Origin of the sequence: Pseudomonas putida, from assembly GCF_002025705.1 — a bacterium.
Classification (GTDB): Bacteria; Pseudomonadota; Gammaproteobacteria; order Pseudomonadales; family Pseudomonadaceae; genus Aquipseudomonas; species Aquipseudomonas putida_J.
Map to the genome: position 1 here is coordinate 3268342 of NZ_CP018846.1, position 57671 is coordinate 3326012.

At 61.8% G+C, this 57671-nt stretch carries 49 protein-coding genes and 2 pseudogenes (1 of these 51 running past the window's edge); 27 read left to right on the forward strand and 24 right to left on the reverse strand.

Annotation, left to right across the window (positions count from 1 at the left end):
* Positions 1 to 123: 123 nt before the first annotated feature.
* Positions 124 to 879, forward strand: a complete 756-nt coding sequence (locus BUQ73_RS14705; RefSeq protein WP_079228586.1) for an enoyl-CoA hydratase-related protein — start codon at positions 124 to 126, stop codon at positions 877 to 879.
* An 804-nt stretch (positions 880 to 1683) separates the two neighbouring features.
* Here the strand turns inward: BUQ73_RS14705 and BUQ73_RS14710 are convergent.
* The 6 genes from BUQ73_RS14710 to BUQ73_RS14735 form a co-directional block, all read right to left on the reverse strand.
* Positions 1684 to 2772, reverse strand: coding sequence for a PAS domain S-box protein (locus tag BUQ73_RS14710; RefSeq protein WP_079228587.1), 1089 nt, complete (start codon positions 2770 to 2772; stop codon positions 1684 to 1686).
* A 120-nt stretch (positions 2773 to 2892) separates the two neighbouring features.
* Positions 2893 to 3852, reverse strand: coding sequence for a PDR/VanB family oxidoreductase (locus BUQ73_RS14715; RefSeq protein WP_079228588.1), 960 nt, complete (start codon positions 3850 to 3852; stop codon positions 2893 to 2895).
* Between the two features lie 133 nt (positions 3853 to 3985).
* Positions 3986 to 5104, reverse strand: a complete 1119-nt coding sequence (locus BUQ73_RS14720) for an aromatic ring-hydroxylating oxygenase subunit alpha (RefSeq protein WP_079228589.1) — start codon at positions 5102 to 5104, stop codon at positions 3986 to 3988.
* 131 nt (positions 5105 to 5235) lie between these two features.
* Positions 5236 to 6852: a BCCT family transporter gene (locus tag BUQ73_RS14725; protein ID WP_079228590.1), complete on the reverse strand. Its 1617-nt coding sequence runs from the start codon at positions 6850 to 6852 to the stop codon at positions 5236 to 5238.
* Between the two features lie 256 nt (positions 6853 to 7108).
* Entirely contained in the window at positions 7109 to 7825 is a 717-nt protein-coding gene (locus tag BUQ73_RS14730; protein WP_079228591.1) for a murein L,D-transpeptidase catalytic domain family protein, read from the reverse strand.
* 96 nt (positions 7826 to 7921) lie between these two features.
* Positions 7922 to 8956: a L,D-transpeptidase gene (locus BUQ73_RS14735; protein WP_079228592.1), complete on the reverse strand. Its 1035-nt coding sequence runs from the start codon at positions 8954 to 8956 to the stop codon at positions 7922 to 7924.
* A gap of 261 nt (positions 8957 to 9217) precedes the next feature.
* On the opposite strand from BUQ73_RS14735, the gene BUQ73_RS14740 reads away from it, so the two are divergent.
* Positions 9218 to 10738, forward strand: a complete 1521-nt coding sequence (locus BUQ73_RS14740) for an NCS1 family nucleobase:cation symporter-1 (RefSeq protein ID WP_079228593.1) — start codon at positions 9218 to 9220, stop codon at positions 10736 to 10738.
* A gap of 291 nt (positions 10739 to 11029) precedes the next feature.
* Here the strand turns inward: BUQ73_RS14740 and BUQ73_RS14745 are convergent, their stop codons facing one another.
* The 6 genes from BUQ73_RS14745 to pstS form a co-directional block, all read right to left on the reverse strand.
* The gene (locus tag BUQ73_RS14745) at positions 11030 to 11650 is read right to left on the reverse strand and encodes a hypothetical protein (RefSeq protein WP_079228594.1); all 621 of its coding nucleotides are present in this window, start codon (positions 11648 to 11650) and stop codon (positions 11030 to 11032) included.
* Positions 11650 to 12348, reverse strand: coding sequence for a hypothetical protein (locus BUQ73_RS14750; RefSeq protein ID WP_079228595.1), 699 nt, complete (start codon positions 12346 to 12348; stop codon positions 11650 to 11652). The genes BUQ73_RS14745 and BUQ73_RS14750 overlap by 1 nt, the downstream gene beginning before the upstream one ends.
* Before the next feature lie 94 nt (positions 12349 to 12442).
* Positions 12443 to 13204: a phosphate ABC transporter ATP-binding protein PstB gene (gene pstB / locus BUQ73_RS14755; protein WP_050437214.1), complete on the reverse strand. Its 762-nt coding sequence runs from the start codon at positions 13202 to 13204 to the stop codon at positions 12443 to 12445.
* A 75-nt stretch (positions 13205 to 13279) separates the two neighbouring features.
* Positions 13280 to 14173, reverse strand: a complete 894-nt coding sequence (pstA, locus tag BUQ73_RS14760; RefSeq protein ID WP_027918792.1) for a phosphate ABC transporter permease PstA — start codon at positions 14171 to 14173, stop codon at positions 13280 to 13282.
* Positions 14173 to 15138 carry a phosphate ABC transporter permease subunit PstC gene (gene pstC / locus BUQ73_RS14765; protein ID WP_079228597.1) on the reverse strand — a complete coding sequence of 322 codons (966 nt, stop codon included), beginning with the start codon at positions 15136 to 15138 and terminating at the stop codon, positions 14173 to 14175. Before pstC ends, pstA begins: the two co-directional genes overlap by 1 nt.
* A 74-nt stretch (positions 15139 to 15212) precedes the next feature.
* Positions 15213 to 16241, reverse strand: a complete 1029-nt coding sequence (gene pstS / locus BUQ73_RS14770) for a phosphate ABC transporter substrate-binding protein PstS (RefSeq protein WP_027918794.1) — start codon at positions 16239 to 16241, stop codon at positions 15213 to 15215.
* Between the two features lie 185 nt (positions 16242 to 16426).
* Here pstS and ppk2 point away from each other — a divergent pair, with 185 nt between their 5' ends.
* Positions 16427 to 17344 (forward strand): polyphosphate kinase 2, encoded by a 918-nt coding sequence (gene ppk2, locus BUQ73_RS14775; protein ID WP_079228598.1) that lies wholly within the window; start codon positions 16427 to 16429, stop codon positions 17342 to 17344.
* Positions 17345 to 17362: 18 nt separating this feature from the next.
* On the opposite strand, the gene BUQ73_RS14780 is transcribed toward ppk2, so the two are convergent.
* Positions 17363 to 17854 (reverse strand): GNAT family N-acetyltransferase, encoded by a 492-nt coding sequence (locus BUQ73_RS14780; RefSeq protein WP_027918796.1) that lies wholly within the window; start codon positions 17852 to 17854, stop codon positions 17363 to 17365.
* Between the two features lie 169 nt (positions 17855 to 18023).
* Between BUQ73_RS14780 and BUQ73_RS14785 the strand changes: the two genes are divergently transcribed.
* The 16 genes and pseudogenes from BUQ73_RS14785 (at position 18024) to BUQ73_RS14860 (ending at position 35006) form a co-directional block, all read left to right on the forward strand.
* Positions 18024 to 18707, forward strand: coding sequence for a type 1 glutamine amidotransferase domain-containing protein (locus tag BUQ73_RS14785; RefSeq protein WP_079228599.1), 684 nt, complete (start codon positions 18024 to 18026; stop codon positions 18705 to 18707).
* 327 nt (positions 18708 to 19034) lie between these two features.
* Complete coding sequence (tssI, locus tag BUQ73_RS14790; protein WP_079228600.1) at positions 19035 to 20870, forward strand: type VI secretion system tip protein TssI/VgrG; 1836 nt, start codon at positions 19035 to 19037, stop codon at positions 20868 to 20870.
* Positions 20871 to 20891: 21 nt separating this feature from the next.
* Complete coding sequence (locus tag BUQ73_RS14795; protein ID WP_079228601.1) at positions 20892 to 21467, forward strand: DcrB-related protein; 576 nt, start codon at positions 20892 to 20894, stop codon at positions 21465 to 21467.
* Complete coding sequence (locus BUQ73_RS14800; RefSeq protein ID WP_079228602.1) at positions 21464 to 22687, forward strand: PAAR domain-containing protein; 1224 nt, start codon at positions 21464 to 21466, stop codon at positions 22685 to 22687. The genes BUQ73_RS14795 and BUQ73_RS14800 overlap by 4 nt, the downstream gene beginning before the upstream one ends.
* Positions 22688 to 22689: 2 nt before the next feature.
* Positions 22690 to 23157: a YrhA family protein gene (locus BUQ73_RS14805; RefSeq protein ID WP_079228603.1), complete on the forward strand. Its 468-nt coding sequence runs from the start codon at positions 22690 to 22692 to the stop codon at positions 23155 to 23157.
* Positions 23158 to 23640: 483 nt separating this feature from the next.
* Complete coding sequence (locus BUQ73_RS14810) at positions 23641 to 24087, forward strand: YrhA family protein (RefSeq protein ID WP_079228604.1); 447 nt, start codon at positions 23641 to 23643, stop codon at positions 24085 to 24087.
* Between the two features lie 63 nt (positions 24088 to 24150).
* Positions 24151 to 26493: pseudogene (locus BUQ73_RS28685) on the forward strand (RHS repeat-associated core domain-containing protein); the annotation flags it as partial.
* Between the two features lie 25 nt (positions 26494 to 26518).
* Positions 26519 to 26794, forward strand: coding sequence for a DNA/RNA non-specific endonuclease (locus BUQ73_RS28690; RefSeq protein WP_237772704.1), 276 nt, complete (start codon positions 26519 to 26521; stop codon positions 26792 to 26794).
* Positions 26772 to 27209 carry an NTF2 fold immunity protein gene (locus BUQ73_RS14825; protein WP_079228605.1) on the forward strand — a complete coding sequence of 146 codons (438 nt, stop codon included), beginning with the start codon at positions 26772 to 26774 and terminating at the stop codon, positions 27207 to 27209. Before BUQ73_RS28690 ends, BUQ73_RS14825 begins: the two co-directional genes overlap by 23 nt.
* A gap of 54 nt (positions 27210 to 27263) precedes the next feature.
* A pseudogene (locus tag BUQ73_RS28995) lies at positions 27264 to 27457 on the forward strand (hypothetical protein); the annotation flags it as partial.
* A gap of 805 nt (positions 27458 to 28262) precedes the next feature.
* Positions 28263 to 29732 carry an MFS transporter gene (locus BUQ73_RS14835; RefSeq protein ID WP_079228606.1) on the forward strand — a complete coding sequence of 490 codons (1470 nt, stop codon included), beginning with the start codon at positions 28263 to 28265 and terminating at the stop codon, positions 29730 to 29732.
* A 196-nt stretch (positions 29733 to 29928) separates the two neighbouring features.
* On the forward strand, positions 29929 to 31152 hold the full coding sequence (locus tag BUQ73_RS14840; protein ID WP_079228607.1) for an SfnB family sulfur acquisition oxidoreductase: 1224 nt from the start codon (positions 29929 to 29931) through the stop codon (positions 31150 to 31152).
* Between the two features lie 12 nt (positions 31153 to 31164).
* Positions 31165 to 32535 (forward strand): LLM class flavin-dependent oxidoreductase, encoded by a 1371-nt coding sequence (locus tag BUQ73_RS14845; RefSeq protein ID WP_079228608.1) that lies wholly within the window; start codon positions 31165 to 31167, stop codon positions 32533 to 32535.
* Positions 32532 to 33197 carry a methionine ABC transporter permease gene (locus BUQ73_RS14850; RefSeq protein WP_060512022.1) on the forward strand — a complete coding sequence of 222 codons (666 nt, stop codon included), beginning with the start codon at positions 32532 to 32534 and terminating at the stop codon, positions 33195 to 33197. The genes BUQ73_RS14845 and BUQ73_RS14850 overlap by 4 nt, the downstream gene beginning before the upstream one ends.
* Before the next feature lie 21 nt (positions 33198 to 33218).
* On the forward strand, positions 33219 to 33989 hold the full coding sequence (locus tag BUQ73_RS14855; RefSeq protein WP_079228609.1) for a MetQ/NlpA family ABC transporter substrate-binding protein: 771 nt from the start codon (positions 33219 to 33221) through the stop codon (positions 33987 to 33989).
* Positions 33990 to 33992: 3 nt separating this feature from the next.
* The gene (locus tag BUQ73_RS14860; protein ID WP_079228610.1) at positions 33993 to 35006 is read left to right on the forward strand and encodes a methionine ABC transporter ATP-binding protein; all 1014 of its coding nucleotides are present in this window, start codon (positions 33993 to 33995) and stop codon (positions 35004 to 35006) included.
* A gap of 93 nt (positions 35007 to 35099) precedes the next feature.
* Here BUQ73_RS14860 and hisD read toward each other — a convergent pair whose 3' ends face one another.
* The 4 genes from hisD to BUQ73_RS14880 all read right to left on the reverse strand — a co-directional run bounded on the left by hisD (position 35100) and on the right by BUQ73_RS14880 (position 39791).
* Positions 35100 to 36407, reverse strand: coding sequence for a histidinol dehydrogenase (gene hisD, locus BUQ73_RS14865; RefSeq protein WP_079228611.1), 1308 nt, complete (start codon positions 36405 to 36407; stop codon positions 35100 to 35102).
* Between the two features lie 164 nt (positions 36408 to 36571).
* Positions 36572 to 37384 (reverse strand): helix-turn-helix domain-containing protein, encoded by an 813-nt coding sequence (locus BUQ73_RS14870; protein ID WP_079228612.1) that lies wholly within the window; start codon positions 37382 to 37384, stop codon positions 36572 to 36574.
* A 76-nt stretch (positions 37385 to 37460) separates the two neighbouring features.
* Complete coding sequence (locus BUQ73_RS14875; protein WP_079228613.1) at positions 37461 to 38606, reverse strand: MFS transporter; 1146 nt, start codon at positions 38604 to 38606, stop codon at positions 37461 to 37463.
* Positions 38607 to 38711: 105 nt separating this feature from the next.
* Positions 38712 to 39791, reverse strand: a complete 1080-nt coding sequence (locus BUQ73_RS14880) for a LacI family DNA-binding transcriptional regulator (protein WP_079228614.1) — start codon at positions 39789 to 39791, stop codon at positions 38712 to 38714.
* 533 nt (positions 39792 to 40324) lie between these two features.
* Between BUQ73_RS14880 and BUQ73_RS14885 the strand changes: the two genes are divergently transcribed.
* The 4 genes from BUQ73_RS14885 to BUQ73_RS14900 are packed head-to-tail and all read left to right on the forward strand — an operon-like array spanning position 40325 to position 45769.
* Positions 40325 to 40984: a ThuA domain-containing protein gene (locus BUQ73_RS14885; RefSeq protein ID WP_079228615.1), complete on the forward strand. Its 660-nt coding sequence runs from the start codon at positions 40325 to 40327 to the stop codon at positions 40982 to 40984.
* A 50-nt stretch (positions 40985 to 41034) separates the two neighbouring features.
* On the forward strand, positions 41035 to 42822 hold the full coding sequence (locus BUQ73_RS14890) for a thiamine pyrophosphate-binding protein (RefSeq protein WP_079228616.1): 1788 nt from the start codon (positions 41035 to 41037) through the stop codon (positions 42820 to 42822).
* Positions 42823 to 42852: 30 nt separating this feature from the next.
* Complete coding sequence (locus tag BUQ73_RS14895; protein WP_237772705.1) at positions 42853 to 44448, forward strand: GMC oxidoreductase; 1596 nt, start codon at positions 42853 to 42855, stop codon at positions 44446 to 44448.
* Positions 44449 to 44500: 52 nt separating this feature from the next.
* Positions 44501 to 45769 (forward strand): MFS transporter, encoded by a 1269-nt coding sequence (locus BUQ73_RS14900; RefSeq protein ID WP_079228618.1) that lies wholly within the window; start codon positions 44501 to 44503, stop codon positions 45767 to 45769.
* A gap of 140 nt (positions 45770 to 45909) precedes the next feature.
* Here BUQ73_RS14900 and BUQ73_RS14905 read toward each other — a convergent pair whose 3' ends face one another.
* The 7 genes from BUQ73_RS14905 to BUQ73_RS14935 all read right to left on the reverse strand — a co-directional run bounded on the left by BUQ73_RS14905 (position 45910) and on the right by BUQ73_RS14935 (position 52593).
* Positions 45910 to 46803, reverse strand: coding sequence for a dihydrodipicolinate synthase family protein (locus BUQ73_RS14905; RefSeq protein WP_079228619.1), 894 nt, complete (start codon positions 46801 to 46803; stop codon positions 45910 to 45912).
* A 160-nt stretch (positions 46804 to 46963) separates the two neighbouring features.
* A complete protein-coding gene (xth, locus tag BUQ73_RS14910; protein ID WP_079228620.1) occupies positions 46964 to 47755 on the reverse strand; it encodes an exodeoxyribonuclease III in 792 nt (263 codons plus the stop codon).
* On the reverse strand, positions 47752 to 47994 hold the full coding sequence (locus BUQ73_RS14915) for a hypothetical protein (RefSeq protein WP_079228621.1): 243 nt from the start codon (positions 47992 to 47994) through the stop codon (positions 47752 to 47754). The genes xth and BUQ73_RS14915 overlap by 4 nt, the downstream gene beginning before the upstream one ends.
* Positions 47963 to 49366, reverse strand: coding sequence for an MFS transporter (locus BUQ73_RS14920; RefSeq protein ID WP_079228622.1), 1404 nt, complete (start codon positions 49364 to 49366; stop codon positions 47963 to 47965). The genes BUQ73_RS14915 and BUQ73_RS14920 overlap by 32 nt, the downstream gene beginning before the upstream one ends.
* A gap of 72 nt (positions 49367 to 49438) precedes the next feature.
* Positions 49439 to 50509, reverse strand: coding sequence for a C45 family autoproteolytic acyltransferase/hydolase (locus BUQ73_RS14925; RefSeq protein WP_079228623.1), 1071 nt, complete (start codon positions 50507 to 50509; stop codon positions 49439 to 49441).
* Between the two features lie 111 nt (positions 50510 to 50620).
* Positions 50621 to 51550, reverse strand: a complete 930-nt coding sequence (locus tag BUQ73_RS14930; protein WP_079228624.1) for a LysR family transcriptional regulator — start codon at positions 51548 to 51550, stop codon at positions 50621 to 50623.
* 155 nt (positions 51551 to 51705) lie between these two features.
* The gene (locus BUQ73_RS14935; protein WP_079228625.1) at positions 51706 to 52593 is read right to left on the reverse strand and encodes a LysR substrate-binding domain-containing protein; all 888 of its coding nucleotides are present in this window, start codon (positions 52591 to 52593) and stop codon (positions 51706 to 51708) included.
* Positions 52594 to 52688: 95 nt separating this feature from the next.
* Here BUQ73_RS14935 and BUQ73_RS14940 point away from each other — a divergent pair, with 95 nt between their 5' ends.
* The 4 genes in view from BUQ73_RS14940 to BUQ73_RS14955 are tightly spaced (at most 55 nt apart) and all read left to right on the forward strand, a layout consistent with a single transcriptional unit that may run on beyond the window.
* A complete protein-coding gene (locus tag BUQ73_RS14940; RefSeq protein WP_079228626.1) occupies positions 52689 to 54131 on the forward strand; it encodes an aldehyde dehydrogenase family protein in 1443 nt (480 codons plus the stop codon).
* A 13-nt stretch (positions 54132 to 54144) separates the two neighbouring features.
* Positions 54145 to 55131 (forward strand): dipeptidase, encoded by a 987-nt coding sequence (locus BUQ73_RS14945; RefSeq protein ID WP_079228627.1) that lies wholly within the window; start codon positions 54145 to 54147, stop codon positions 55129 to 55131.
* A 55-nt stretch (positions 55132 to 55186) separates the two neighbouring features.
* The gene (locus BUQ73_RS14950; RefSeq protein WP_079228628.1) at positions 55187 to 56737 is read left to right on the forward strand and encodes a BCCT family transporter; all 1551 of its coding nucleotides are present in this window, start codon (positions 55187 to 55189) and stop codon (positions 56735 to 56737) included.
* Between the two features lie 26 nt (positions 56738 to 56763).
* Positions 56764 to 57671: the 5' portion of a hypothetical protein gene (locus BUQ73_RS14955; protein ID WP_079228629.1), read on the forward strand. Its footprint extends 787 nt past the window's final position; 908 of the gene's 1695 nt are visible here — the first part of the coding sequence; it begins with the start codon at positions 56764 to 56766; the stop codon falls past the right edge of the window.

Consider the following 57671-nt stretch of genomic DNA (forward strand, 5'->3'; position numbering starts at 1 on the left):
CATGGGTCGCACAGTTGAACGACTGTATAGCAACTCGCCTCGATCGCGATACCCTGTTTATACTCGGGCACGCTGATCCCCCGACCTGCCGGGCCCACGATAACAACAACAGAGGCACCGCCCATGACCGACCTGATCCACTCGCAACTCGACGAAGGCCTGCTGACCCTGCGCCTGAACCGCCCAGACAAGCTCAACGCCCTGACCAACGCCATGTACACGCGGCTGGCAGAGCTGTTCGAGGCCGCCAACAGTGACCCGCAGGTCGAGGTGATCCTGATCACCGGCAGCACCGAGTGCTTCACCGCCGGCAACGACCTGCCAGATTTTCTCGAACAGCCCCCGACCGACCTGCAAAGCCCGGTGTTCCGCATGATGTGGGCGGTGCTGGCGCTGGACAAACCGTTGATCGCCGCCATTGCGGGGCCGGCGATCGGCATCGGCACTACCCTGTTGCTGCACTGCGACCAGGTGCTGATCAGCCGTGACGCCAAACTGCGCACGCCGTTCGTGGCACTGGGCGTGTGCCCGGAGTTTGGCGCAAGCCTGCTGCTGCCACAGATGCTGGGGCATGCGCGGGCTGCGCAGCTGTTGTTGTGCAACCAGGCGCTGGATGGCGAGCAGGCGGTGCAGTGGGGCCTGGCGACCGAATTGTTCGAAGATGGCGGGCAATGCCTGGCTGCCGCCGTCAAGCTGGCGCGGCGCCTGCAGCAGCTGCCGGCCGAAGCACTGCGCATCAGCAGGCGTCTGCTCAAGAATGGGCAGCGCGAAGCGCTGGCCGCAACGGTGGCCAAGGAAGGCTTGCTGTTCATCGAGCGGCTCAACAGCGATGAAGCCAGGGCTGCCTTGACCGCGATGGTATCGCGCAAGGGTGCCTGAAGCGCCCAGGTGATACGCTTGGTATCAACGTATTGCCGACCCGCACCAGCACGCGGCAGGTGTTCTGGTACAGCTACACCGGCACGGTCATGGCGGCAGTTTGATAATACTGGACGCTGTACTGGCCAAGGTCGTCGCCGGCTTTTCTGACAACGTCGGCCTGCACCTGCTTGGCGTACTCGGTGGCGGGACCTTACTGGCGACGGCGTCGTGCCCCTGGCCCAGAATGACTTCATCCCTTCTTCAACTTCAGCTTCTTCATCCAAATGGCTCCGCGAAACCCCTTCCTTCAGGCGCAGGGCCTTGGCAGGCGGCCCCTCGAAGACCTGAAAAACCTCGGCATTGCAGCCGGGGGTTGGGCATCAACTGCGAGTGCTCGAAACCCGCGAAGCCGAATTTTGGGCGCCGTGCCGGAAGGTTTCAATTCCGGCTACGGCCTTTGGCAGCTGAGGATTTCGAGCACTCATGCAGCAGACTCTGTTGCTCCTTGGCAGGGCTATTGATCCTGGCTCTGCTGTTGCACTTCTTCGTCGTCAGCGAAATGCTCGTCATTCACAGGCGCGCTGGGAAGCATCGAGTGTGAACTGCTTCTCTCGACGGCTTCCATATAGCCAGATGTGCTGTCGACTTCGTCGGTGGAACCTGCAAATGTTGGCAGGCAGACTGCACCTAGCAGCGCTGCAGTCATTGCGCTTGGTATGGCTGTGCTCGTTGTCGTACGCCTCCGTTCAGAGTCGCACATCGCAGTTTGAACCTCTGAGCCCAACGTGCGTTCGCAGGTGACCAACGGCGTCGCTGATTACCCTATGAGATCAGGCTACCCGCCAGCTTCGCTTGCAACGATTCGATCTTGTGCAGCAGTTCCTGCTGTTCGGCCTTGGCCGCGTTGATGTCTTCGAAAACGCTGATGAGGTAATCGGCAGAGCCGTCGGACTGCCGCTGGATGGAGGTGCGCACCCTCACCCACTTGTAGCTGCCATCGCCACAGCGTACGCGCTTCTCGACCACGTAGCGGTTGATCGACCCGGCCAGCAACTGGACAAGCAGGCTCAGGTTGCCCTGCAGGTCATCGGGGTGGGTGATCTGTTGAACATTCAGTGCGTACAAATCCTGCTGGCTGTAGCCGAGCAGCGCACACAGGCTGTCGTTGACGCGCTGCAAACGCCCATCCAGATGAATGAAGGCGAGCGCGCCTTCACTCAACTCGAAGATCGTGCGGAACCGCTCCTCGCTGGTGCGCAGCGCTTCCTCGGTCAGCTTGCGAGCGGTGTTATCCATGCTGATGCCGACGATCTTGATGGGCCGGCCTGCAGCGTCGTGCACCACCGTCGAGCGCGACGAGATCCAGCGCACGCTGCCATCAGGCTGGTACATCCGATAATCGTAATCGCAGTTTTCACCCGAGCGGATGATGCGGTCATACATCGCCTGCATCGCCTCGACGTCCTCGTCGGGGAGATGGCTCCAGAAGTCCTGGTTCGAGCTGATGGTCCAGCCGTAAACGTCCTCGACGTTAGACGAGTAGGTCAGTTCGTCGCTGATCAGGTTCCATTCCCAGGTCACGATGCGCGCGGCTTCCTGGGCCAGCTTCATCCGCGCTTCGCTCTCCATGATCTCGGCGGCGTAACGCCGGCGCAGGTCGGTCATTGGCAGCTCGACGGGTTCTACTTGCTGCACACTGCTCAAGGCCTCCTGGCCATAACGCAGCCAGATCCAGTTCACCCGCAGAAAGTCAGCCAGCTTGCGCAGGTTGTCGTAGTCGATTTCCCCACCCTTGGTCCATTTGTGGACAGCGGTGCGGGAGATACCCAGGGCGGTACCGACGGCCTGAAGCGTCAGCTTGTTGTGTTCCAGCAATTCCTTGAGACGGAAGGCGAAGCTGTTTTCCTGCATGAGGGGGCGGTCCTGGGAGTGCTTGGCCGCCAGTATACACATCTGTCAACCCATGGATGACAGACGTGCATGGCAAACCCTAGGCCAGGACCGGTGCCGCCGTTTGACGGAGAGAGCGGCTCAGAGGTCGATGACCAACCGTGAACCACGTGCCCTGGAAACGCAGATCATCAGGGTTTGCTGGGATGCTTTCTCTTCATCGGAAAGGTATTGGTCAAAGTGCTCGGCCTCACCCTCGAGGATGGCCGTTTCACAGGTACCGCAAACGCCTTCCCGGCACAGGCATTCGACCTGGGCGGCCTTGACGTTTTCAATGGCCTGGATGATGGTCATACCCTCTTCCACCTGGAGTTCGCGGCCGGACTTGCCGAGCACCAGGGTAAATGCGCCGCCAGCAGCCGGGGTGGCTGCGAACTGCTCGAAATGCACTCGGGCATCAGCAATGCCTGCGGCTTTGGCCCCTTCCACCACCGCATCGATCAGCGGCTTGGGGCCGCAAACATAAACGTGCGCGTCCTCGCTCATGCCAGCGAACAGCGCCTGCAGGTCCAGGCGGCGCCCAAGGCTGTCGACGTACACACTGACACTGGCTGCATGGGGGCCATCCACCAGTTGCCCGTGGAATGCGCCGTGATCTGGGCTGCGGAAGGCGTAGTGCAGCTCGTAAGGGGTATCCCCTCCTTCCAACTCGTGCAGTTGCGACATGAAGGGGGTAATGCCGATACCACCAGCAATCATCACGTGCTTGCCGGCAGAGGCGTCGAGACCGAACAGGTTGTTCGGTGTCGAGATGGTGAGCTCGCTACCCACTTCGACCTGCTCATGCATGAAGGCCGAGCCGCCCTTGGATTGCTCTTCCAGGCGCACGCCGATCTGGTAGTGCGACAGGTCCCTGGGGTCGCTCATCAAGGAATAGGCGTTGCTGAGGCCATCAGCCATCTTCACGATCACGTGGCTACCACCGGTGAAGGCCGGCATGGGCTGGCCGTCAGCGCGCGCAAGGGTGAAGCGCTTGATCTGTGGCGTCGCCTGTTCGACCTCGAGCACCTGCACATTGAACATCTCGTAAACACTGGCCATCTTGCACCTCAACTCCGCGCAGGGCGGCGGCCCCGCCGCCCTGGCATTACTGCTTCGGATCCTGCAACGCATCACAGCTCCGAAATGAACGATTGGTAGGAACGTCCCCGGCCTTTATCGCCGGGGCTCAAGGTCAGTCCAGATGGGCAACCGCAATCAGGTTGTGGAAGTGAGCGATACCATGCTCGCTGATGCCGGAGCGCTCTTTGTCGACCATGATCCGCCCTTGCCCACGGTAGCCCCGCGACTTCAGGCCCTTCTGCACGCTCTCGACCAGGCGCAGGTCTTCAGGGCGGAACACATCGCGGTACCAGTCGATCAGCACTTGCTGTTCCGGGGTGATGTCCTTGTTCAGGAAATAGATGTCGTAGTGCTGCAAGGTGGTTTCGGCATCGACCGGGAACTCATAGATGCAGGTCATGAAGTTGGCTCCCGGCGGCACGTTGAACATGGTGCACGGCCAGGCCCAGAAACCTGCAAAGGATGGGTCGGTGACAGACTCGTCGACCTTGAACGACTGCTCGGACGACTTGGCGACGCCGTACTGCAGCGTCCAGTTGCCGTGCAGTGTGTGCCCGTACTGGCCCACGTCTACCGAGTCGGCGAAACTTGGGTGCGCCGGGCCGCAGTGGTAGCACTCCAGGTAGTTGTCGACAATGGACTTCCAGTTTGCCGGTGTGTGGCTGACAAAGCGTGCCGCCAGCTGCAGATCGTCGATCACGCTGCAGGCTTCGCGCATCCGCTGCTGCAGGCCGGGCAGCTGCTCTTCCACAGACCCCGCCGCGTTGTCCATGTTGATGAAGATGAAGCCGGCATACTCCTCGACGCGCAGCTGGACGAGGCTGTAATCACCTTTGTCGAACGCCTCGACCTGGTCGCAGTTGCGCACGTGGGTGAGGTCGCCGTCGAGCTTGAAGGTCCAGGCATGGTACGGGCAGGCGATCACGTTCTTGGCCTTGCCGCTGCCTTCCAGCAGTTGGTGGCCGCGGTGCGGGCACACGTTGTAGAAGGCGCGCAAAACGCTGTCGCGACCACGGATGACGATGATGCTCTCGCCAATCACCTCGCGGGTGATGTAGGCATTGTTCTCGGCCACTTCACTGCGATGGCCGACACAAATCCAGCTTTTGGCGAAGATCTGCTCCTTCTCGTGCTCGAAGACCTCCTTGTTGGTGTAGAAGGTGGCCGGGATGGTGAACGCTTTCTCATGGTCGTGGCAGAAATCAGCTGGCAGGCGTTGGAACTTGGTCATCTCTATCTCCAGACTGCGCGTTGCGCATCTTGTAATTCATGGTTAACTGGCATCCACCAGTTAACAGGTCAGGCAAAAAAAAGCCTGCGGCGGTATCAACCGAGGGGTAGGCGACACCGCGCAGGAAATCATCACGCCAGCTCGGCTGCTGCGGCGACTGGCCGGGGCACGGGGTGCTCGCTGACGACGTGCTCTTCGCGCGCCATGGCAGCGGCTTCTTCCTCGATGCGATGAGCCGGTACCGAGCCGTAGTCGGCCAGCATCCATTTGAAGAAGCCATACACCTTGATCAGCAGGATCACGGTAAACGGAATGGCGGTGAGCACCACTGCCGTCTTCATGGTGGACAACGAGGCTTTCGCGAACAGCATGGCCAGCGGCACCAGGGTCAGGGTCACGCACCAGAACAGGCGGTGCGTGGGCGACGGATCTTCACCGTCCTGCAGGTTACGCGTACTGGTGGCGGCGACGGCATAAGCCGCAGCGTCCATGTGCGAGGCACAGAACACCGCCATGATGAACAGGTACACCGCCATGAACACCTTGCCCCACGGCAGGCCCATGACCACCGCTTCAACGGCACTCTCGCCGCCGTGTTCGGTGAGGATCTTCGGTACGTCGATCGCGCCAGTGATGAACTGGTGCATGCTGTAGCTTTCCAGCGCGCCGAAGAAGAACCAGCAGCCGACACTGCCGCCCATGATCAGCGCCAATACCACTTCCTTGATCTGCCGGCCGCGCGATACGCGGGTGACGAACATCGCAACGCCAGGTGCATACGACACCCACCACAGCCAATAGAACACGGTCCAGTTACGGGTGAATTCACCCTCACCGGCCGGGTCGGTGAACAGGCTCATGTGCACGTAGTTCTGGATCATCAGGCCAATGCCGTTGGCCGTGTTGTTGATGGTGAACTGGGTCGGGCCTACCAGCAGCACCACGGCGGCGAACACCAGCGCGCCATAGCAGACGATCTTGCTGAGCTTCTGCAGCCCGCCGTCGATGCCGATGTACGAGCTTAGCGAGAACAGGATCGCAATCACGCCGATCAGCATCACCTGGACCGCGAAGGTGTCGGGCGTGCCTACAAGGCCCGACAGGCCGCGGGTCAGCGTCGAAGCGGTAAGTGCCAGGGAAACCGTCAGCGCGCCCATCATGGTCAGCAGGAAGATCAGGTCGACAAGTCGGCCCACAGGCCCGGTCGCCTTGAGCCCGGTTACCGCCTCGACGATCGAGGCGAGGTTCAGCCCGCTCTTCTTGCGCACGTGGAAGTGGTAGGCCATGGCCAGCGACGCCAGCGCGTAGATCGACCAGGCGCTGATGCCCCAGTGGAAGAACGAATAGCTGACGCTGTATTCCAGGGCTTCACGCGACTGCGCGGCAATGTTCAGGCCGGGGGTCTGGTAGTAGTAGGCCCACTCCATCACGCCCCAGTACAGGGTCGAGGAGCCCATGCCCGCACAGATGAACATGAACACCCAGGTCAGGGTGGCGTATTCAGGCTTGCCGGCGCCCAGGCGAATGTTGCCGTACTTGCTGAAGGCAATGCACAGCACGGCCAGCGTGCTGGCGAAGATGAGCATCTGCACCGCAGTGCCAAAGGACCGGGTGGCCCATTCGAACAGTTGATTGGCAGCAATGCCGGCCTGCTCGGGGAAGGCGGCCAGGCCGATCACCGTCAGCAGCACAGCGATCAGGCTCATGGTGATGAGGAACACATCAACCTTTTTGTTGAGGTAAGACATCAAGTGACTCCAGGGACGTTTTTGTTTTTTTGTCACATCCAACGCAGGCTCGGGATGGCGACGCCCTCCTTAGCTTCGCAATAGATTCGTAACCACTGGTTAACTGCAATCCACTGGTTAACAGTCTGCGGACAATTTCTGCGTTTCGCAAGAGTCTGAGGCTGATAAAAATCGCCCGGTGATCGGGTCACCGGGCGATGGGTGTTGCGGGACAGGTTGGAGCACTGGCGCAAGAAGCCTCGCGCTGCCTCGCTCGCTATTTGCTGGCGATCGAGTGCCCCGCCAGCGGGCAGCTCTGGGCGTTGAGAAAGCGCGACTTCTTCAGCCAGTCCTGCTGCGGGTAGTAGGCAAACACATAGCTACCGTGTTGCAGCGTGTCGATCAGCTTGCCGGCAATGGCCGGCCGCACGGCAGGGCAGCCCTGGCTGCGCCCCAGGCGACCGAGGCCGGGAACGACCTTGGGGTCGGCATACGCGGCGGCGTGCATGACAATCGCCCGCGACATGCTGTTGTCGTTGAAGCCCGGCTCAAGCCCCTGCAGGCGCAACGAGCGGCCGTGCTTGCCGCTGTAGGTCTGGCCGGTTTCATACAGGCCGATGGAGGATTGGTAACTGTTCGGGGCATTGGAGAACAGGGTCGGCACATCGGCGCCGCTGTTCTTGCCATGGGCGACCCATTCCTCGAACAACAGTTTGCGTGCGCGCAAGTCGAACACCCAAAGCCGCTTGTCACGCGAAGCCTTGGAGTAATCGATCACCGTCAGCAACTTGTCCGCCTCGCTGTGGCTGGCGCAGGCGTAGGCACTCAGTGCCAGGGTCAAGGTCGAAAGGCTGGCGTTCGGCGCAAGCTGCTGCAGCTCGGCGGCGCTGGGCAGGGGCTGCGCCTGGGCACTGTGCCAGGCGCCGAGCAAAAACAGGCCAATACTGGCCACCGAGAGCCGGATGGCTCCCTGCAAAGGATCGAAAATCGACATGGATTACCCTGGTAAAGACCTGAACCGGTCAGCTAAAAAAACCGTCGGTTTAAGGCCAAAAGCCACCACTTTGCTTGATTTCTACCGCAATGCCGATCATTTCTTGACCAACGGCTTAAGTTCTTCATCGTCGTCGGTGGTGATCACAGTGAATTTCCCGTCGCTGCGAGTTTCCCGGGTAGACGCCCAATCGGTGATCACCAGCATCGTGCCGACATCCATCGCCGCACGCAGATGACGGCGGAACTCCGGGTTGATGTTCAGTTGCCCCAGTTGTTCATAAGGCGTACTCCCGTATTCCGGGTTGCTCAGGCCCACCACCGACCACCGTAAGGGTAGCCCGTCATCGAGCGCCAGGGCGGATGGTTTTTGCAGCAGCGAGTAAACCGCCATGCCACTGCGATGCTGGCTTTCTTCAAGCGAAAGGGCGGGTGCCGAGCCGATCAACTGGCCACCGCGATACACGTAGGCGCGGCGGTCAGCGCGGCTGACCAGGATCGACAGCGGCCCTGATGCCGGGTCCGGGTCGTTCCAGAACTGCTGGTTACTCAGTACCAGCGGGCCCTGGGCCTTGCCTGCGCTGACCGTAGGCGCCAGCACGCCGGGGTGGTAAACCTCCACCGGCGCACTGTGGGTATCGGACACGATGACCGTGGTCGAACTGAAACCGGTGACCTCATACAGCTTCTTGGCAAACTCCAACGGCAGGCGCACGCAACCATGGGAGGCTGGGTAGCCCGGCAGGTGCCCTGCATGCAGGGCGATACCGTCCCAGGTCAGCCGCTCCATGTAGGGCATCGGTGCGCTGTTGTAGAGGCTGGACTGGTGCTCGACCTTCTTCTGCAGAATGCTGAATACCCCCGTGGGGGTTTCCCGGCCGGCCTTGCCGCTGCTCACCGTGCTGACGCCAATGGCGATGCCGTTGCGATAGACATAGGCGCGTTGCTCGGTGAGGCTGACCACCACCGTCACCGGCCCCACCGGCGAGACCTGCGGGTACCAGAGAAACTGGCCAGGCTTGAGGCTGTCGAGCTGGGTCCTGAGTGCGGCTGGGGTGGGCACCTGCAGCGGCGCCGCCTCGACCAAGGTGGCGGCAAGCAACAGACCCAGCGCTAGCGGTAGATGCGACATCGACTGACCTCCATGGCAACCTGCCACAAGCTTATTCTGAACAACCCTTGCAAGCCACTTGTTCGACACGTCGAGTGCGCGAGGTAACAACTGTGCACAGTAAACGTGCACATAATTCCCACATGAAAGCTCAGGCAGCTAGGCACCTGGCAGGCAAAAACGCGCCGTGACCGTGAATCCCATCCCCGCTCACGGGTTGGTACGAATCTTGTTTGTATACAAATACCAACAATAAAAGTACACAACCATCATGGAGTCCCGATGGCGTCGATTTCCCGTTCCGATGTTGGCCAGCTTGCCGATCTCCCCGCCGAGACGGCTGACCCCAGTCAACTGCAACTGAGCCCGCGCCTGTACAGTGCCGACCTTGCTCCGACCCGCGCGGCAAACCGCACCTGGGGGCGCTACAGCCTGTTTGCCCTGTGGACCAATGATGTGCACAACATCGCCAACTACTCCTTCGCCATCGGCCTGTTCGCCCTGGGCATGAGCGGTGCGCAGATCCTCGCCGCCTTCGCGCTGGGTGCACTGGTGATCTACGGCCTGATGAACCTGTCCGGCTACATGGGGCAGAAGACCGGCCTGCCCTACCCCGTCATGTGCCGGATCAGCTTTGGCATCCACGGTGCCCAGATCCCGGCACTGATCCGCGCGGTGATCGCCATCGCCTGGTTCGGTATCCAGACCTACCTCGCCTCGGTAGTGCTGCGCGTCCTGCTCACCGCCATCGCGCCAGACCTCAAGCCCTATGACCAGAACTCGATGCTTGGCCTGTCGACCCTGGGCTGGGTCACCTTCCTCGGCATCTGGTGCGTGCAAGTGGCGATCTTCGCCTACGGCATGGAGATGGTACGCCGCTTCGAATCCCTCGCCGGGCCGATCATCCTGGTCGCCTTCACCGGCCTGGCGGGCTGGATGTATTGGCGCAGTGGGCTGTCGATCGCCTGGTCCAGCGGCAACGCGCCGACCGGCCCCACGATGTGGCTGAAAGTGCTCGGTGCCGCGGCGCTGTGGGTCTCGCTGTACGGCACCATGATCCTCAACTTCTGCGATTTCACCCGTAACTGCCCGGACCGTCGCACGATCAGCGTGGGCAATTTCTGGGGCCTGCCGGTGAACATGCTCGGCTTCGCGCTGATCGCCGTGGTGCTCGCCGGTGCGCAGTTCAGCATCGACGGCAAGCTGGTACAGAGCCCGAGCGAAATCGTCGCCGCCATCCCCAACACCGCAGGCCTGGTGCTGGCCTGCCTGGCCTTCCTGCTCGTCACCGTGGCGGTGAACATCATGGCCAACTTTGTAGCCCCGGCTTTCGTGCTCACCAACCTGGCACCGAAGGTGCTGAACTTCCGCCGCGCGGGCTTGCTGAGCGCCACCATCGCAGTGCTGATCCTGCCCTGGCACCTGTACAACAGCCCGTCGGTGATCGTGTATTTCCTCGGCGGCCTGGGTGCCCTGCTCGGCCCGCTGTACGGCATCATGGTCACCGATTACTACCTGGTACGCCGCAGCCGGGTAAACCTGCCGCAGCTGTACAGTGAAAGCCCCGAGGGCGCCTATCACTATCGCGGCGGGGTCAACCTGCGTGCTGTGGCGGCGTTTGTCCCGGCCTCGCTGATCGCCATCCTGCTGGCGTTGGTGCCGGCATTCGAAACGCTGTCGCAGTTCTCCTGGTTCTTTGGCGCCGGCCTGGGCGGGCTGATCCACTACGCCCTCGCCAACCGCAGCACCCGGTACCTGGAAGTGTCTGGCGAAAGCATCGCCGTGGACAGCGCGCACCACTGAGTTTTGCCTGCCGTCAGATGTGCAGTACCTGTGAGATCGAGCGCCGCCCGCGCGGCGCATCGCGGATAAATCCGCTCCTACACCTGTTGCAACGTGCCGAACCTGTTACGCCATGGTTGCCCGCCCTGGCGCATGACTTGAAGCTGTGCAAACCGGCTGACAACCATGGCCTCATAGGCATGGCCACGTTGCAACAGATGTAGGAGCGGATTTATCCGCGATGCGCCGCGCGGGCGGCGCTCGATCTCACAGGCGCTGCATCTCTCTGCTTTATCGGGCCCACTCGGACAGTCAGGAAGCCAGCGCTTGCGAACGCCGCGGCGTCGGTGCCTCGTACCGCTGGGGTTGCTGCCAGGCCAGCTGGGCCTGCACCTGTTCAGCGGCATCCATGACCTTCTGCGCCCAGCTGTCATCTTCCGGGTTGACCACGACCACACGGAAACCGTGGTCATAGCCCTCGATGCCGACCCCTTCGGAATCATCGACGTGCAAGTCGATGTCGAACGCCGGTGGGTACTTCGAGGGGGCATTTTCAAGCCCGTGCAGCGACAAGACGTGCTGGTGGCGATCGCTGTTGACCACGCCGTCGACGTGGATGCCGTAAAGCATCAACCAGCGGCGGATATAGGCCGGTGTGCGCCCCGAAGAGGTGTAGATCCAGATGCTGCAGCCCTGGCGGCGCAGGTCGCGGATCAGTGAACGCGTGCCGCTGCGCAGCGGTTCGCCCAGCCAGCGGTGGATGAACGTCGGCAGCTTGCTGTGTTCTTCATCGGCGTGGTGAGGCAGGCAGGCCAGTGTGTCATCGATATCGAAGGAAATGCGCATCTGCGGGCGCCTGAATTTGCGCCCGATGGCTTGCCACGCACGTCGCCCACTGGTCTTGCCTTGCTCTAGCATCGAATACCTTTCCATCATCGGCTCCCCTGACGGGCCGGCACGCAGGTGCCGCGCAGGAAGAACTTGTCGGGTTCAGGCGCCTTCGCTTCGAGGAAGGCTGCGTACTTTTTCTTGATCTTGGGCAATTCGTACAAAGCCTTCACACCATGCTTGGCGGAGTTGCGAATGACCGAGGACGGGTTGAAGTAGCCCTCGGCGTTGTCCAGCGTCAACACGAACGGCGGCAACCCTGCACGCATCAGCAGGTAGCTGACGATGAGCGACCCCGTGCGGTTGTTGCCCTCGATGAACAGTTGCGGCTTGCTGAGGATGCGTACATAGACACCGGCTGCCCGCTTCCAGATCGACTCGCTGCGGTACGAGCAGTACCAGTTGTACAGGTCCTTGATGCCGCCTTCGACGTTGTTGAAAAAGCGTGCCTCAGTGGCCTCGAGGTGTGGGGCGAACTCGCGGCGGCGTGCCGGGTCGCTGCCGCACAGCACGGTGGCGTTGATCTCCAGCATCAGGTTCAGCTGCTGCAGGTCGAACAGGTCCACACCCCGTGCGACATAGTCGTCAATCAAGGCATAGCCTTCAAGCACATTGAACAGCACCTCGTCGGTGAATGGATCACGCGGCTCGGTGAAGTGCTGGCTGAGTTCGGCAAAGCGGCCCTGCACTTCGCGCAGTGCGCGCTCTACCGCTGGCAGGTCAAGACGACATGTCGCATCCATTGGTAATCTCTTGAAACAGAACAATCGTGAAAGCGACCCACCCCGCTCGGCCTTCCTGGCCTGCGGGGTGGGTCGCCGGGCGGGTGCCGCTGGCTCAGCTGAACTTGCCGCTGATGTAGTCACTGGTCAGCTGTTCACGCGGATTCTGGAAGATCTGCGTGGTCGGGCCCATCTCTACCAGGTAACCGGTGCGGGTACCCTGGGAGATGTCGACCGAGAAGAACGCGGTGGTGTCGGCCACACGAATCGCCTGCTGCATGTTGTGGGTCACCAGGGCGATGGTGTAGTCCTTCTTCAGCTCGACCATCAGCTCTTCCACCCGGCGCGTGGCGATCGGGTCGAGTGCCGAGCACGGCTCGTCGAGCAGTAGCACTTCAGGCTCGGTGGCGATCGCGCGGGCGATGCACAGGCGCTGCTGCTGGCCGCCGGACAGCGACAGGCCGCTGACCTTGAGCTTGTCCTTGACCTCATCCCACAGCGCAGCGCCTTGCAGGGCGTGCTTGACGCGGTCGCCGATGTCGCCCTTGTAGCGGTTCAGGCGCAGGCCGAAGGCGACGTTGTCGAAGATGCTCATCGAGAACGGGTTTGGCTGCTGGAACACCATGCCGATGTAACGGCGCACCACCACCGGGTCCACGCCCTTGCCGTAGACATCCTGGCCAAGGAAGTGCACATGGCCTTCGAAGCGGAAGCCTTTGACCAGGTCGTTCATGCGGTTGAGGCTGCGCAGCACGGTACTCTTGCCGCAGCCGGACGGGCCGATGAAACCGGTGATCTCGTTTTTCCTGATCGGTACGTGGCTGTCGCGGACCGCCATGAAGTTGCCGTAGAAAATCTTGTCCAGCTTGCAGTCCATGACAATTGGCGCTTCGCTGACCAAGGGAGCGGCTCTTTGCGCTGTAGATACGTTCACGGTCGAATGCTCCCTTTCTCAGTACTTGGGCTTGCCGAAAATACGGCTAAGAATGTTGACTACCAGCACGATCATCACCAACACCAGCGAGGCCGCCCAGGCGAGCTCCAGCTGGTTGTCGAACGGCATGCCGGAGAAGTTGTAGATCAGTACGGCAAGCGATGCCGTAGGGTTCATGACGGCCAGGCTGCCGTCGTGGTAGATCCAGTAGTTGCTGAACAGTGCGGTGAACAGCAGCGGTGCCGTTTCACCAGCTGCGCGGGCCACGGCCAGCATGACGCCGGTAAGGATGGCCGGCATGCCGGTTGGCAGGACGATCTTCCAGATCACCTGGGCGCGGGTGCAACCCATGCCGTAAGCGGCGTCCTTCATGATCTTGGGCACCATCTTCATGGCTTCTTCAGCGGTCAGCACGACGATCGGCAGCATCAGTACCGCCAGCGCCACGCCACCGGCCGGGGCCGAGTAGGTACCGGTGGTCATCACCACCAGGGCGTAGGCGAATACACCGGCAAGGATCGACGGCAGGCCGGTGAGCATTTTTGCCGCGAAGCGCGAAGCGTTCGCCAGCTTGCTCTCGGGCCCGAGTTCGGCGAGGAACACCGCCGCCAGGATGCCGACCGGCACCGCGATGGCTGCGGCGATGCCGACCATGACGAAGGTACCGGCCAAGGCGTTACCAAAACCACCGCCCATCTCGAAACCGGTGGGTGGCAGCTCGGTGAACACTTCCAGGCTCAGCCGTGCACCGCCGCGGGTGATCAGCATGTACAGCACGGAAATCAGGGGCACGCTGGCCAGCAGGGCCACGCACCAGACCGTGGAGGTCAGCACCAGGCTGCGCAGGGCGCGGCCTTCGAAGCGACGCTGCAGGCTGGGCAATGCAGTAGTTGCCGCTGTGAGGTCAGTCATTATTTGTTACCCCGCTGGGCGTAGAGCATGATCATCGAACCGAACACGTTCACCAGCAAGGTGATGAACATCAGGACCAGGGCGGCGTACATCAGCACCTCGATCTCGTTCGGCCCGGCCTCAGGGAAGTTCAGCGCCAGCAAGGCTGCCAGCGTGTTGGCCGGGGCAAACAGGGACAGGGTGATGGTGTTGGCGTTACCGACCAGCATCGCCAGGGCCATGGTTTCGCCCAGTGCGCGGCCAAGGCCCAGCACCAGCGAGCCGAAGATGCCGGTGGCGGCCGACGGCACCATCACCTTGAGGATGGCTTCCCAATGGGTGGTGCCCATGCCATAGGCTGCCTGCTTGGTCTTCATCGGCACGCTGGTCAGCGCATCCTGGGAAACGGCGGCAATGGTCGGCAGGATCATGATCGCCAGCACCAACGCCGCCGGCAGCAGGCCGGGGCCACTCAGGGAGGTGCCGAAGAACGGGATCCAGCCCAGCTCGCTGTTCAGCCAGGCGGTCAGCGGCCGGATGGCCGGAATCACTACATAGATGCCCCACAGGCCATAAACGACGCTGGGGATGGCGGCGAGCAGCTCGACGATGGTGCGAAACACCGCGGCGAGCCTCGCCGGCAAGAAATCCTGGGTAAGGAAAATGGCCATGCTGACGCCGAAGAAACCTGCGATCAACAAGGCGATCAGGGCGCTGTAAAGCGTGCCCCAGATGGCGGGCAAAATGCCGTATTTGCCCTGGTTGACGTCCCACACACTGCCGAACAGCACGTCGAAACCGTGCTTTTCCATTCCTGGAAGTGCTTTGCGTCCTACTTCATATACCAACGCGAAAACCAGCGCGAGAATCAGCACCACACCGATACGTGCAAGGGCACGGAAGGTGCGATCGACCAGGAAGTCCTTGGTGGACGGCGGCTGGCACGCGGAGTCTGGGTTATCCGGTATGGCAAAAGGTGTGTTCATTTGGCTGATTCCGGGACTAAGGGCAAACACGCCCGGCAAGGTGGGTCACACCACGCCGGGAGCGCCTGAAGGCATTACTGGATGCTTTGCGACGCTTTGCGCACTTCGTCGACAACCGACGGTGGCAGCGGGATGTAGCCCATCGAGTCGGCGATCTTCTGACCGTGGGTCAGGCCGTACTCGACCATGTCACGCATGGCCTTGGCCTTTTCCGGGCTGCCGTTGTCCTTGCGGAAGATCATCCAGGTGTAGGAAGTGATCGGGTAGGACTTGGCACCTTCCGGGTCCGGCAGGTGAGCAATCAGGTTTTCCGGCATTTTCACCGCAGCCAGTGCTTCGGCACCGCTCTCGGCGTTCGGCACGACGTATTGGCCGGCCTTGTTTTCCAGCTCGGCGAAGTCGACCTTGGCCAGCTTGGCGAAGCCGTATTCGATGTAACCGATGGCGCCCGGGGTCTGGCGAACGGTGGCGGTCACGCCGTCGTTTTTCGGCGACTTGATGAACTTGTCGGTGGCCGGCCAGTTGACGGTGTTGCCTTCGCCCAGGTCTTTCTTGAAGTCGGCATTGATGGCCGACAGGTGCTTGGTGAAGACGGCGTTGGTACCGCTGGAGTCGGCACGCACGACCACGGTGATCGGCAGATCAGGCAGCTTCAGGCCTGGGTTGGCCTTGGCGATCAGTGGGTCGTTCCACTTGGTGATCTTGCCCAGGAAGATGTTGGAGTACACATCGCGTGGCAGCTTCAGGCCTTTCGGGTTGCCCGGCAGGTTGTAGGCCAGGACGATTTCACCGGCGGTCATCGGCAGCAGCTGTACGCCCTCGCCGACCTTGGCAATGTCTGCTTCGCTCATGGCCGAGTCGCTGGCTGCGAAGTCGACGGTCTTGTTCAGGAAGTCCTGAACACCCGCCCCGCTCCCCTTGGACTGGTAGTCAACGGTGACGCCAGCAGTGTTCTTGCTGAAGTCCTTGAACCAGGTCAGGTAGATAGGCGCAGGGAAACTGGCGCCGGAACCGGTCAGGCGAACGTTGTCTGCGGCAAAGGCCGAAGTGGCGCTAAGCGAGACGGCAACAGCGAGTGCAGCAGACTTCATCAGGCGTATCATGGAAAAGCGCTCCGTGTGATGGCCGACACACTTTGCAGCAGCTGTGTTACAGCTTTGTGACTATTGAATGGCAGTCGATGTATTACCCCCCTCTAGCACGGGGCTGACAGGCAGCGGGCTGTCATTTCGTGGTAACCAAATATGACTAAACACTTTGCCATCATCCCCCGACGCGAGTGCCCGCCATGTCCCCCACCGAACACTCCTTGATCAGGCGCATCCATCGCGAGCTGCTGGACCACAGTGATGAAGAGCTGGAACTGGAACTGGCCGAGGACGGCCATGACCTTGATGCGCTGTTTGACGAGCATAGGGAGGAAGGCAGCGAAAAGGCCGCACGACGCACCTACTTCCGCGAGCTGTTCCGCCTGCAGGGTGAGCTGGTGAAGCTACAGAGCTGGGTGGTGAAGACCGGCCACAAGGTGGTCATCCTGTTCGAAGGCCGCGATGCGGCTGGCAAAGGCGGCGTGATCAAGCGCATCACCCAGCGCCTCAACCCCCGGGTATGCCGGGTGGCGGCACTGCCGGCACCCAATGACCGGGAACGCACGCAGTGGTACTTCCAGCGTTACGTTTCACATCTGCCCGCAGCGGGCGAGATCGTGCTGTTCGACCGCAGCTGGTACAACCGCGCAGGCGTCGAGAAGGTCATGGGCTTTTGCAACGACGACCAGTACGAAGAGTTCTTCCGCAGCGTGCCGGAGTTCGAACGCATGCTGGCCCGCTCGGGCATCCAGCTGATCAAGTACTGGTTTTCCATTTCCGACCAGGAACAGCACCTGCGCTTTCTCAGCCGCGTGCATGACCCACTCAAGCAATGGAAACTCAGCCCCATGGACCTGGAGTCGCGTCGGCGCTGGGAGGCCTACACCAAGGCCAAGGAAGTCATGCTCGAACGCACCCACATCGCCGAAGCGCCCTGGTGGGTGGTGCAGGCCGATGACAAGAAGAAGGCCAGGCTCAACTGCATCCATCACCTGCTTGGGCAAATGCCCTATGAAGAAGTGCAGGTGCCGACGATCGAGCTGCCGCAACGGGTCCGGAAAGAGGACTACATCCGCAACCCGACCCCGAGCGACATCATCGTGCCACAAGTGTACTGATACAGCGGGCTGACGGGCTCAGAGCACCATGACCATTTCATGCCAGGCCATGCCACCGTGGTCCGAGGGCGAAGGCCGCACATACTGGTAGCCCATCTTGCGGTACAGCTCGACATGCTGTTGCTTGCACATCAGGTGGATGGTCTGCTTGCCCTGCGCCTTCATGCGCGTGATGAACTCGCCCATCAGCCGCTTGGCGTAGCCCTTGCCCTGATGGGCCGGGTCTACCACCACCGACATGATCACCACGTTGGGCGCCAGCGGGTCATGGCCGACCAGTTCCTTGAAGGCCTCGTCGGACATCACCACATCGTGGGCGCAGCCGCTGTTGATGAAGCCGACGATGCCATGGGCATCTTCAAGCAGCAGAAAGCCTTCAGGGTATTGGCTGATGCGCGTGCGGATCTTTTCCAGCGTGGCCGCTTCGTCACCCTCGTAGGCACCGATCTCGATCGCGAAGCAGCGCTCGGCGTCACGCACGACAGGTTGGCGGAATGACGTGTTGCTCATGGGCATGCATCCATAAATGAAATGATCGTGCTACTAGGGTAATTGAGCCGGGCTGCAAACCCCGCATCCTTTTCGAGCGTTATGATTGAACGCCTGCTGCGCGCTGCCCTCCCACCTTCATGCAGGGCGAACAGCGCGCTGCCTATTCACTTCTGGAGGAGTGGCTCGCATGAAAAAGATCCTGATGGTGCTCACCTCGCACGACCAGCTGGGGGACACCGGCAAGAAAACCGGCTTCTGGCTGGAAGAGTTCGCCGCGCCCTACTACGTGTTCGTCGACGCCAACGCCGACGTCACCCTCGCCTCGCCCAAAGGCGGGCAGCCACCGCTGGACCCGAAAAGCGACGAACCGGACGCCCAGACCGACGCCACCCGGCGCTTTGCCAGCGACACTGACGGGCAGATGGCCCTGGCCGACACGGTGCCGCTGGGCGAAATCGACCCCTACCACTTCGATGCGGTGTTCTACCCCGGTGGCCACGGACCGCTGTGGGACCTGGCCGAGGACAAGGATTCGAAGGCCTTGCTCGAAGCGTTCTATGCCGCCAACAAGCCGATTGCCGCAGTGTGCCACGCGCCTGGCGTGCTCAAGCACGTCAAGGCGCCAGACGGGCATCCGGTGGTCAAAGGCAAGAAGGTCACCGGCTTCGCCAATAGTGAAGAGCAAGCCGTGGGGCTCACCGAGGTGGTGCCGTTCCTGGTGGAAGATATGCTCAAGGCCAATGGCGGCCATTATTCCAAGGCGGCGGACTGGGCAAGCTATGTAGTCGAAGATGGGCATTTGATCACCGGCCAGAACCCAGCCTCATCCGAAGCGGCGGCCCAGGCATTGCTCAAACGCCTGGCGCGCTGACATGGAGCGGGCCCGGGCAGCCGAACAGGTCGCCTGCCCGGGCCTTGTGGATGCAGGCTATTTTGTAACTCGTTGATTCAGAAATTTTTTGAGATCAGGTTCGAGCGTGAAGCCCTTGTCGACCGCGCACCGGCCGCAAAGCAGCGCCATTGCTTAACCGGCGCCCTCCTCCCGACGACAGGCGCTCGCAAATTGTGTAGGAAAACGTGAAATCACCCCGTTTTTCCGGTCCTACAAACGCCTGTTTTCCCTCAACACACCGTTCATTGATGCCCCTTCGATCATTGCCCTAACCTCCGGGAGCTTCTCGCCCACAAGGACAACGCAATGATCATGGACCTGGCCGAACGCCTGACGCCGCAGCATCGCCGACTGTTCAAGTTTCACCACCTGGCCGAACCCGCCCAGCCTCTGCTGCTGCATAGCTTCAAGGGCCAGGATGGCCTTTCACGGCCATTCGCCTACGAACTGTTGCTGCTCAGTGACGCACCGCAGATGCCGCTCAAGTCGATGATCGGCCAGCAGGTGAGCCTCGAGATCGAACTGGCCGATGCCGCACCGCGCTTCATCAACGGCTACCTCACCCACTTTGCCAGCCTGGGCAGCGATGGCGCCCTGGACCGCTACGGCGCCACCCTGAGCCCGTGGCTGGCGATGCTGCGGCACCGCACGGACACGCGCATCTTCCAGAACTGCACGGTCGATGAAGTCGTCGCGCAAGTTTTTGCCCTGTACCCGGCTTACGCCGCCTATGCCTGGCGCCTCAGCCAGCCCCTGAAGCGCCACACCTACATCACCCAATACCGCGAAAGCGACCTCAACTTCGTCCAGCGCCTGCTGGATGAAGCCGGGCTGTTCTACTTTTTCGAGCACAGCCTTGAAGGCCACACCTTGGTCATCGGTGACGACTCGACCGTGCAAGACGCGCTTCCCGAGCAACCGCAGATCCGCTTTCACAGCGCCTCGGTCACCGAAACCGCCGACTCGATCACCCAATGGTGCGGCCGCCGCCAGCTGCAGGCCGGCAGCATGGCGGCGCAAACCTTCGACTACCGCCAGCCGCGCAACCGCTTGCCAGTGGCGATGCGCAGTATCAACCAACAGGGTGAGGTGCAGCGCTTCGAGGTCTATGACCCCGGCCAGTACACCCACAGTACTTCTGACGAAGGCGAAGCGTGGATGCGCCTGCGCATCGAGGCGTTGGAGCTGACCGCCAAACGGTTCGAGGGCGCCAGCAACTGCCGCGCGATGCGCCCCGGCTACAGCTTCGAGCTGCTGCAGCACCCTGGCCATGAGCGTGGCCCGCTGGAGGAGCGCGAGTTTCTGCTGATGGAGGTGAACTGCGAAGGCCACAACAACTACCTCACCGGCCAGCAGGCCGGGTACTTCAACACCTTCACCTGCGTACGCAAGAAGATCCCGTACCGCCCGCCGCTGAGCACGCCAAGGCCGACCATCAGCGGCCCGCAGACCGCCATTGTCGTCGGCCCGCCGGGCGAAGAAATCTTCACCGACGAGCTGGGCCGGGTGAAGGTGCAGTTCCACTGGGACCGCCACGGGGCCTTCAATGACCAGAGCTCCTGCTGGGTGCGCGTGGCGCAGGCCGGGGCCAGTGGGGGCTTCGGCAGCATCCAGATCCCGCGAGTGGAAGACGAGGTGGTGGTGGTGTTTCTCGACGGCAACCCGGACCGCCCGCTGATCATCGGCAGCCTCTACAACAGCAGCAATACCCCGCCGTGGTCGCTGCCGGCGAACAAGACCCAGAGCGGTCTGTTGACGCGCTCGATCAAGGGCAAAGAGTCCAATGCCAACTTCTTGCGCTTTGACGACAAGCGCGGTGCCGAGCAAGTCGTCCTGCATGCGGAGCGCAACCTGGAGACCGAAGTCGAGGCTGATGAAAAGCGCGAGGTGGGCGGCAATCGATCCGTCAAGGTCGGTGGCAAACACGCCGAAACCATCCGCCTCGAAAGCAGTATCGCGGTGGAAGAAGGGTCGTACTTCGTCACGGTCGATCAGGGGGCTGTGCGGATCAAGGCAGCAACGTCCATCACGCTGGAAGTTGGGGGCAGCCGTCTGGAAATGAAAGCAGACGGCAAAGTCATCCTGTCTGGCGTGGAAGTGGACCTCACAGGTAGCAGCATCATCCATTTGAACAAGAACTAGTCAGGGACAAGGAACAGTCTCATGCATCGTCCGAACATTTATGACCGGCTTTCACAGCGTCGTGAACAGCAAGAGCGACTCGAGCGTGAACGCCTTGAACAGGAAGCATTGAAAGCCGTGCCGCCCTCGCGGTTTCTGACCAATGAACTGAGTTTTGTTCGGCCAGAAGCGTTGAAGGACAAAACCTACCAACTTCTGACGTTGACTGACATCGGGCCGAGTCCGTTTTCGCTGGTAATAGGCCGATCGCAGGTTTCACCCGACGCCGATCTGGAAGCGCTTTCTCAGCGGTTGTTGAAGGAATTGGAGAAATCACTGGCTCATCTTCAATGGGTCGAGCCGCTCTCACCTGGCGAGGTGGCAGGCCTGGAGGCTAGACGAGCCGAGTTGCGCTGGCGCCAACAAGGTCAGCCCGTGCACCAGATTCAGCTTATTTTTCTGCACCGGGACGAACACGGATGCCCGCTACTGATCCAGATCACGGCAACCAGCAACAACCCGAAGGGCATGACCGCTATCGAGCGCAGTGCCTTCGAAGAGATGATTGGCAGCTTGGAGCTACGCGCAACGGGCGTTGAAAAGGCAGCCGCCGTATGACCGGCGCGGCTGCGCGACAGGATGATCCGATAGAACACTCTAGCGCACTAAGCGGGTTAATGGCCGGCCTTGCTCTAGGGGCCGGAGCGGTGCTGGTCGGGATTGCAGTGGTCGGAACCGGCGGACTGGGTGGTTTGGCGATTGCGGCCATGATCGGCGCTGGAGCCGCAACCGGTGCTGGGGTTGGCCAGTTGCTTGGAAGTCTTTCGCATGCTCAGCGCGAGACCGGGTGGATTACCTCAGGCTCTGACAACGTGCATATCGACGGCAGGCCCGCTGCCAGAGCGCATGTCGATCAAGCGGTGTGCACCGATCATCCCGGAGTGCCGCAAACCCTGGCTCAAGGCAGTCGTACGGTTTACATCAATGGACAACCTGCTGCACGTGTTGGGGACCGTACAGTCTGTGACGGGAGGATTAGTGCAGGGTCATCGAACGTGTTTATCGGCGGTGATACCGAGACTACGGATGAGATCGTTCCAGAAGTACCCGGATGGCTTGAGGCGGCGGTGTTTGGAGTGGGGGTTGCCAGTGCGGTGGCGTTGGTGGGGCCGGCAATGACGCTCTGGGGAATGTTTGGGGGAGTAGTTGGCGGCACCGTTGCAGGTGGCTATGGTGTAAGGCTGTATGGTCAGGATTCTGATCAACAAAAACTTTTGGCGTTTGGCGGAGCAGTGATAGCCGGAAGTTTGGCATCACGTTACCGATTCGGTGAGAACGGAGGTCTTGCTGCCAATTTTGGCAATCTGAAGATAACAAGACGTAGCGCAAAAGGCTATATCGGCATGCTGCGCGGTGAGCTTTACAGGCTACCGGATGTGAAGACCGAGAGATTTCTCTATATCAAACGCCCGACCGATCAATTGAAGTCCCTGCGGAGGGAGTTTGATAGCAGAGCTAGATCCCAGTTCCTGAAAGAGTTATCCAGCGATGCGGAGAAGGTTGCCCTCCTAAAAAAGGCTGGATTTAATGATGCGGAAATAAGCAGAATTCAAAATGGAAGGGTACCTAGCAAAGAGTGGGAGGTTCACCATGTATGGCCTCTGGACGATGGAGGTACAAATGATTTTAGCAATCTGACACTTATCAAAAGTGAACCATTCCATAAGGTGTTAACGAATCAGCAGAAGGCTTTGACAAAAGGAATGCTGGCTGGCGATAAGCGCTGGATGGAGTGGCCAGTCATAGACTCGAAAATCTATCCAGGCCCCGGAGAATAAAATTGAATATTGAGGCTGAAAAGATAATACTAAAATTGGTCAACTCACTCTGTCCCGCGGAGATATTTGTGGGGAGGGCTGCCAGTAAGCATGATATTGAACTGCTTGAGCTATCTGTAAGGCGAGAATTTTCTGCAATTCTCCCGAAGCAGTATATGGATTTTTTGTTAAAGTTTGATGGCATGGCATCAGGAGGGGTATTTATATATTCAAGTCGGCCGCATAAGTACCCTGACAGTGATGGCTTTAGTCATGACTTTTTAGAATTAAACCAAATTGCAAGGGAGGTAGAGTTTATGAAGAATTTTTTAGTGTTTGGGGAGAGCGATCAAGACGAGTATGTGCTGGACTTGCTGAGCGGAAGATACCAAGTGAGGGACAAGCAAGCTTTTGATAATATTTTTGAGGAATTCGAATGCTTCGACGATATTTTAGGCTTTATGGTGAATCTAATTATGCAGCGCACTTGAGAGACTGATAAGGTTAGCGCTGTGTACTATTACATTGAGTCGGAGGTGGCTGGAGGGTTGGGTGGAGGGACAGTTCTGGATGCCTCTGTACATCCTCCTGTTGTTGACTCTTTGGAATTTCAGTTTGGGAGTTTGGCTAGAGGTGCATTGGCTTTTGTTGAGGTGTTTATGATCACAAGAGAAAACTGGTTAACGAGCTGAAAAAATCGACATTAAGGCAGTATGGTTTTTCTGACCATAAACTCTCCAATATCTTGAGTGGAAAGCTGCCGAGTAGATAATGGCAGATTCACCACATAATGCCGCTAGATGACAGCGATACTAATACACTCAAAAATCTTACCCTTATAAAAAATGACCCTTATCACACAGCCTTAACCAACGCTCAAGTCACTATGACTCGAAACATGAAACCCGGCGATATCAAAGCACTTGACTGACCTATGATTGATGTAGATTTATAGCCCAATGGGAATGTAGTCCATGCCTGACTTTAAACCAATGACTGATAAGTTATCTGCTATGTCGGCATTAATCTCAGGTGCGACTGAGGAAGAGCTGTTTGCATTTATTGAGCGTTGTCGGCAAGCGCTTGGCGTCACCCCACCCTCTGAGTACATAGAATTTTTAGGGCTTTGCGATGGAGGCGCAGAAAATGGTGTTTTTCTATACTCGACTTGTCCCGCTCAATTTGTGGACTGCGCAGGCCTAACAAATGACTTTATTGAGCTAAACCTCAACTGGCGCGACTTGGAATGGATGTCGGATTACCTAGTGCTCGGGGACAGCGAGATGGACGTGTTTGTATTTGAAATCTCATCAAACAAGTACCAGGTCAGAGATCGTCAGGTATTCGATAATATTTATGAAGAATACCTATCATTTGATGGGGTGTTGCGTTACGCCTTGGAATTGATGCTGCAAGATTGATTGCAGTCTAGTGCAGGATCATCACCGGCTTGATTGATGCCGGGATTTGCTGCCTCAACGATCATTATTGGCCTCACGCTACCCGACGGCAATCACCTAACCCTCAAGTACGACGAGTTCTCCCGGCTGATCGAGGAAACCGACCCGCTGGGCCGCACGATCCGCTACAAGCACCACCTCGCCACGCCCCTGGTCACCGAAACTCGCTACCCCGACGGCAGCATCTGGCAGTCGCGCTACGACGACAAAGGCAACCTCATCACCGAGATCGACCCGCTGGGCCACAAGACCCAGTACCTGATCAGCGATGACGGCCTGCCGCACACGATCATCGATGACAACTTCAAGTCCCGTTACCTGTGGTGGAACGCTCACGCCCAGGTCGAACACTTTCAGGACTGTTCCGGCAAGAGCACCTGGTACCGCTACGACGAGCGACAGCACCTGATCGCCGTGACCGATGCGCTGAACCAGACCACCACTTTGGAGCGCAAACCGGACGGTGAGGTGCTGCGGATCGACCACCCGGACGGCAGTTCGGAAGCATTCACCTATAACGCCCTAGGTCAGGTGCTGACCCACACCGACGGCAAAGGCCAGACCACGCGCGTGCAACGCACCCTGCGCGGCTTGCCGAGCAACCGGCAGGACGCCAAGGGCGAGTGGATCCACTACGAATACGACAAAGCCCTGCGCCTGACCGCGCTGGTCAACGAGAACAACGCAGCCTACCGCTTTGCCTATGACGCGTCGGACCGGCTGACTGAAGAAATACGGGTCGACAACCTGGCCCGGCGCTTCAGCTATGACGCAGGCGGCCATCTGATTCGCCTGGACGAAATCGGCTACGGCGAAAACGGCGAACGCCCGGAACGCCATACATTGTTCGAGCGCGACGCCATTGGCCGATTGCTGGCCAAGGTCAACCGCGATGCGCGGCAAGACTTCGCCTACGACGAGGCTGACCGGTTGCTGAGCATCCAGCGCCAACCAACCAATGCCGGCAAGAAGCTGGGCATCACCGCGGAGAGGCTGGGGTACCGCTACGATCTGCTCGGACGGCTGACGCAGGAGCTGAGCCGGAGCGGCGCACTGGACTATGAATACGATGCCCTCAGCAACCTGACCACGCTGACCCTGCCGGATGGCCGCACGCTCAACCACCTGTATTACGGCAGCGGCCACCTGCACCAGCTCAACCTCGATGGCCAGGTGATTAGCGACATGGAGCGCGACGACCTGCACCGCGAGGTCTACCGCACCCAAGGCAAGCTAACCAGTTGCTTTGGCTACGACGCCATGGGGCGCAAGGCCTGGCAGTTTGCCTCAACCTTGCCAGCCGACAAGCTGTCGCAGGTGCACAACAACGGTATCAATACCTCGTTGCTGGTGGAGCATGCCTACAACCCGATCCACCGCCGCTACCAGTACGACCCGGCTGGAGAGTTGGTGCGCACGCTCGACAAGCTACGCGGCGAAATCAGGTACGAGTACGAAGCGAATGGCCAGTTGCGCAGTCGCGACCCCGGCTCACTGATCAACAGTGAAACATTCCGCTACGACGCGGCGGCCAACCCCTTGGACCTCAATGCGCGGCAGTTTGCCAAGATCAAGGACAACCGGATCAAGCAGTGGCGAGATAAGGAGTACCGCTACGATCCTTGGGGCAACCTGATTGAAAAATGGACCAGACACCATGCCAGGCAACAGCGTTTTAGCTATGACGACGAAAACCGGCTGGTGCACGCCGAGACGTATGTCGACGGCACGCTGAAGAGCGTTGGGCGTTATTGCTATGACAGCCTGGGGCGGCGGGTGGCCAAACAGGTTGAGATCGGTGGCGCGACCGAGCAGAAGCAGTTTTTTTGGCAAGGGCTGAGGATGCTGCGGGAGGAGACGCCTGGGCAGAGCATCCTGTACCTCTATGAGCCGGGTAGCTATGCGCCGTTGGCGCGGGTTGATCAACTGGAAGGTGAAGAGCAGAAGATTTACTACTTCCATACCGACCAGATTGGGACGCCGCTGGAACTGACCGACAGCGACGGCAAGATTGTTTGGCAGGCGACGTATCGTTCGTGGGGCACAATAGAATGCCTATCGATTCAAGAAATTGAGCAAAATCTAAGATTTTCAGGGCAATATAACGATGTTGAGGTAGGGCTGCATTATAATACCTTCCGTTACTATGATCCCGAAATCGCACGTTTTACCACTCAGGACCCTATTGGGTTACTGGGAGGATTCAACCTTTACAGTTACGCTCCCAGTTCAACGGGATGGATTGATCCGTTAGGATGGTGTGTTAATACCGATGTGACAAGGGGAGCAGCAGGTCAACCCCTGAGGGCAACTGAGGGCAACCGCTACTATCACGAAGAGGGATCTAAAGACAGGCACTGCCACTAACCAGTCTTCAAGGGCTTGGGTCCGTATGCTAGGCAACCAAGATGATGACGCTGGGCATATAATTGGTAAGCTTTTAGGAGGATCAGGGGGCAAGACTGGAGTATTCCCTCAGCTTTCAAAAATCAATCGCGGTCTATTCAAGGATTTCGAAAAACAAATCGCAAAGGATGTCTTCAACAACGGACCTGTTGATGTCGAGCTAATATTTAAATATGGCACTGGCGGCACGAGACCAACAAAAATACTTTACAACGTATCCCGAGACGGAGCGCTTATAGATGGAAAAATATTCAGCAATTGATACTGGCGATGATCTCGAGAGAGTACTAAATGGTTTTATGCATGAAATGCGAACCTGGGAAGCGAAATACTATCAAAAAAGTATTGAAAGCCTTGATAAGAGTTCGTTGGATACGGATCTCGAAGAGCTTATGCGCAATGACCTATTAAATATTTTCCGAAAATACGTACTAGAGAAAGGAAGAAACTATGATCGAGTGGCGAATTTAGTTTGCGGAAAGCATCCTGAATATGACGATGAAAATGATGAGATACATGACATAAAGGTTAGTAAAAAGGAAGCCTCCGTTACTATCAGGAAAACCAAGGGCTTAACTTCTGTGTTTCGTTTAATTTTTACCATAGATAATGGTGTATTTATGGTTTCTGGCCGAGAATTTCAGCATGGGCAGAAGTGGCAAAAAACATATGTCTGACTGACTATTTGACTTGCAACTGGCTTTAGCGCTTCCTTATATATTTGGTTTAGTGAGCTCACCAGTTGCTTTGGCTACGACGCCATGGGGCGCAAGGCCTGGCAGCTTGCCTCGACCCTGCCGGCCGACTGCGTGGCGAGATCCGCTACGAGTACGAAGCCAACGGCCAGTTACACAGCCGCAACCCCGGCTCACTGATCAACTGTGAAGCATTCCGCTACGGCGCAGCGACCAACCACCTGGCCTTCATTAGCCAGAACCCCTGCCGATCTTGCGCCGCCATTGCCATCAAGGGACCGGACTGTACGCCCGGTCTTCTGCATCCGCGTTCACTGACGTTTCTTGTCATCAACCTCAGCCAAGCGCTCCTTAGTCTCGCGTGTCATCTCTTCCTGCTCCTTGATCGATGTCGGCGTAATCACCTTGTCCACCGCCTCGGTAGGGGTCCGGTCGCTCAAGCACCGGGTCTGGCGCCCTCTCGCCTCGCTGCGCCTCTTCGGAGGAAATCGCCCGGGGGACTTTGTCGCCGGTCTTGCCGTCGCTGTGCTTCATGGGGCTCGCCTCATACCAGTGTTGTCTCTTCAGAAGAACCCGGCAGCCCTCAAAAGTTTGATCCGTTCGCTCCAGCGCAACCACCCACCAGCCATCGGCGAATCGGATTGAACAGCCAGCGCAGCACCACCCCCTAAACAGGGGTAATCACTCAGAACAGGAAACTAGTCATGATCGCCCCCAACCACCCCGACCCGTTTGTCGACGACGTGCTGCATAACCCGGGCGAGCCCATCCCCAAGCCTCAACCCGAACCGGAACAGGAGGCGCCGGACTGGCCTGAGGGGTAGGTCCCGGGTGATGGCACCACCAACGGCTCGGGTTCCGGCTCGAGTGGTTCGAGTGGCAACAGCACGGGTAGCGGGACAAGTGGTACAGGTTCAAGCGGCGGCTCAGGCAGCTAGCTTACGATGCTCTTGCAGGAGCGGCCTTGCCGGGGCGCCGGACCGGCAAGGCCACTCCTACAAAAGGCAGCGCAAACCTGTCAGAGAAGGAATTGCAGTGACAACCCAAGCTTTGCAGCAGCCCAACGATGGCTCGGGGCGCCTTTACAGCACCGACATCCCCGCTCGCCTCGACCGCCTGCCGTGGACGCGTTATCACACCTTGCTGGTGTTGGCACTGGGTATCACCTGGCTACTCGACGGCCTTGAAGTCACCCTGGCGGGTTCGGTGGCCGGCGCGCTCAAGAACAGCCCTGCACTGCATATGAGCAACACCGACATCGGCCTGGCAGGCGCCGCCTACATCGCCGGTGCTGTAGTCGGCGCGCTGCTGTTCGGCTGGCTGACCGACCGCCTCGGCCGGCGCAGGCTGTTCTTCATCACCTTGTTCCTGTACATCGGTGCCACGGCAGCAACCGCCTTCTCCTGGAGCCTATGGAGCTTTCTGCTGTTCCGCTTTCTCACCGGGGCCGGCATCGGTGGCGAGTACACGGCGATCAACTCGACCATCCAGGAGTTCACCCCGGCGCGTTATCGTGGCTGGGTCGACCTGACCATCAACGGCACCTTCTGGATCGGTGCTGCACTCGGCGCAGGCGGTGCGGTGGTCCTGCTCGACCCGGCGGTTGCCGGTGGCGAACTCGGTTGGCGCTTATGCTTCGGCATCGGCGCAGTGCTTGGCTTGCTGATCCTGCTGATGCGCCTGTGGATACCCGAAAGCCCACGCTGGCTGATGATCCACAACCAACCCGAACAGGCCGAGCGCATCGTCGCCAACATCGAACGCCACTACCACCAGCGCGGGATCGCGATTGCGCCGTTGCAGGCCCCTCCTCTGCGTCTTCGCGCACGGGACCATACGCCGCTGCGAGAGGTGTTCCAGAGCCTGTTCGTCGAGCATCGCCGCCGCGCCCTGGTGGGCCTGACCTTGCTTACCGCGCAGGCATTCTTCTACAACGCGATCTTCTTCACCTATGCGCTGGTGCTGACCGACTTCTACGGGGTGCCGTCGGCCAAGGTGGGTTGGTACATCCTGCCCTTCGCGCTCGGCAACTTCTGCGGACCACTGCTGCTCGGCAGGCTGTTCGACCTGGTCGGCCGGCGGATCATGATCAGCTCCACCTACCTGATCTCGGGTGTGCTGCTGGCCGTCAGCGGCTACCTGTTCCAGCAGCAGATGCTCGACGTGAGCCAACAGACCCTGGCCTGGATGGTGATCTTTTTCTTCGCCTCGGCCGCCGCCAGTTCGGCCTACCTCACCGTGGCGGAAACCTTCCCGCTGGAAATCCGTGCGCTGGCCATTGCCGTGTTTTATGCATTCGGCACCGGGCTGGGCGGCTTGATCGGGCCGACCTTGTTCGGCGCGCTGATTGAAACCGGCGAGCGCATCAACGTGATGTACGGCTACCTGATCGGCGCTGCGCTGATGATCATCGCCGCCGCGACCCAGGCGATCTGGGGCGTGGCGGCAGAGCGGCGCTCGCTCGAACAGGTGGCCAGGCCGCTGTCGCAGATCAGCGAACCCTGAGTCCGCCATCAGTCCATTCGGTGGCACAGCAGCCAGCCATGACACTGTTGCCGGGCAAACACCACGGCAACAGTTGGCAGCGCTTTCACACAGCGACAATCATCGTCATTTGGCCGCAAAGCCTTGATTTACGGTGTTTTAATGGCTGGCACAACAGCTGCAATGTGAAGTTGTCCGACTACACATCGAGTTGTCCATGCCTAGCGAAATTCTCTCTGCTGCCTACGAAATCCGCCGCCCCGCAGCGCACATCATCCGCGACGACGCCGAAGCGATCGCCGTCGCCCACCAGGTCGCCGCCCTGCTGCGTGAAGACGCAGCCGAACGCGATCGGCGCCGGGAAGTACCGGCAGACATTGTCGACGCATTCTCCAACAGCGGACTGTGGGGCATCACCGTGCCCCGGCAACATGGCGGTGCCGAGGTGTCCTTCGCAACGCTGGCCCAGGTGATCGCCATCGTCTCTGCCGCCGACCCCTCGCTTGGGCAGATCCCGCAAAACCATTACTGCCTGCTCGAAGACATCCGCCTGCAAGGCACGCCTGAGCAACAACGCCACTTCTTCGCCCTGGTGCTGCAGGGCCATCGCTTTGCCAATGCGCTGTCGGAAACCGGCGGCAAGACCGTCCAGGACATCCGCACCCGCCTGGTGGCCGAGGGCGAGGGCTATCGCATCGATGGGCGCAAAGGCTACTGCACCGGCTCGTTGTACGCCCACTGGATCGGGGTACTGGCGCTGGATGAGCAGGACCGTGCACAGCTTGCCTTCGTCGAACGCGGCACGCCTGGCCTGGTGATCGTCGACGACTGGAGCAGCATGGGCCAGCGCACCACCTCCAGCGGCACGGTGCTGCTCGATGGCCTGCGGGTGCCTGCGTTCAACCTGTTCCCCAGCTACCGCTCCTACGAACGCCCGACCCTGGCAGGCCCCTTCGCCCAACTGACCACTGCCGCCATCGATGCCGGCATCGGCCGTGCGGCGCTGGACGACACCATTGCCTTCGTACGCCAGCATGCCCGGCCATGGATCGATGCCAAGGTCGAAAAAGCCAGCGAAGACCCGCTGACCATCATCCAGGTCGGCTCGCTGGAAATCCGCCAGGAAGCCGCCGAGGCACTGCTTGAACGCGCGGGCCTGGCGCTGGATGCGGCCAAGCCGGCACCGGATGAAGACAACGTGGCCCTGGCGTCGGTCGCCGTGGCCAAGGCCAAGGTGCTTACCACCGAGGTGGCCATCGAGGCCAGCAACCGCCTGTTCGAGCTCGGCGGCACGCGCTCGTCGCTGACCCAGCACAACTTTGACCGCCACTGGCGCAACGCCCGGGTGCATACCCTGCACGACCCGGTGCGCTGGAAGTATCACCTGGTCGGCAACTGGGCGCTGAACGGTATCAAGCCTGCCCGCCATGACTGGAACTGAGGCCGCCCGACCATGACCAAGCAGATCCGCCTCAATGCCTTCGCCATGAACACCGTCGGCCACCTGTCGCCCGGCCTGTGGCGCCACCCGCGGGACCAGGCCACCCGCTACACCGACATCCACTACTGGGTGGAACTTGCCAGGACCCTGGAGCGTGGCTGCATCGACGGCCTGTTCATCGCCGACGTGCTGGGCGTGTACGACGTGTATGGCGGCAATGCCGACGCAGCCCTGCGCAACGCCGCCCAGGTGCCGGTCAACGACCCGCTGCAATTGGTACCCGCCATGGCCGCCGCCACTCGCCACCTGGGTTTCGGCGTGACCGCGTCGGTGTCGTTCGAACACCCCTACCCGTTCGCCCGGCGCATGAGCACCCTCGATCACCTGACCCAGGGGCGCGCAGGCTGGAACATCGTCACTTCTTACCTCGCCAGCGGCGCGCGCAACCTGGGCCAACCGCCCCTCAGCCACGATCAGCGCTATGCGCTGGCCGAGGAATACCTGCAAGTCTGCTACAAACTCTGGGAAACCAGCTGGGACGACGACGCGGTGCAGGCCAACCGGCAAACCGGGGTGTACGCCGACCCACGCAAGGTCCACGGCATCGACCACCAGGGCACCTGGTTCAAGGTGCCGGGCTTTCATTTGAGCGAACCCTCGCCGCAACGCTCGCCGGTGATCTATCAGGCCGGCGCGTCGAGCCGCGGGCGCGCCTTCGCTGCCGCCAATGCCGAGTGTGTGTTCGTCGCCGCGCCCAGCAAGGCGGTGCTGCGCAAACAGGTTGCCGAACTGCGCGCTGCGGTGGCTGCCGCAGGCCGCGCACCGGAGGATGTACAGATCCTCGAGCAACTGACGGTCATTGTCGCGCCCACCGACCAGCAGGCCCTGGCCCTGCTCGACGAATATCGCCAGTACGCCAGCGCCAGCGGCGCCTTGACGCTGATGGCCGGCTGGACCGGTATCGATTTCGCCGAATACGCACCCGACCAGGTGTTGCGCGACGTGCCCAGCGAAGCCATCCAGTCCGCAGTGGAAGCCTTCACCCGCGCCGACCCGTCACGCACCTGGACCACGGCGGAAATTGCCGACTACTGCGCCATCGGCGGTGACGGCCCGGTGCTGGTGGGCTCGGCACAGACCGTGGCCGACCAGTTGCAGGAGTGGGTGGCTGAAACCGGTGTCGACGGTTTCAATCTGGCCAGCGTGGTTGCGCCGGAAACCTTCGAGGCGGTGGTCGACCTGCTGGTGCCGGAGCTGCAGGCCCGGGGAGTGTTCAAACGCACCTACCAACCCGGCACGTTGCGCAACAAGCTGTTCGGTCGCGGCGACCGCCTGGGTGGCGCGCACCCGGTGGCCGCCCTGCGCCGTGAGGCACGCCGATGAACGAACTGCTGGCCAATCTCGACTGGGCCGAAATCGCCCAGGCCTGCCTCGATACCTTGAGCATGCTGGGCGCGGCACTGGGCTTCACTGTGCTGTTCGGCCTGCCCTTGGGGGTGTTGCTGTACCTCACCGGCCAGCGCCAGTTGCTGGCCAACGGGCCCCTCTATCGTGCGCTTTCCGTGGTGGTCAACGTGCTGCGTTCGCTGCCGTTCATCATCCTGCTGATCGTGCTGATCCCGTTGACCACGCTGCTCACCGGCACCTCCCTCGGGGTCAAGGGCACCATCCCGCCGCTGGTAGTCGGTTGCACGCCTTTTTTCGCGCGTCTGGTAGAAACCGCGCTGCGCGAGGTCGACCGCGGCCTGGTGGAAGCCAGCCAGGCCATGGGCGGCAGCATTGCCCAGATCATCCGCTACACCCTGCTGCCCGAAGCCCGCACCGGGCTGATCGCCGCCGTCACGGTCACCGCCATCGTGCTGGTCGACTACACCGCCATGGCCGGCGTGATTGGTGGTGGCGGGCTGGGCGACCTGGCGATCCGCTTCGGCTACCAGCGCTTCCAGACCGATGTGATGGTGGTCACCGTCCTGCTGCTGATCCTGCTGGTGCAGGTGCTGCAGATGAGCGGCGACCGCCTGGTACGACATTTCACCCGACGCTGACTTCTGCAAGGTATCCCCATCATGAAAAAGACCCTCACTGCCCTGGCTGCCTTCATCGCTTTCGGTGCCCAGGCCGCTGAACACCTGGTAGTTGGCGCCACGCCGGTGCCCCATGCCGAGATCCTCGAATTCGTCAAACCGGCCCTGGCCAAGGAAGGCGTGGACCTGGACATCAAGGTTTTCAACGACTTCATCCAGCCCAACCTGCAGCTGGCGCAAAAGCACCTGGATGCCAACTACTACCAGTACCGGCCGTTCCTCAACGACTTCAACAAGACCCGGCATACCGACCTGGTGCCGGTGGTGGGCGTGCACATCGAGCCATTCGGTGCCTACTCGGCCAAGTACAAGACCCTGGCCGAGCTGCCGGAGGGTGCCAGCGTGGCCATCCCCAATGACCCGGTGAATACTGGCCGCGCCCTGGTGCTGCTGGCCGAAGCCGGGCTGATCACACTCAAGGACCCGGCCAACCCGCAGTCCACCCAGCGTGACATCACCGACAACCCGCGCCACCTGAAAATCCGCGAGCTGGAGGGCGCCATGCTGGCCCGCTCGGTCAAGCAGGTGGACCTGGCCTTCGTCTTCGCCAACTATGCGCTGGAGGCCGGTATCGATACCAACAGCGCGCTGATCGTCGAGAAAGGCAAGGACCTGTACGTGGAATACCTGGTCGCCCGCCCCGACAACCTGCAGGACCCAGGCATCCAGAAACTGGCCAAGGCACTCAATTCACCAGAGGTGCGCAACTTCATCCTGACCCGCTACAAGGGCCAGATTGCCCCGGGTTTCTGAGCCATGAGCCACTTCCAGCAACAGCTCCAGTCTGCCCAGGCCCACGTGCAACTGCGGGGCATCCACAAGCACTATGGCGGGGTCAGTGCGCTCGATACCGTCGACCTTGAGGTACGCCGCGGCGAGGTATTCGGCATCATCGGCCGCAGTGGCGCGGGCAAGTCCTCGCTGCTGCGCCTGCTCAACCGCCTGGAGGCACCCAGCGCTGGCCAGGTACTGATCGACGGCCAGGACATTGCCGGGCTGCAAGGCAAGCACCTGCAGGCCTTGCGACGCAACGTGGCGATGATCTTCCAGCACTTCAACCTGCTGGCCAATCGCACCGTCGCGGAAAATGTCGAACTGCCGCTGCGCATGGCCGGTGTGCCACGCGCGCAGCGCAGCGCCCAGGCACAGGCGCTGCTGCAGCTGGTCGGCCTGGCAGAGCGCGCCGGGGACTACCCGGCGCAGCTCTCGGGCGGCCAGAAGCAGCGCGTGGGCATCGCCCGGGCGCTGGTGTTGCAGCCGCAGATTCTGCTGTGCGACGAAGCCACTTCGGCGCTCGACCCGCAGAGTACCCAGTCGGTGCTCGAACTGTTGCGCGACATCAACCAGCGGCTGGGCCTGACCATCGTCCTGATTACCCACGAGATGCAGGTGATACGCGACCTGTGTGACCGCGTGGCGGTGCTGGAACAAGGCCGCATCGTCGAAGCCGGTGAGGTATGGGAAGTGTTCGGCAACCCCCGTCACCCCGTCAGCCGTATTCTGCTGAGCGACGCCACACTACCGCGCATGGCAATCGACACCGAGCAGCGCTACCTCGACCTGCATTACACCGGCAACCGGCAATTGCAGCCCGACCTGCAGGCTATCGGCGCGGCACTGGGCGAAGGCGTGAGCCTGCATTCAGGCACCCTCGAACCCATCCAAGGCCGCTACCTCGGGCGCCTGCGCCTGGCGATCAGCAGCTCGGCCCCGGCCGACCTGCTGATGCAGCGGGCCGGCCTGCTGGCCGATAGGGCCGAATGGGTGTGAGCACCGGGTCACCGCAGGCCGGCCTGCGGTGGCCCTGACGATCAACGCTCGAGTGGCGATGCACCAGGGGCCTTTCCACGCAATGCCGCGCCCTTATACAGCGGCAGCACCAAACGCTACATCCTTGCCGCCGTACCGGCGCACGCGCAGGTTGGCCTGTTCGGCATGCCCCACAAAGCCTTCCATCAGGCACAGGCGCGAGCAGTATTCACCAATCAGGGCCGAGGCCTCGTCAGTGAGCACCCGTTGGTAGGTGCAGGTCTTGATGTACTTCCCTACCCACAGACCGCCGGTGTAGCGAGCCGCCTTGTTGGTCGGCAGGGTGTGGTTGGTGCCGATGACCTTGTCGCCGTAGGAGACGTTGGTACGCGGGCCGACAAACAGGGCGCCATAGTTGCTCAGGTGCTTGACGAAGTAATCGTCGTCGCGGGTCATGATCTGCACATGCTCGGAAGCGTACTCATCCGAGAACCTGACCATCTCCTCGAACGACTCGCAGAGGATGATTTCACCAAAGTTTTCCCACGCCTCACCGGCAATGGCAGAAGTCGGCAGAATCTTCAGCAGGCGGGTGATTTCCTTGAGGGTGTCCTCGGCCAGCTCCCGCGAGGTGGTCAACAGCACAGCCGGCGAGTCCTTGCCGTGCTCCGCCTGGCCCAGCAGGTCGGTGGCACACAGCTCACCGTCCACCGAGTCGTCGGCGATCAGCAAGACTTCTGTCGGGCCTGCAAACAGGTCGATGCCGACACGGCCGAACAACTGGCGCTTGGCCTCGGCCACATAGGCATTGCCCGGGCCAACGATGATATCGACCGGGTTGATGGAGCCGGTGCCGATGGCCATGGCGCCGACCGCCTGGATCCCGCCGAGGCAAAGGATTTCATCGGCGCCCGCCAGGTGCTGGGCAGCGACGATGTAAGGGGCTGGCTTGCCCTGGAATGGCGGAGCAGCGGTCACGATGTTGCGCACGCCTGCCGATTTTGCCGTGACGATGGACATGTGCGCCGAGGCCAGAAGGGGGTACTTGCCACCTGGCACATAGCAACCTGCAGCGTTGACGGGGATATGCTTGTGGCCCAGCACCACGCCCGGGATCGTCTCGATCTCGCAATCGAGCATCGACGCACGCTGGGCATCGGCGAAGCGGCGTACCTGGGCTTGGGCGAAGAGGATGTCATCCCGCTCCCGATCGGTCAGCTGGTCCATGCACTGCTGGATTTCGGCAGCGCTCAGACGGTAATCGCTGCGGTCCCAACCGTCGAACTTCACCGACAACTCACGCACGGCCGCATCACCGCGCTTCTCGATGTCTAGCAGAATGCGCGAGACATCCTGTTTGACCTGCTCGTTGGCAGCTGCCTGTTGCTCGGTAGGTTTTGCTTTCTTGATCCACTCAGCCATCACGTTCACCTTTGTTGTAGACAGACGCCAGCGCGTCTTGTGGTGAACACGTTACGGTTGCCCATGCGCAGGCTCAATTTCTCACCTGGCAAACAAGTGACGCAAAGTGACGCAGTACACTGCGCTCATGCGCCAAGCCCTGGCCCCCTGGCTTTTGCGCAGCGTCACGCCGAATTCAGCAATCCCGTGCCACTGTTCAGGTAGTTGTAAACCTCACGCGGGATGGACGGGTCTCCTGCGTCAAGCACAGTGGCGCGGCGAATGTGATCCTTTTTGATGAGCCCTTTGCTGATCAGGCCCATGGCCACCTTGGCGGCGACAGGCTGGCGGACCATGGTCGCCGCGATGCCACTGGTCACGCCAAAGATGAATTTTTTTGAGTTGCGGCTTACCGCCGCAAGGTTGCTGAACGTCATCTCGTTGCGCTGGATGGTTTCGAAGTCCAGACAGAAGATCCGGCCGGCAAGCATGAAGCTCAAGCCGTGGTACTTGAAGTGGTAATCCATTTTCCCGGTGCCATCCATGCTGGGAAAGCGCTCGACGTAGTAATGCTGAAGCATGCCTTCACGCTCGTAGATGCAGAATATCGAGCGCACGACTTGCCCCGGGTAGATCGACGAGTAATGGTAGCGTTCATACACCCCCGTAATGTCATGCTGGCGTGCCTCCCCTGCCCCCATCATCTCGTTCAGGAACATCAACATTTTCGGGGCCTGGACAATGCTTCTGAACAAATGGAAGTGGCCGCCCTGCAGCATCGAGCGGAAGTCGCCAGGGTTCGAGAACAGCACGTCTTCACTCAAGCCGAAGAACGCGGCGATCGCACGCAGGTTGTGTTTGGAGGGTGCATGCGTCCCCGCCAGGTACTTGTTGAACTGCTGCCGGTTGATACCGATCTTGCGGCACAGGTCGGAGATGGTCCCGGCCTGTTCGCTCAGAGTCTTGAGGTTCTCTGGCAGAAAATCATCGTTACTCATCGGGCAATCCTCTGGGCAACACAGCATGACGCAGTGTTTTGCTTCACCCGGGCGCGGCAAGTTGCGTCAAATCGCTTCATGGCTTGAGCGCCACCTTCGAGCAGCACAGCACCACGCAGAGCAGTGACGCGGCGGCCATCAATGCCACCGACAGTGAGGTGACATGGGCCAGGAAGCCGATCAGCGCAGGGCCCATGAGAATGCCCATGTAGCCGATGCTGTTCATGATCGCCAGCCCCTGCGCCACCGCCATCTGCCGTTGCCGGCCCACGCAAGAACAGAAAATCGGCACCAGGTTGGCAATGCCGGCGCCCACCAGGACGAAGCCGATGACCGAAGCCAGCCAATGATCGAGCACAATGGCCGCAGCCATGCCTGCGAGCCCAATGGCACTGCCCGCCACCAATAGCAGCCGCGTACCAAAGCGGGCAACCAGCACATCCCCCGACAGGCGCCCAGCGGCCATGGTGACCGAGAACGCCGCGTAGCCGATACCGGCGATGTCCATCGGCATGTTCCGTTCGCTATTGAGGAACACGGCGCTCCAGTCCAGCATCGAACCTTCGACCAGAAAGGCAATGAAGCACAGCACGCCCAGCAGCACGATGAAACCCGTGGGCCGCGAGCGTCGGGTTTTCGCCTCCAGCGTGGCAAACGGCAACATGTTTCTCCCCACGGTGACCAGCGCCAGTGTGCCGGCCAGCAGCAAGGTGCCGATGGCCTGCACCGGCGTCAGTCCCAGCCAGAGCGACACGCTGACCAGTGCCGCGCTGAAGATCGTGCCGGCACTGAACAGCCCATGAAAGCCGGACATCATCGGCCGGTTGTAGTGCTGTTCGACCATCGCCCCTTGAAGGTTCATGTTGACATCCGCAGTGCCGATCGAGGCACCGAACAGCAACAGCGCAACAACCAGCTGCCAGTATGACGGCACCACCGCCAACGCCAACAGGCTCGCCGCAATGCCGACACTGGCCAGGTACATCGTGTTGCGGCAACCGATTCGGTGGGCCAGGCGCCCGACGAAGGGCATCATCAACATCGAGCCAGTCCCCAGGCACAGCAGCAACAGCCCCAGTTGACCCTCGGAAATGTCCGCCCGCTCCCGCGCATAAGGCACCAGGGGTGCCCAGGCGCCCATGCCTGCACCGGACAGGAAGAACGCCAGGCGGCAGGCCGACAACGTTTTGCGGCTGAATAACCGTTCTTGAATGATGCTCATCTGGAAACCACTTTTTACAAGCAATGAACATTACGCCACCTTGCAAAGGGCGTATCGAATCTCTCTTGCGGGGCTCAACCCCCGGCTATGGGTGCGCGGAGGCAGTCAGGCAGCCGTGGCAGGGCTGGCCGTGGTGCCCCGGACGATCAGCCGGGTCGGGAAAATCTTCTCACGTGCGGCTTCTGCCTCAGGGCCGGCTTCGATCAACTGTGTCAGCACACGTGCAGCCCACTCGCCCTTCTCGACCAGAGGCTGGCGAATGGTGGTCAGATCAAAGCGCGCAGCATCGGGGATATCATCGAAGCCAATGACGGACAGCTCCTCAGGGACCTTGTATTCCAGTGCGCGTGCCGCTGTCAGGCAGCCCAGCGCCATCACGTCCGAAACAGCAATCACCGCTGTGACTTCCTGCTGGCCCAATAGCCCACGGGCAGCCCGCTCGCCCAGTTCCTGGGTAAAGCCGCCCGCTTCGACGATCCGCAGGGCTTCGAAGCTGAGCCCCGCCTGTTCGGCCGCTTCGACATAGCCACCCAGACGCTCGCGAGCGATCATTTCAGTGGATGCGGCGAAACGCTCGCGCGACACCGGACCGGTCTGCCCGTCTGGCCGCAGACGCTCGACGATGATGCCGATCTTGAGATGCCCCAGTTCAAGCAAATGATTCATCTGCACCATCGCAGCGCCGTGGTCATCGATACCCACATAATTGACGCCCGGCAGTTTTGGCGAATCCACCACGACCAGCGGCAACTGCCGATTGGCGATGAAAGGCACCAACGGGTGATCGTCCGGCAACGTCGAAACGATAAGGCCGTCGACCAGCCCCCTGACGGCAAGCGTCGAATCGCTGCCCTGTGCTTCCAGCTTGGTGCTGTTCATCGGGAACAAGGTCAAGGCGACATTGGCCAAGGCGTCGACGCGACTGATGCCTTTGAGCAGCGAGACGGCCCAGGGATCTTCCAGGGCGTAGGACAACTGGTCCATCACCACAAGCCCGATAGCACCCACGCGCCCTGAGCGCAGGCTGCGACCGCGCACGCTAGGCCCCGGATAACCCAGGCGCTCGGCGACGGCAAAAATGTGCTCGCGCTGAGTCGTCGAGATCTTGCTGGAGCCACTGTAGGCATAGGAAACCGCAGGCTGGGAAACCCCAGCTTCCCTTGCCACGTCTTTCATCGAAACCATTGGAATACGTCCGTTCAGTCACCGCCATGGGCCATGGCCGCCTTCATTGGCTGCCTGACGCTGGCCAGCGAGTCTATCACCGGCGCGGTGCGAGCTCCTACCGTACGCAAATGGCAGCACCTCGGCAAGCTTATTCTTATACGTATAACCATCTGTCGTGAAATCATTAAAAATCGACTATCACGAAGATTGACAACACCATTTTGAGTGATATCTTGGCTCGAAAGGTTATACGTATAACCCACTATAAATAACAACAACCGAGGTGAACCATGACGCCATCAGTCATGCCTTCCCAACGTCACGACCTGGCAGTGCCGGGTCCGACGCACGCATCGCTGCGTGGCGATCGCCCTCACGTTCCTGTGTGTACTCCCGAACCCGAACCTTTTGCCAAGCGAGCCTGACCGGCTCGCTCGCTGATCCCTGCCGGCTGGTTTTTTTCTGTGGCGCTGAGCGCTGCATGGCGAAGCCATGCCGGCAACTTTTCCAGGGTCTGGAGCGACCCGCCATAACCTGATGGAGGCTTTACCGTGACAAAAGCGCTTTATCTCTACGGAGGCTGGCCTGGCCACTACCCCTACCAGATCGCAGCCTGGGCTCGCGAGCTGTTTGCTGAGCTGGACTGGGATGTGGAGGAGTCCACCGACATCTTCACCCTGGACCGCGACCTCAAGGCCTACGACGTGGTCGTCATTGGCTGGAACAACGCCGTCACCACCGAAACCCTCACCGCCTCGCAAGAGCGCTTTCTGTCCGAAGCCATTGAAAGCGGCGTCGGCCTGGTGGGCTGGCATGGTGCAGGCGCTGCATTTCGCGCCAGCCTCAAGTACCACTTCATGCTCGGCGGCTCGTTCCTCGAGCACCCCGCCGGCGAGGGCTACCCGCATCCCTACCAGGTCAACTTCATCGACAAGCACCATGAAGTCACCCAAGGCGTGGAGGACTTCGAAGTCCGCTCCGAGCAGTACTACATGCAGGTCGACCCGAACCTGCACGTGCTTGCCGAGACAACGTTCGATGGCAACCCCATGCCATGGCTCAAAGGCCATCGCAGCCCGGTCGCCTGGGTCCGGCAGTGGGGTGAAGGCCGCGTCTTCTACCACTCGATCGGCCATGACACCAGCAACCTTGCCGACCCGAACATTCGCCGCCTGACCAAGCAAGGTCTGGCCTGGGCTGCACGCAAATAAGCGCTGCCTGATCACTTCCCGTTACCTATCGCTCAACTGAGGAGCACGACATGCCCAAGCTCACGGCCAGCCAGGTGGTTGCCCAAACGCTGAAGAACTATGGTGTCGAATACGTTGCCGGTATCCCCGGCCATGGCATCTGGACACTGATGGACGCCTTCATGGAGGAAGAGTCCAAGCTCAAGTTCATTCAGGTCTTCCATGAACAGAGCGCGGTCCACCTCGCCGACGGTTACTACCGTGTCGCCGGCAAGCCCATGGCCGCCGTCACCTCGATCGGCGCTGGCGCCACCAACACCGTCATCGGCATGGCCACCGCCTACACCGACTCCACCAGCGTCATGCTGCTGACCGGTGGCCCGCCCACACACATGCGCGGCCATGGCCTGCTGCAGGAACTGGAACGCTTCACCGACAACGACTTCCCGAAGATCGCCGAAGCCGTATCCAAGCGGCACTGGGTCGCCACCCGCACCGAAGAAATGCCGTTCATCATGCACCGCGCGTTCAGCTCGATGGTCACCGGCCGCCCGGGCCCTGTGCATATCGAAATCCCGATGGACGTTCAGGCCGAGGCGGCCGAAGTCACCCTGCACGACCTGGGCGAGCGCGTGCCCGTCGGCAAGTCGTATCCTGACCCGGTCGCCGTCAGCCGCGCCGCGGATGTGCTGCGCGAAGCCCGACGCCCGGTGATCGTCATTGGTGGCGGTGTGATCACCGCCGAAGCCGCCAATGAAGTGCTGGCCCTGGCCGAAGCCTGGAAGATCCCGGTGGTGACCACCTGGAACGGTAAAGGCGGCTTCCCGGAAGACCACGCCCTGTTCGCTGGCAGCGTCGGCCAGACCGGTACCCTGTGCGGCAACAAGGTCGCCTCGACCGCCGATGTGATTCTTGCCGTCGGCTGCCGCTTCACCGACTGGTCGTCGTCCAGCTATGCCAAGGGTGTCACCTTCTCGATCCCACCTGGGCGACTGATCCACATCGACATCGACCCGCACGAGATTGGCAAGAACTACCCGGTTGCCGTCGGTATCGTGGCCGACGCCAAGTACGCGCTGGCCCACATCGTCGATGCGCTGTCTGGCGAAACGGTCGATCGCGCCGAATACATGGCCGACCTCAAGGAGTACCAGGACGAGTGGGAAGCCAAGCTGGCCACCCGCCGTGACTCCGAGCGCTTCCCGTTCACCTCGCAACGCCCGCTGGGCGCGCTGCGCAAGATCTTCCCCCGCGACACCATCGTGGTGGTCGGTTCGGGCAACGCCCAGGGTGCGGTCAAGCAGACGTTCCCGGTGTACACCCCGCGTACACACCTGACGTCTGGCGGGTTCTCGTCGATGGGCTGGGCCGTGCCGGCGGCCATCGGCGCCAAGCTGGCGGCACCGAAGCAGCCGGTGGTGTGCATCCTGGGCGACGGCGACTTCCTGATGAACTCACAGGAAATCGCCATCTGCAAGACCAACGACATTCCGGTGGTGTTCATCATCCAGAACAACGCCGGCTACATGTCCATCCGCGGTGGCCAGCGCAAGCAGACCAGCCGTCACCTGGGCAGTGAGTTCAATACCCCGGACGGGCAGCCGTACTCACCGGATTACGAAGCGCTGGGCAAGGCTTTCGGCCTGAAGTCGTTCCGCGTCAACAGCAACGATGAGCTCGAACCGATCCTGCAACAGGCACTGGAAGCCAACGAGGCGGTGCTGATCGAAGTGCCGACCGACCGTGATGCCGCCGGCCCATGGGTGCCCGGCTGGTGGGACTTCCCGGTCCCCGAATACATCACCGACGAGCGCCAGGACGAATACTGGCAACTGCGTAATTCCGAGCAGCATCTGTAACCCCCGGGGCAGTTCAAGATGAGCAATATAGTGATTTCGACTCAATCAGCGACTGCCCCCCTGGAAGGAGCGCCGGCCCGCCGGCGCTTCATCCGGACGGCGGAACCGGACGCGGACGGGCAACTGTCCTGCGACTTGCTGATCATCGGCTCGGGTATGGGCGGGTCGACCTTCGCCCATGCCCTGGGCCAGAAAGGGCTGGATATCCTCATCGTCGAGCGCGGTGACTTCCTGCCCCACGAAGCCCAGAACTGGGAGGCAGAAGCGGTCTTCGGTAAAGGCCGCTACCGTAATGCCGAGCAATGGCTCGACCGCGATAACAAACCCTTCAATCCCGGCGTATTCTATTACGTCGGTGGCAATACCAAGTTCTATGGCGCCATGTTGCCGCGGTTTCGCGAGGCAGACTTCGGCGAAGTGCGCCATGCCGAAGGTATCGCACCGAAATGGCCAATCAGCTATGACGAACTGGAGCCGTTCTACTGCCAGGCCGAAGCGCTGTACAAGGTGCACGGCAATGCCGGGCAGGACCCGACCGACCCGCCCCGCTCCAAGCCGTATCCTTGGCCAGGCCTGCAGCACGATCCGGCCCTGGGCCGCCTGGAGCTAAGCATGCGAGCCCAGGGCCTGAAGCCTTTCGCCATGCCGGCGGCGGTGGACTATGGCCCGGAACGTGGCTGTGTGCTGTGCTCGACCTGTGACGGCTACCCCTGCCTGCTCGATGCCAAGGCGGATGCCGAGATGTCGGCACTGCGCCCGGCGCTCGACCAGCCCAACGTGCGGCTGCTCACGCGTACTCGGGTAGACCGGCTGGGCACCTCTGCAGATGGCAAGCGTGTCACCGAGGCCCTGGGCAACCGCGACGGCCAGCCGATACGCATCAGCGCCAAACGCGTCGCCCTGGCTTGCGGCGCGGTGAACAGCGCTGCGTTGCTGCTCAAGTCACGCAGCGCACTGCACCCCAACGGACTGGGCAACAGCTCCGATCAGGTGGGCAGGAATTACATGGTACACAACAGTACATTCATGATCGCGGTCGACCCGCGGCGCGCCAACAGCGTGCGCTTCCAGAAGACCTTGGCGCTCAACGACTGGTATCACGCCGGCAATGGCAACATGTTCCCGCTGGGCAATGTGCAGATGCTCGGCAAGATCCGCGAGCCGATGATCACGCCGATGCGCCCCTGGCTCCCCAAACCGGTGTCGCGCTTCATCACCGGCCACAGTGTCGACCTGTACCTGACATCCGAAGACATACCCACCCAGGACAACCGCATCGTCTACGACCAGGCGCTCGATGCGATCAAGGTGCACTGGACACCCAACAACCTGTCTGCACACAAGCGACTGGTGGAACGCACCACAGCGCTGATGCGCAAGGCAGGGTACCCGATCGTGCTCACCGAACGCATGGGCATCGCCACCAATTCGCACCAGTGCGGCACCGCCGTCATGGGCGATGACCCTACGCGCAGCGTAGTGGATCGCAACTGCAAGATGCATGACCTGGACAACGTGTGGATCGTCGACAGTGCGCCGTTCCCCTCTTCCGCCGCAGTCAACCCTGCGTTGACCATCGCCGCCAACGCGCTGCGGGTCGCCACACAGTTCTGCGCAGCCAGCTAGCCGTTTACACCCAAGCACAACCAGGGCCTTTCCAACCAGGAACTCATAAAAAATGAATAAAAGAGACTATACCCTCGTTACGCCCAGGATTCGTCGCGCACGGATTGCGACCTTTGCCGGCTTCATGCTGGTGGGTGCCATGCTCTATATCTGGTCGACCGGTGTCACCGCCTTTCGCCATCAGCTCGGGCTCAGCGGGGATGCTGGCGATGTCGATTTCGGCATCCTGGCATTCGCTATTGGTGTAGGCAGCGCGGCCGGATCGTTCCTGGTCGGCAAGTTCCTGGATGTGCTCGGGGCCAAGAAGGTCATCACCTTTACTGCCCTGGCTTATCCGCTGTCGATCATTCCGCTGGGGTTTGCCAGCGGCTTCGGCTTCGCAATGGGCTGCGGTATCGTGCTGGGCCTGCTGCGCGGCGCCATCGACACGGCATTCAATACCCATGGGGTTCAGGTCGAGCGTTTCTACCGCCGCCCCATCATGTCGGCGTTTCACGCGTTCTATTCGCTCGGCGGCTTCATCCTGGGCATGATCGGCAGCGCGCTTGCCGACCGCTACACCGACAGTGCGAACGTGCCGTTCAGCTTGCTGGGAGGGGCCATGCTGCTGGCTGGCCTGGTGGTATCGCGTTTCATGCTCGACAAGGATGAAGTCGCGCCGGAACCAACTGCAACTGTCAGTGAACCTGCGTTGCAGGCAAGCGTCTCGAACAACCGCTCGATCGTATTGTTGATGATCGGGTTCGGTGTATTGCTGCTCGGCGGCATGGTCGGTGAATCGGCAATCGCCGATTGGGGCCAGGAGTACATACGTCGGGTGATGCAGACATCGGTGTCCACCGCCGGCATGGCCGTGTCGGTCTTCATCGGCGCCGAGTGCCTGGGGCGCCTGGTCGGGGACCGGCTGGCCGAGCGAATTGGTGCATCGAAGGTTGTTTTCCTCAGTGCATTGCTGGCAATCGGTGGCTTGCTGCTCACCACGATCGGCCACAGCGTAGCCACCTCGCTGATCGGCTTTGCGCTGTTCGGGCTTGGCCTTTCGTGCATTGCCCCGCTGATGCTGTCCAGTGCCGGGCGCAAGGACCCACTCAATGCAGGGCGAAATATCGGTATCGTCAACAGCATCGGCTATTCCGGCATGCTGGTGGCGCCTGCGGCGATTACCACTGTCGTCAGCTATCTGGGCATGGACCGGCTGCTGTTCTTCCCCATGGTGTTGCTGCTGCCGCTGGCGCTCTTGGGGCCGCTACTGATGCGCAACCACCAGAGTAAAGCGTTATCGACGGAGCAAACCATCGGGCGCTCCAGCATCGGCCAATGATCATCCGCCTCACGCTGTAAAAATAAAAAGGGCCTTACGGCCCTTTTTCTGCTGTGGCAGTTCGTCACTCATCGGCCCAGCCGGAGCTGCCTTGTTGCCGGGCATTTTCGACGCAACACACAGGTTCACAGCCCGCCCGTTCAGGAACCCTGGGCTTCGCAGTCGATCAACGGCGCCAGTGCTTCGCGCAGCGCCCCCCGTTTCTCTTCGGCCAGGCGCGCCAGCGGGCGCCTTGGGTTGCCAGCGTCAAAGCCCATGATCTGCGCACCGGCATACACCGACTGCACATAGTCCCCCTGCCAGATCAGCGACATCACCGGGGCCAAGGCCTTCCAGATCTGCCGGACTTCGGCCCACTTGCCCTCGCTGGCGGCATTGGCCAAGGCCACGCACGTCTTTGGCGCCATGTTCGCACCGCCCCAGATCAGCCCGGCAGCACCGGCGAACAGCGCATATGGCACCAGCGGATCGGCGCCGTTCATGGTGGGCAGCCCGGTGCGCGACAGCGAGGCCTGGGCCGCCAGGTCGCCGCTGCTGTCCTTGACCGAGATGAAGTTGGGGATCTCGCTCAGTTGCCTGAACAGCGCGGGCGTGACCTCGACACCGACCGCCTGCGGCACGTTGTAGCCGATGATGGGCAGGCCAGCCTGCGACACGCTCGAATAGAAATCGATGATGCCCTGGTCATCGGTCGGGCCTTCGAAGAAAGGCGGCAGCACCATCACGCCATCGGCACCGCAGTCCTTGGCGTGGAGGGTACGCTCGACCACCTCTTCGACCAACAGTGCGGAGGCCTGGGCGATCACCCGAGCCCGGCCGTTGATGACCTTGGCGCCAAAGGCCACCAGTTCCTTGGACTCATCCTTGCTCAGGTACACATGCATGCCGGTCCCGGAACTGAGCACCACGCCATGCACACCTGCGGCGATATAGCGCTCGATCAGTTGTTCGAAACGCGCAAAGTCGATCTTGCCCTGTGCATCGAACGGGGTGGTGATGGCCAGGTTCACCCCGGAAAACTGAAATACAGACATGCGCGGACTCCTTGTTGTTTTCAGCTGGGCCTTGCGGCCATGGCATCGAGCGGTGTTTTGCTCCATGGGAAAAGCCTAAGGCCTCGCCTGCCGGGGTTACAGCGACATTTGCGCAGTCAATTGCATGATTTTCGGTTATGCCACTGGCGCTGCCGGGCACTCATCTGCGGCGGGTCCCCAGCTCGATCCAGACCGGCGCGTGGTCACTGGCCTTGGCTTCATTGCGCACCCAGGCATCGACGCCTGCACGCTTGAGGTAAGGCGCGAGGTCGGGGTTGAGCAGCAGGTGGTCGATGCGCAAACCGGCGTTGCGCGCCCAGTGATTGCGAAAGTAATCCCAGAAGGTGTACACGCGCTCGTCAGGGTGCAGATGGCGAATGGCATCGACCCAGCCCTGCTCCAGCAACTGCTGGTAACGCGCTCGCGATTCGGGTTGCAGCAGCGCGTCCTTCAGCCATGAGCGCGGGTTGTAGATGTCCATGTCGGTAGGGACCACATTGAAGTCGCCTGCCAGCAGTGTCGGGTGCCCGCTGCCGTGCAGGCCCTTGGCATGCTCGACCAGGCAATCGAACCAGCGCAGCTTGTAATCGAACTTCGGCCCAGGCTGCGGGTTGCCGTTCGGCAGGTACAGGCAGGCCACCAGCACACCGTGCACCGCCGCTTCCAGGTAACGGCTCTGGCTGTCGTCTTCCATGCCGGGCAAGCCACGGCGGACCTCCAGCGGTTCACTGCCACGCGCCAGAATCGCCACACCGTTCCATGACGGTTGGCCCTGATAGAGGCAGCCATAGCCTGCCGCCTCCAGGTCCTGACGCGGGAACTGCTGATCGGGCGCCTTGAGTTCCTGGAGGCAGGCGATGTCCGGCTGCTCCCGCTCCAGCCAGGCCAGCAGCGCCGGCAGGCGGCTGCGGATCCCGTTGATGTTGAAGCTGGCGATCTTCAGCGCTTTCATGCGTCCGGGTCGCTCACGTGGGCCTGCACGGCGTCCTCCAACGCGTGCACATGGGCCTGGTCGGCCAGCGCCTTGAGCGCCAGCCAGTCGTCCCAGCCGATGGTGCCCTCGTCGCGCAGGGCCTCGGCGGTGCGAACCAGCTCAAGGTGGTAGGCATCCGGCGACGCGCGGCGGTAGCTGATGTCGTCGTACTGGGCGTACCAGGCCTCAAGCTCGGGGATGCTGCGTTCGATGCTCATGATCGGGACTCCTCGCTGTGCCCTTTGCAAGTATGAGCCCTGCCCCTTGGCAACGTTCAACCGCAGCGTCGCGGGTGTCCTCTTCATCGATCTGCGCCATGCTCAAGCGCGAGGTCTCGCGCAGCATCAGCGAACACACCGCGACCAGCGCCAGCGCCGCTGCCCCGTACAGCGCCACCCCGAGCGGGTCGTTGCCGGTGAGGATCAGGATTGCCGTGGCGATGCTCGACGCCGTGCCGCCGCCCAGCGCCGCACCGATCTGGTAGCTGGCCGAAATCCCCGAATAGCGCATGCTGCGTGGGAACTGCTCACCGAGGAAAGCCGGGATCGGGCCCTGGGTCGCGCCCATCAGCAGGCCGGTCAGGCAATAGGCGAACAGCGCAATGGCAAAGCTCTTAATGCCCACCAGCGAGAAGAACGCGAACAGCCCCATGGCCATGACCAGCGCGCCGAAGCCCATCACCACGCGCCGGCCCAGGCGGTCCGACAGGTAGCCGAACAACGGTGCCGAGAAGACGATCGCAACCGACAGTGCCAGGTCGAACATCAGCGCCTGGGTACTGCCAAACCCGACCTGCGTGGCGTAGGTCAGGAAGAAGGTGCTGCCAATGTAGGCGATGGTGCAGTAGCCGAAGGCGATCCCGGTGCACAGCAACAGCTGCCGTGGGCGCTGGCGCACGGCCTCGGCCAGCGGCGCACGCGCAGGCGTGGCCTGAGGCGCGATGGCGGGTGCCGGCGCCTTCAGCCGCGCGTACAGGCCGATCAGCACCAAGGTGCCGCCCAGCCAGAACGGGATGCGCCAGGCAAAATCGACCAGGTTGTCGTTGAACACCGCGCTGACGATGGCAAACACCGCAGCCCCGAGAATGCCGCCGACGCCAATGCCCATGCTCGTGAAGCTGCCCCACAGGCCGCGCAGCCCCGGCGGTGCCGATTCGATGCCGAACAGCGCGGCGCCGCCCCACTCGCCGCCCGCCGCAAAGCCCTGGATCAGGCGCAGCAGCACCAGCAGGATCGGCGCGGCCACGCCGACGCTGGCATGCCCGGGCAGGCAACCGATGAGGAAGGTGCTCAGGCCCATGAGCAGCAAGGTGGTGACCAGCACCTTCTGCCGGCCGATGCGGTCACCGAAGTGGCCGAACACCAGGCCGCCCAGCGGGCGGGCGAAAAAGCCCGCACCAAAGGCGCTGAACGCCACCAGGGTGGCGGTCAGGTGGTCCATCTGCGGGAAGAACACCTGGGGGAACACCAGCGCGGCGGCGGTGCCGTAGATGATGAAATCGTAGAATTCCAGCGCCGTGCCCATGCCGGAGACGCAAAAGGTACGGAACGCGGAGCGGGATGACGCAGGCTGAGTCTGTCGCGAATGCATTGTTGTTTTTCTCGTTCAGCGGGCGCAGCCAGCCTGGGCAGGCTGCAGCCGGTATGGCTCAGTAGGTTTGGCTCAGAAGGTTTGGAAGCCGGCCCTGGCCAGCTGCACAGGCGTGCCTGCCACGTACTCCAGCTGGCAACGTTCGGTGTCGATGCCCACGCTGAGCAGGGTTTCCCAGCGTTCGGTGTCGGGCATGGCCATGTCTGGGTGGAAGCAGATCGGCGCACTGTCGCCCTGGGCACCGCACATGGCTGCGGCACGGGCACGCAGGTCGGCGCTGCCCATCTGGCCGATCACCTGTTCCAGATGGCACAGACGGCATTGGGTATCAGCGCGGTCGGCGACTTGCTCACCGAGGCTCAGCTGGGGGTCGAGGAAGTGGTTGGTGTGCAGCAGCCAGCCGTCTTCACGCGGCAATACCAGCGCCGTGCGCTCGGGGCTCAGCTCGATGCTGACCGCACGCGGGCTGCTGTCCTGGCGGGAGAACACGGTCAGCACGGTCGACGCGCTGACCCGCGCCGAACGCGCAAGCTCGATGGCCTCCTCGACGCTGCTGGCTTGCTCCAGCAGGCGACGGGCGATGGCGTGTACCGGCACGCCGCCGCTGTCGTTGTCGCTGCTGTGGTGCAGGATGTTGAAGTGCAGGCCGACGCCTGCGCTGTTCACGCCCAGCTTGGCCAGCATGCCGAACTCGCAGAACAGCTTGACCTGCATGCCCTGCTCGGTATGCAGCGCCAGCATCAGGCCGTGGGGGCACAGGCTGTCGTGCCAGTCCCAGGTCTGCAGGGTCTGCGGCGCACGCGGGCCACGGGGGGCGTGCACGGTGGTCGAGCATTCATTGTGACGGGTGCGCGCAGCCAGCACTTCGGTGCGGGCGTTGAGGCTCGCCAGCTGCCACAGCGCCAGCCCGGCGCCGTCGGCCATGCCGATCACTTCAGCGGCCAGGTCCGGGCTCCAGGCCTCCAGGGCGGCCAGGCTGTTCTCGCCAATGCGCTGCGCCTCGGCCAACGACACACCCACCCGTGGGAAAAAGTCCAGGTACAGGGCGGTGGTGGTGCGGATCTGCTCGGCAAAACGCTGGCCAATCTGGCGGCCCCGCTCGAGGGGATGGCGGATGTCGGTGACGAAGGTGTGAATCTTCACAGCGGGAAACTCCTGGTACGCGATTGTCAGGTGACCCTTGCAAGCCTAACGAGCGTTCCAGCACCGATCATCGCCACAACCCGCACAACTTTTGTGCCCAGGCGGAAAAACTCAGCCGCGCCCCAGCACCGGCGCCCCCTGCCCGCGCAGGTGTTCATGCAACATGGCGATGAACGCCTGGACCTTGCGGGTATTGCGCCGGTGCGGCAGGTACAGCACATGCACCCACGGCCCGAACGCGCTCAGGGCCCGCCAGTAGTCGGGCATCACCTCCACCAGCTGGCCGCTGGCAAGGTAAGGCGCGGCGCTCCAGGTCGGCACAAATTGCAGGCCCTGCCCATCGAGCAGGCACGCCAGCAGGAAATCGAAGCTGTCACTCACCAGCCGCGGCGTGGGCTGGCGCACGCGCAAGGTCTGCCCCTCATGCTCGATCCACCAGAAGCTGCGGTTGAGCAGCGGGTGGCGCAGCAGCAGCCAGTCGTGCTGGGCATAGTTGTCGAGGGTGATCGCATCGCCGTGGCGGGCCAGGTAAGCGGGGCTGGCGCAGAGCATCACGCGGTTCTCGATCAACGGCTGGGCAATCAGCTCCGGCTGGTCGGTGGGGCCATCCCGCAGCGACAGGTCGTAACCGCCATCGATCAGGTCATCGTTGGCATCGTTGAGGTTGACCTCCAGGCGCACCTGCGGGTGCTCGCGCATGAAGCGGCAACAGACCTGATTGAGAAATGCCGGGCCGAACGACGGCGGCGCGGTGATGCGCAGGGTGCCACGCAGCGCGTGCTGCAGCTGCTCCACCTCCTCGGTCACCCGCTGCAGGTGCAGCAACGCCTGGCGGGCGCCATCCAGGTACAGGTTGCCGGCCTCGGTCAACGCCATGCGCCGGGTGGTGCGCTCGAACAGGCGCACGCCCAGTTCGCTTTCCAGGTGCGCGACAGCCTTGGTGATCGCCGACGGCGTCTTGCCCAGTTGCTCGGCCGCGCGGCTGAAGCTGCCGTGCTCGGCCGCCGCGACGAAGATGGTCAGGGCCATCATCTTGTCCATGGTTTATTCCTGTCAGGCACAAGCGAAATGGGCGATACGGTAATGCCCTTACCATCAAACCCTGAAATGCCGGCGAATTGAATAGGCACTGCCCATGTCGCAGCTTGCAGCAAGGCAATCATGGGCCAGGGATTATTGCCCCGGCGCGAAGAAAACTATCCGGCCTTTGCCAGGTGCACCTGCAAAAATGCCATCAACGCGGCGGCCGCAGGGGACAAGCTGCGCCCTTTGCGCGTGAGCATGCCGATGTGCCGCTCCACCTTGGGTTCGACCAGCGGCACGAACGCCAGCTTGTCGTTCTCCAGGGGGAACGCCAGGTACGGCAAGGTGCTGATCCCGACCCCCTCCTCCAGCATCGCGATCAACGAGATCATGTTGGAGACGAACAGCCGGCTATGCCCCAGCAAACACTCGGCTTCGGTGCCGGCCAGCAGCTGTGAGGTACCGTTGCGGACCATCGGCACGCCCTGCAGCTGCGACCAGTGCAAGGCATCGCCCGCCTGCGCCAGCGGGTGGTCGGCGCGGCACACCACGCCCACCTGATCATTGACGATCGGCGCGAATTCGAGCTGCTCGTCCTCCAGCCACACGCTGCTGATGCCAAAGTCCACCTGCCCCTGGGCCAACAACTGCTGAACGCGCTCGGCCGTGCCGTCCTGGATGCTGACCTGCACATTCGGGTGCTCGGCGACAAAACGCGCCAGTGGCCCAGGCAACATGCGGCTGGCCACCGAGGGGACGGTGGCGATGCTGACCTGGCCGATCTCGTGCAGGGCCAGCAAGGTGGCCTCGCGGGCAATGCGGTCGTGGTGCTCGATCAAGCCACGAAACAACGGCAGGCAATGTTCGCCGAACGGGGTCAGCTCCACCCGGCCACCGCCCTTTTCGATCAGTGCCTGGCCCAGCTTCTGCTCAAGCTCGCGTACCGCCAGCGATATCGCCGGCTGGGTGCGAAACGCCTGGCGCGCTGCGGCGTGGAAGCTCTTGAGTTCAGCCACCAGCAAGAAGTAGCGCAGCTGGGCGATTTTCAGCTCGGGCAACATGGTTAGCTTTCCTTATCAAAGCATTTTTTTTATTAATTTTTATTTGCTGCATATTGCTCGCAAGATGAAGGCCAGGCAACCAGAGGCTTTCAGCCATGTCACTCAAGACCTACAAGAACTATATCGATGGCCAGTGGTGCGAAGGCCACACCACCCTGGGCAACTACAGCCCCTCGGACACCCACGACCTGATCGGCGAATACCATCAGGCCAGCGCCGCACAGGCCCGCCAGGCCATCCAGGCTGCCCGCGCCGCGCAACCGCAATGGGCCGCCAGCGGCCTGGAGGCCCGCCAGCAGGTGCTGATGGCCATCGGCGACGAACTGATCGCCCGCAAGCAGGAACTCGGCGAGCTGCTCTCGCGTGAAGAAGGCAAGCCGTTGGCCGAAGGCGTCGGCGAGGTTCACCGCAGCGGCCAGTTCTTCCATTACTACGCCGCCGAAGTGCTGCGCCAGATGGGCGAGACCGCCGCCTCTGTGCGCCCCGGGATCGACATCGAAGTGCATCGCGAACCGGTGGGCGTGGTGGGCATCATCACCCCGTGGAACTTCCCCATGGCCACCGCCGCCTGGAAGATCGCCCCGGCGCTGGCGTTCGGCAACGCCGTGGTGTTCAAGCCGGCCAACCTGGTGCCGGCCAGCGCCTGGGCGCTGACCGAGATCATCAGCCGCCAGGGTCTGCCCAACGGTACCTTCAACCTGGTCATGGGCAGCGGCGCCAGCGTTGGCGAAGCACTGGTGCAGTCGGCCGAGATCGACGCCCTGACCTTCACCGGCTCGCTGCAGACCGGCCGCCGTATCGCGGTCGCCACCGCCGGCAACCTGGTGCGCTGCCAGCTGGAGATGGGCAGCAAGAACGCCCTGGTGGTAATGGACGACGCCGACCTCGACCTGGCCGTGGAGTGCGCCCTCAACGGTGCCTTCTTCGGCACCGGGCAGAAGTGCACGGCTTCTTCGCGGCTGATCGTCTGCGAGGGCATCCACGACCGCTTCGTCGAAGCCCTGCGCCTGCGCATGCGCCAGCTCAAGGTGGGCCATGCCCTGGAGGCCGGCGTGCAGATAGGCCCGGTGGCCGACGCCCGCCAGCTTGAACAGAACCTGCAGTACCTGCAGTTGGCCCAGGACGAAGGCGCCACCCTGATCGAAGGTGGCGAACGCCTGCAACTTCAGAGCGACGGCTACTACATGCGCCCGGCGCTGTTCATCGGCAGCCGCAACGACATGCGCATCAACCGCGAGGAAGTGTTTGGCCCCATCGCCTGTGTGATCCGTGTACGTGACTTCGACGAGGCCCTGGCCACCCTCAACGACACCGAATACGGCCTGACCGCCGGCATCATCACCCAGTCGCTGCGCCACGCCAGCGCCTTCAAGCGCGGCGCCCAGACTGGCTGCGTGATGGTCAACCTGCCCACCGCCGGTACCGACTACCACGTACCGTTCGGCGGCCGCAAAGCCTCAAGCTTCGGCCCCCGCGAACAGGGCCAGTACGCCCGCGACTTCTACACCGTGGTCAAGACCACCTACCTGCGGCCCTGAAGGAATACGCGCCATGCACGACCTCTTGATGATCGACGGCCTGCAGTACTCCAACTGGAGCCCGGAAATATTCCAGCAGATGCAGGCCGGTGGCCTGAGCGCGGTGCACGCCACCATCGCCTACCACGAGAACGCCCGCGAGACCCTGTCGCGCCTGGGTGAGTGGAACCGCCGCTTCGAAACCTGGCCCGAACTGATCCGCCCGGTGCGCACGGCCAGCGACATTCGCCAGGCCCACGCCGAAGGCCGGGTGGGGATCTTCTTCGGCTTCCAGAACTGCTCGCCAATCGAGGACGACATCGCCCTGGTGGAGGTGTTCCGCCAGCTCGGGGTGTTCGTCATGCAGCTCACCTACAACAACCAGAGCCTGCTGGCCAGCGGTTGCTACGAGCGCGAAGACAACGGCATCAGCCGCTTCGGCCGCCAGGTGATCGCCGAAATGAACCGGGTCGGCATGCTCATCGACATGTCCCACAGCGCCGAACGCAGCACGCTGGAAGCCATCGAGCTGTCGAGCCGGCCGGTGATCATCTCCCATGCCAACCCGTCGAGCTTCCACGCCGCCAAGCGCAACAAGTCCGATGCCGTGTTGCGCGGCATCGCCGAAACCGGCGGCTTGCTGGGCTTCAGCACCTACCCGTTCCACCTCAAGGGGGCGTCGGACTGCAGCCTGGAAAGCTTCTGCGACATGGTCGCACGCACCGCAGACCTGATGGGCGTGGAGCATATCGGCATCGGCACCGACCTGTGCCAGGCACAGCCGCTGGCGGTGCTCGAATGGATGCGCAATGGCCGCTGGAGCAAGGACAAGGACTACGGCGAAGGCTCCAAGGACAACGCCAACTGGCCGGCACCGTTGCAGTGGTTCCGCGACAGCCGCGACTTCCGCAATATCGCCCAGGGCCTGCGCGCCCGCGGCTTTGCCGAAGCCGAGGTGGGCAAGATCATGGGGCTGAACTGGCTGCGCCTGCTGGAGACCGCCACCACGGCGCAGGCCTGAGCCCCTTGCACGGACAGCATCAACAATAACAACAATCGCAGGTTCCGGAGGCTTCATGAAAAACCCAACCACCCTGCAGGCTGAAGGCCAGGCCATGGGCCTGCCGCTGACGCGGGACATCGACTGGCCGCTGTTCCTGATCAGCGGCGGCTTCCTCGGCGCATTTCTGCTAGCGGCGCTGATCGACATCGACACGGTGTCGGCGCTGGTCAACACCCTGTTCGCCTGGTCGACCAAGGCCTTTGGCCTGTACTGGCAGGTGCTGATGCTGGCGACCTTCGCGGTCAGCCTGGCCATCGGCTTCTCCCGTTGCGGGCGCGTGCGCCTGGGTGGCGTGAGCCAGCGCCCGGACATCAGCACCTTCAACTGGATCGCCGTGATCATGTGCGCCCTGCTGGCCGGAGGCGGCGCCTTCTGGGCTGCCGCCGAACCGCTGATGCACTTTGCCAGCCCGCCGCCGTTGTTCGCCGGCCTGCAACCGCACAGCGAGGCCGCAGCCACCGCGGCACTGGCCCAAGCCTTCGTGCACTGGGGCTTCCTGGCCTGGGCCGTGCTAGGCAGCCTGCTGGCCATCGTGCTGATGCACCTGCACTACGACAAGGGCCTGCCGCTGGCTCCGCGTACCCTGCTCTACCCGCTGTTTGGCGAGCGTGCGCTGAAGGGCCCGATCGGCACCCTGGCCGACGCCACCTCGATCATCGCCGTGGTCGCCGGCACGATTGGCCCGATCGGCTTTCTCGGCTTGCAGATCAGCAGCGCCATGCATGCAGTGTGGGGCCTGCCCAACGACATCATCACCCAGTCGCTGACCATCGTGCTGGTCACGGCGATGTACACCGTGTCCTGCCTGGTGGGGCTCAAGGGCATCCGCTTCGTCAGCGAGATCAACGTCTGGCTGATGATCGGCCTGGCACTGTTCATGGTGGTGTTCGGCCCGACCCTGTTCATCCTCGGCGGCTTCCCGGCAGCCTTTGCCCTGCACATCGAGCATTTCATCCCGATGACGATGTTTCGTGCCGACCCCAAGTGGCTGGACTGGTGGACGGTGTTCTACTGGGGCTGGTTCATTGGCTATGCGCCAATGGTGGCGCTGTACGTCGCGCGGATCTCGCGGGGCCGCACCATCCGCGAGATCATCATGACGCTGTCGATCATCGCGCCGCTGGTGACCATGTTCTGGTTCACCGTGGTTGGCGGCACCGGCATCGGCCTGGAGCTGCAGACACCGGGCATCGTCACCGCCCACGGCGCGCAGCCCGAAGACCTGCTGCTGGGAGTGACGCAGAACCTGCCGCTGGGCGGCCTGATCAGTGCGCTGTTCCTGTTCCTCAGCTTCATCTCGGTGGCGACCAATGGCGATGCCATGGCCTTCACCGTGGCGCTGGCGATGTCCAGCAACGATAAACCGAAGAAGTGGCTGTGTGGTTTCTGGGCCATCGGCATGGGCCTGGCGGCGGTGGTGCTGATCACCATCGGAGCCGGCGGCGTGACGGCCCTGCAGTCCTTCATTGTCATCACCGCGGTGCCGGTTTCGCTGGTGATCCTGCCAGCGCTGTGGGATGCGGTGCGCATCGCCCGGCACATGGCCCGCGAACAAGGCGTCTGAACATGATCCATCCAGGTATGACAACAATGTCCAACAGCCTACCTGCAACACCGGCCTTGCGCCCCGCCAGCCAGGTCATGGACCTGGCCCGCCTGGGCAGCCACTTCCAGAGCCCGCTGAGCTTCGTGCGCAGCAGCATGCGGCGGATGATGAACCAGCGCTGGCACATCCAGCGCAGCCGCTTCGACCTTGATGCGCAAGGCTTCGGCACGGCCATCTACCGCATCGACACGCCGCATGGGCATTACCACTGCGTGCTGTTTTCGGCCTACCTGCCGCCGGAAAAACGCAGCGACCGGGTGATCGCCGACCAGTGGGACGTCACTTTCGTGCTGGTCGCAGGCGACGTCGATGCGGTGCAACTGGACGACCTGCAGCGCAACGTGCCGCTGCAGGAGGCCGGGCGCTTCGATGCCCGCGTGCTGGTGCTGTCGCGGGCCAACCGCAGCCTGCGCAACTTCGACCGCTTCCTGGCGGCGCTGGCCGAAGGGCAGCAGCCAGACCCACGCCAGCTGGCCGAGGTCGGCTACCTCTACCGCACCACCGCGGTATACGGCAACGGCAAGTTCGGCATCGCCGATTTTGGCTGCCTGCAGGACAACCCGGACTTCAACCAGCCGTTCAGCGCGCAGATGTTCACGGTCTACCTGTTGCGCCATTTCAGCATCGAGCAGATCGAACACATGGCCCGGGCCCTCGACCCGCAACGTGCCGTGCCACTGGCCCCGGCACTGCAACGCTACCTGGGGGTCGGCAACGCGACCGGGCTGGGCATGGCGCCCTTCCTGATCAACCACCCGCAATTGGTGGAACGCTGGGTCAGCATGCGCGAAACGGCGCTGAGCCAGGCCTTGGCGCAACCGGCCGAGCCCGCCCGGCTGGAACGTCTGCACGCGCTGCTGGCGCGGGCCCGCCTGCACCTGAGCCAGACCCA

Bases quoted from the DNA above. Each gene is read 5' to 3' on its own strand.
- BUQ73_RS14870 (WP_079228612.1), bottom strand. From the start codon at position 37,384: ATGAGTAACGATGATTTTCTGCCAGAGAACCTCAAGACTCTGAGCGAA.
- BUQ73_RS14780 (WP_027918796.1), bottom strand. From the start codon at position 17,854: ATGAGCAACACGTCATTCCGCCAACCTGTCGTGCGTGACGCCGAGCGC.
- pstC (WP_079228597.1), bottom strand. From the start codon at position 15,138: ATGAACACACCTTTTGCCATACCGGATAACCCAGACTCCGCGTGCCAG.
- BUQ73_RS14750 (WP_079228595.1), bottom strand. From the start codon at position 12,348: ATGGATGCGACATGTCGTCTTGACCTGCCAGCGGTAGAGCGCGCACTG.
- BUQ73_RS14855 (WP_079228609.1), top strand. From the start codon at position 33,219: ATGAAAAAGACCCTCACTGCCCTGGCTGCCTTCATCGCTTTCGGTGCC.
- BUQ73_RS14905 (WP_079228619.1), bottom strand. From the start codon at position 46,803: ATGTCTGTATTTCAGTTTTCCGGGGTGAACCTGGCCATCACCACCCCG.
- BUQ73_RS14845 (WP_079228608.1), top strand. From the start codon at position 31,165: ATGACCAAGCAGATCCGCCTCAATGCCTTCGCCATGAACACCGTCGGC.
- BUQ73_RS28690 (WP_237772704.1), top strand. From the start codon at position 26,519: ATGCTAGGCAACCAAGATGATGACGCTGGGCATATAATTGGTAAGCTT.
- BUQ73_RS14930 (WP_079228624.1), bottom strand. From the start codon at position 51,550: ATGGACAAGATGATGGCCCTGACCATCTTCGTCGCGGCGGCCGAGCAC.
- BUQ73_RS14825 (WP_079228605.1), top strand. From the start codon at position 26,772: ATGGAAAAATATTCAGCAATTGATACTGGCGATGATCTCGAGAGAGTA.
- BUQ73_RS14915 (WP_079228621.1), bottom strand. From the start codon at position 47,994: ATGAGCATCGAACGCAGCATCCCCGAGCTTGAGGCCTGGTACGCCCAG.
- pstA (WP_027918792.1), bottom strand. From the start codon at position 14,173: ATGACTGACCTCACAGCGGCAACTACTGCATTGCCCAGCCTGCAGCGT.
- BUQ73_RS14740 (WP_079228593.1), top strand. From the start codon at position 9,218: ATGGCGTCGATTTCCCGTTCCGATGTTGGCCAGCTTGCCGATCTCCCC.
- pstS (WP_027918794.1), bottom strand. From the start codon at position 16,241: ATGATACGCCTGATGAAGTCTGCTGCACTCGCTGTTGCCGTCTCGCTT.
- BUQ73_RS14785 (WP_079228599.1), top strand. From the start codon at position 18,024: ATGAAAAAGATCCTGATGGTGCTCACCTCGCACGACCAGCTGGGGGAC.
- BUQ73_RS14710 (WP_079228587.1), bottom strand. From the start codon at position 2,772: ATGCAGGAAAACAGCTTCGCCTTCCGTCTCAAGGAATTGCTGGAACAC.
- tssI (WP_079228600.1), top strand. From the start codon at position 19,035: ATGATCATGGACCTGGCCGAACGCCTGACGCCGCAGCATCGCCGACTG.
- BUQ73_RS14810 (WP_079228604.1), top strand. From the start codon at position 23,641: ATGCCTGACTTTAAACCAATGACTGATAAGTTATCTGCTATGTCGGCA.
- pstB (WP_050437214.1), bottom strand. From the start codon at position 13,204: ATGGACTGCAAGCTGGACAAGATTTTCTACGGCAACTTCATGGCGGTC.
- hisD (WP_079228611.1), bottom strand. From the start codon at position 36,407: ATGGCTGAGTGGATCAAGAAAGCAAAACCTACCGAGCAACAGGCAGCT.
- BUQ73_RS14940 (WP_079228626.1), top strand. From the start codon at position 52,689: ATGTCACTCAAGACCTACAAGAACTATATCGATGGCCAGTGGTGCGAA.
- BUQ73_RS14745 (WP_079228594.1), bottom strand. From the start codon at position 11,650: ATGGAAAGGTATTCGATGCTAGAGCAAGGCAAGACCAGTGGGCGACGT.
- BUQ73_RS14945 (WP_079228627.1), top strand. From the start codon at position 54,145: ATGCACGACCTCTTGATGATCGACGGCCTGCAGTACTCCAACTGGAGC.
- BUQ73_RS14950 (WP_079228628.1), top strand. From the start codon at position 55,187: ATGAAAAACCCAACCACCCTGCAGGCTGAAGGCCAGGCCATGGGCCTG.
- BUQ73_RS14920 (WP_079228622.1), bottom strand. From the start codon at position 49,366: ATGCATTCGCGACAGACTCAGCCTGCGTCATCCCGCTCCGCGTTCCGT.
- BUQ73_RS14800 (WP_079228602.1), top strand. From the start codon at position 21,464: ATGACCGGCGCGGCTGCGCGACAGGATGATCCGATAGAACACTCTAGC.
- BUQ73_RS14860 (WP_079228610.1), top strand. From the start codon at position 33,993: ATGAGCCACTTCCAGCAACAGCTCCAGTCTGCCCAGGCCCACGTGCAA.
- BUQ73_RS14850 (WP_060512022.1), top strand. From the start codon at position 32,532: ATGAACGAACTGCTGGCCAATCTCGACTGGGCCGAAATCGCCCAGGCC.
- BUQ73_RS14875 (WP_079228613.1), bottom strand. From the start codon at position 38,606: ATGAGCATCATTCAAGAACGGTTATTCAGCCGCAAAACGTTGTCGGCC.
- BUQ73_RS14725 (WP_079228590.1), bottom strand. From the start codon at position 6,852: ATGTCTTACCTCAACAAAAAGGTTGATGTGTTCCTCATCACCATGAGC.
- BUQ73_RS14890 (WP_079228616.1), top strand. From the start codon at position 41,035: ATGCCCAAGCTCACGGCCAGCCAGGTGGTTGCCCAAACGCTGAAGAAC.
- BUQ73_RS14715 (WP_079228588.1), bottom strand. From the start codon at position 3,852: ATGGCCAGTGTTTACGAGATGTTCAATGTGCAGGTGCTCGAGGTCGAA.
- BUQ73_RS14935 (WP_079228625.1), bottom strand. From the start codon at position 52,593: ATGTTGCCCGAGCTGAAAATCGCCCAGCTGCGCTACTTCTTGCTGGTG.
- BUQ73_RS14705 (WP_079228586.1), top strand. From the start codon at position 124: ATGACCGACCTGATCCACTCGCAACTCGACGAAGGCCTGCTGACCCTG.
- BUQ73_RS14840 (WP_079228607.1), top strand. From the start codon at position 29,929: ATGCCTAGCGAAATTCTCTCTGCTGCCTACGAAATCCGCCGCCCCGCA.
- BUQ73_RS14880 (WP_079228614.1), bottom strand. From the start codon at position 39,791: ATGGTTTCGATGAAAGACGTGGCAAGGGAAGCTGGGGTTTCCCAGCCT.
- BUQ73_RS14730 (WP_079228591.1), bottom strand. From the start codon at position 7,825: ATGTCGATTTTCGATCCTTTGCAGGGAGCCATCCGGCTCTCGGTGGCC.
- ppk2 (WP_079228598.1), top strand. From the start codon at position 16,427: ATGTCCCCCACCGAACACTCCTTGATCAGGCGCATCCATCGCGAGCTG.
- BUQ73_RS14900 (WP_079228618.1), top strand. From the start codon at position 44,501: ATGAATAAAAGAGACTATACCCTCGTTACGCCCAGGATTCGTCGCGCA.
- xth (WP_079228620.1), bottom strand. From the start codon at position 47,755: ATGAAAGCGCTGAAGATCGCCAGCTTCAACATCAACGGGATCCGCAGC.
- BUQ73_RS14735 (WP_079228592.1), bottom strand. From the start codon at position 8,956: ATGTCGCATCTACCGCTAGCGCTGGGTCTGTTGCTTGCCGCCACCTTG.
- BUQ73_RS14795 (WP_079228601.1), top strand. From the start codon at position 20,892: ATGCATCGTCCGAACATTTATGACCGGCTTTCACAGCGTCGTGAACAG.
- BUQ73_RS14720 (WP_079228589.1), bottom strand. From the start codon at position 5,104: ATGACCAAGTTCCAACGCCTGCCAGCTGATTTCTGCCACGACCATGAG.